Below are 46234 nucleotides of genomic sequence, written 5' to 3' on the forward strand. Positions count from 1 at the left end.
GTCTTATTGACGTCGCGCTAAATTTGGTAATTATAAATCATAATAGAATCATGAAAATCTACATATTTTTCAATACTTTTAGTGTTCATGTCTAGCGTTTTATCCGCGCCAATAGATACAGCTAAATTAGTTGATAGTTGGGGAAATTCAGATGATGGAGGTCAAACATTATGGGGCTATGACAAATACCTACCTAATGCACTACCAATAGGGTTCAATACAACATAGAAGTTACCTACAAAATAAAAAATCGAATCATGCTTAACAATTACTAAAGCCGACATAGATGAAGAATTTATTGGCCAATCATGGTGTGATGAAATTGTTCAACTTAACGATGAAATACTTAAATTCAAAAGCGACGATGGGAAAATCACCACTCTGTATTGACAAACTAAACGCTCAAGTCGCAATCTGCTAGCCCGACATGCTGCGACTATTGCGCATCTAAGTTTAGCGTTACCCCATAGAAATATTAATCCGAAACCAATGAATTAGGGTAAAAATTCTAGCTAGGTTTTGTCCAAAAGTGAGCTGTGTAGGCTTACGATCAAGCCACACTATATAAATAATGAAAACTGTCAGAGCATATATGAGTTATTACACCTTAACTTAAGGTGGCGCTAAGTAAATTAAGTACCAAGAAATTCATGGCCGGAGAATGAGCCGTTTACGCTTTTTCCACAATCAGATAGGTATGCAGTTCAGGATGTTGATCATATTCCAGATGTTTTATCTGGCAGCCAAGTTGTAGCAGCAATGATAAAAAGCCTTGGGTTCCCAAGGTGGAATAATAAACTTCTGGCCCCATAACGTTGTTGCTGTGTTCAGCTTCAGAGGCAACGCCACCAAAGGAAAAGATGAAGATGCCGCCGGGGTTTAAGCCAGCAATAATCTTGGTGATCACCTGGCGTTGCTGCGTTAGTGGAATATGCCATATGCTGTCCCAAGCGGTGATGAAATCGTAGGTTTTAGGTAGGGTAAACTGACAGATATCCGCGTGATAAAACGAATATTGTGGGTGGCGAAGCTGGGCCAACCGGATCATTTCTCCGGAAACATCCAGCCCCTCCGGTTGCAATCCTTTGGCTGCTAAAAGATCGATAAAACGGCCATTACAGCCACAACCTATGTCCAGTGCGCTGCCCATGTTTTTGCAAAACTTGAGTGCACGCTGGTGTTGCTTAATGCCGTTAAGGCGATTGAAACTGTCACTGTTCCAGATGGTTGCAAGCTGATCATAGGCTTTGCCCGTATCGACCGGGTGCATATTGAAGATTCCTCCATTCACCAACGTCGGTAAAAATAATACTCCAGCATTGCGGCCACATTCAGGCGCAGCCAATGCTGGCTGGTGATTTAGCGGCGATTACCAAGAATACGCAGAATTCGCAAAAACAGGTTGATGATATCCATATACAGTGCCGCAGCACTATCGATGGCATTATCCACGGTTTTAGGAATGGCGTTGGCGCGACCCCAGTCATAACCGATATAACCACAGAAAATCAGCACGACAATCCAGTCGAGAATACCGTGGTGAGTTTTGAAGACAAACAGTTCAATCAGTTCCACCACGATCACCAGTAACAGCGCGATGGTCAAGGCGCCCGCTATCCGCGCAAAGAACGCCGGGAAAAGTGTGCCCAGCACCATCATACCGAGGGTGACCAGCGTGGTGATGCGCAGCGCCTCAACGACTAAGTCTGGCTGATACTGACTGACGACCAGATTGATGATTAAGCCAAATGGCACCACGACAAGGTTGTAACCAATAAAGCTGACTAGCGGGTTATCGGATTTCTGAAACAGATAGATCCCCGCAAAACAGCTAATAAAATAACCACCAAAAAACAGCCAAGGATTGATACTGGCAATACTCTGCGGGTCAATATTGCTGACCATCAGATAGTTGATGGCGAACCCCCACAACAAGGTAATGCCGATAATCAGATTGTACAGGCCATTACCGATCACCTTGTCATCGGTGCTGGTCCGGTCAAAAACGCTGTGTTCCATTGCGCATATATCCTGAAAATATCAATGACGATCAGATCAAGATATAGAAGAAATGTACGTGAAACCAGCAACATCTGTTGAATTTGCCCGGCAGGAAAGAAATCTGCTGCCGGGCATAGCGTCAGCTCAACTGTACCCCTAAGCGTTTGGCGGTACGCAACAACTGCTGCGTACTATCGGGTTCAATTTGGGCTAAGTGCTGCAAGTAACCGTTGCGGGATGCCTCGACCAATGCTGCCGGTGCCACTTTGGGCGAACCGGTGTGATAGGGTGGTTGCGGATCGTATTCTAGTGTCAACTCGGTGGCTTGCGCTAACTGTTCATTGGTCAATAACGCTAACAGTTGTAGCGCAAAATCAATGCCGGAAGTCACCCCTGCGCCAGTCACCCGGTTACGGTCACGCACAACACGCTGTGCTACAGGTTGTGCGCCGAAATAACGCAAATTGTCTCTAAGTGCCCAATGCGAGGTTGCTTGGTAACCTTTCAGCAATCCGGCGGCCCCCAGAATAAAGGAACCACTGCAGACACTGGTCACCCATTTTGCGTGAGCGCCCACCTGTGCCACCCAATCAACCATATCCTGCTGACGCATCTGCAAATAAGGGTTACTGGTTCCTGGCACAAACAGAATATCGGTATGTTGTAGTTCATTAAAAGTGGCCGTTGGCAAAAAACCCAACTGACGATTAGCACGGTTTTCAGCAAATACCGGATTTTTGTCGCGCCAGACAAAATCCACGTTGAAATGACTGTTGGCCAGCACTTCTACCGGACCTATCAGATCCTGTGCGGTCATGCCGTCATAGATAACAAATGCAATATGTGGTTTAGTCGGGTCAGCAGGCAATTGCTGGTGTGCCGTTGCTGGGGTGGCACTCACGTTACCCGTAAATGCGGCGGTACTCATTGCGGCAATGCCTCCCAGACAGGAAAGGGTAAAATCTCTGCGATCCATAATTCCTCCGATAAGATTAATGCTGGGCCACAATAGAGCGGTCGCGGTATGACCGAAAGGGGCGATGCCGCCAGAAAACGCAAGGATCTAGCCAACGTTGATAGAGTGTGAGCTGCCGGCCATTTAGTGACGCTGTGTTTGGTGCCATGCGGTGGCTTAGGATAGATTGGCGCGATAGGGTTTCTGTGGAGTGTAACAATGTCAGCTGTTATTTGCCGACAATCTGATCGCCATCGTTTGGCCATCTTGGCCGTCGACGAGGTGGTGCTGTTTGATTTGGCGATCCCGCAACAGATGTTTCCTATGGCGCGTAGCAGCGAAGGCACAGCCTTGTATGAGGTGTTTTTCTGTGGCCCCAAACCTATAGCGCGTAGCGGTGCTGTCACCATCAACGAAGTAGCCCCTCTGTCCGAGTTGTTTGATGCGGATACCGTGATCATTCCCGGTAATCTGCAGATGCTGGAATTCCATCAACCACAGGTTATTGAAGCATTACAACACGCGGCCGCGCAGGGCATTCGTTTGGCCTCTATTTGTACCGGAGCAGCAATTCTCGCAGCGACCGGACTGCTAAACGGCTTGCGAGCAACGACACACTGGATGCTGGTGGATAAGTTGGCTCAGTGTTATCCCGCCATTCGGGTGGAATCCGATGTGCTGTTTGTCGATAACGGCCAGTTATTAACATCGGCCGGGCTAGCTGCCGGACAGGACTTGTGTCTACATATGATTAGCCATGATTTTGGGGTACAAGTGGCAGAAAAAGTAGCAGATATGCTGGTTATGCCACTAGCGCGGCAAGGTTCACAAGCACAACAGCTATACCGCCATAACGAGCATGCGGCATCACCCTTGCAAGACTTGCAGTTGTGGATGCTGGATCAGCTCCATCAACCTTTGACCTTGAAAACACTGGCACAACGCGCCTGTATCAGCCAGCGCAGCCTGAGTCGGCGCTTTCACGAGCAAACGGGAATATCGCCTATGGCGTGGCTTTATGGCGCAAGGGTAAGACGGGCGCAGTCGTTACTGGAATCCAGCCGCATGTCGGTGGAGCAGATTGCCGCAGCCTGTGGTTTTGGTAGCGCCGCTGGATTAAGAGAGGCATTTCGCCGGGAAGTTGGCAGTAGCCCCAGTGCCTGGCGTAAAACCTATAGCACACTGGCGGCCACTGACAGTTAACACTCAGCTGGCATGGCATACCGGGCAGTGGAGTTGCTTTGGTAACTTCATCTCGCGAAATTCCATGGTCATGGCATCGACCATCAGTACGCGGCCATAAAGCGGTTTACCGAGTCCGGCGACCACTTTTATCGCTTCGGTGGCTTGCAAGCAGCCCATCAGTCCTACCACCGGCGCCAGAATACCAGACTCCACGCAACTCAGTTGCTGCTCGCCAAAGAGGCTGGAAAAACAGTGGTAACACGGCATATCGCGCTGATAGTTAAAAACGGTAACCACCCCTTCCATACGGATTGCGGCAGCCGATACCAGCGGTATTTGGTGATGGAAACAGGCCTTGTTCAACTGTTCCCGCACCGCCACATTATCGGTACAGTCTAGGACGATAGTGTGCTCTGCCACCAGCGCGTCTATCTCAGCATCGTCCAGCACCTGATTGATGGTGCGGATAGCCACATGCGGGTTGAGTTCGCGTAACTTTTCTTGTGCCGATACCACCTTGGGTTGGCCAACATTGCGCTCTAGATGCAGTACCTGACGTTGCAGATTGGAAAGCTCTACAGTGTCGAAATCTACCAGCGTTAACTGGCCGATGCCGGCAACGGTTAAATATTGCGCCGCGGTGCAGCCCAAACCACCCGCACCAATCATCAGCACTTTCGCTAGTTTTAACTGCTCTTGCCCCTCGATATCCATACCTTTGATGGAGATCTGGCGGCTGTAACGCAGCATTTCACTGTCGCTGAGAATATCGTCAATCTGCTCCATTAGCGGCGCTCCGTCAGCACAACACGCTGTTAAAAGGTTCTACGGTGACCAACTCGCCCGCAGCAGTATTGCCTTGCTGTTGTTCCAGCACAATAAAGCAGTTGGCTAAGTGCATAGAACTCAGCTGCGAAGAGTCTTGTGATCCTGTGGTGCTGACCTGCAAGGTGCCATCAATATTGTGATTTAGGATGCCGCGCTGATACTCAACCCGCCCCGGCTTTTTGCGAATGGCGCTGGTCAGTACAGCTTTGATTTTTAAAGGGGTTGCAGCTTTATGCCCTTGCAGTTTGCGCAGTAGTGGCAGCACCAGCTTGTAGAAGGTGACCATAGACGACACCGGATTACCCGGCAACCCACAGAATATCGCTTCACCTATTTTGCCCATGGCAAAGGGTTTGCCAGGCTTCATGGCCAGTTTCCAGAAGGTGATTTTGCCTTCTTCATCCAGCACCTGTTTGGTGAAATCTGCTTCGCCCACTGAAACTCCGCCAGAAGTGAGTACCATATCGGCGCGGGCGGCGGCTTCACGGAAAGCCTGACGGATAGCCTCTGGATCATCTTTAATCACGCCAAGATCAATCCATTCCACACCCGCTTTAATCAGCAAGCCTTTGATGGAATAGCGGTTTGAATCATAAATTTGTCCTGGTGCCAGTTCACTACCAACCGGGCGCAGTTCATCGCCCGTTGAGAAAAATGCGACGCGGGCACGGCGGAATACCCGTAGGTGACTGATGCCGATGGTGGCGATAATGCCCATCTCGGCGGCGCGAATTTCGGTGCCGCTGGTGAGCACTTTGGCTCCAGCGGTTATTTCGCCGCCTCGCAGTCGCACATTTTCCCACTGCTCGCTGCAGGGCTCTAGTGTCACCTGGTCGCCGTTAACCTCAGCATATTCCTGCATTTGTACGGTGTCGTAGCCATTAGGCACAGTTGCTCCGGTCATGATCCGGATACAGCTGCCGGGTTGGTACTCACCTGTATAGGGATGACCGGCAAACGATTTTCCAATCACAGTGAGTGTGCCTTTGACTGGCAGATCGGCAAAGCGGTAGGCATAGCCATCCATGCCAGAGTTGTTGAATGGCGGCAGTTCAATACTGCTACATAAATCTTCCGCCAGAATCCGCCCCAGCGCTTCAGTCAGTGGCACGGTTTCTGTTTCATATAGCGGTACAACCTGTTGCAGCAACATTGGTACCGCGTCATCGGGATGCAGTAATTGCGGACGGGCACAAGGGTCCTGAGACATGGACATAGAGCAACCTTAATTCTGACAGTAAAATTTGATCTGGCGGTTATTATGCCACGCTCAGATTGGCTGGCTATGCTCTCGCCGGAATTTGATGGGGATTTTACCGATAATTTCAACAATAACAGTGAACTGTGTCGCCAACAAAAAAAGCAGCCGCAGCTGCTTTTTGAGATTGAAATCCGGCTTAGCCGACATCCGCCATCAAAGACTGGCGGTAGGCGGCAATATCTTCAATGGTCAGTACCGGCATCTGATGTTGGGCACCAAACTCGATGATTTCCGGTAACCGGGCCATGGTGCCATCGGGATTGGTCACTTCGCACAATACTCCGGCGTGTTTGAGTCCTGCCAGTTTCATCAGATCCACTGTGGCCTCGGTATGACCGCGGCGGGTGAAAACGCCACCTGGCTGGGCGCGTAGTGGATATACATGGCCGGGACGCACCAGATGCTCCGGCTTGGCATCATCGGCAATCGCTGCTTTGATAGTCGTCACTCGGTCTGCAGCAGAAACGCCGGTGGTAACGCCATCGCGTGCTTCAATGCTGACAGTAAACGGTGTGCCGTACTGGCTGGTGTTGGTGGTCACCATTGGCGGTAAATCCAGTGCTTTGACCCGTTCATCGGTTAGACACAGGCAGACAATGCCGCTGCCTTCACGGATTAATAACGCCATCTGCTGGCTGGTTAAGGTTTCAGCGGCAAAAATCATGTCGCCTTCGTTTTCGCGGTCTTCATCATCGACCACCAGTACGCCTCGGCCTTCGCGCAGAGTTTGCAAGGCAATTTCAACCCGTTCACTGGGAGTACCAAAAGGTGCTAATAATGACTGATTCATGGTAAAAGTCCTTAAATCACAACGTGAATTTTCCAGAATCAGGGCAAGAAAGGAGTAGCCTAATCACCGCCACTGCAGCGATTTAAGCCTGAAAGACAGACTGTATAACAGTTGCCATATCCTCTTTCATCCGGACTGAGCCAGCTACTGCTAGCAACACCGTCGGCTCTGGAATAGTCACATGTGGTGAGGACACCAGATCTGCTGACCCTGACATTACATCAGGCGCTCGTGGGCTTTCGCTGTTTGGGCGATTTACCACCGGTGGGGAATTACACCCCGCCCTGAGAATACTGCCTGAGCATGCTCAGGCGGCAGTTAGCATGCGCCTGAGATTGTCAAATAACAAGGCTGTAGTTCACATTTCTGATCAGGCACTTGCGGTAATAAAACTTGCCGTTCACTATAGCACTTTCGGCTAGCAGTTTCGGCCATGAGCACAGCATAAGATATGCGGTAATACAGGGATAGACTCATGAACAAACTGTTGGTATCTCTTGGACTGGCGGGCATAGCGCTAATGCTGTGCGGATGCGAAAGTATGAAACAACAAACAGCAATCACCGCCCCGGTGGCGATGAAAATCCCCCATGCAATGACGTTGCACGGGGTTACTCGGACGGATGACTATTATTGGCTGCGCGATGACAGCCATAGTGATCCGCAAGTACTGGATTATCTACGGCAGGAAAATGCTTATACCGCCGCTAAATTACAGCCGTTTAAGCCGCTGCAACAGCAACTGTTTAAAGAGCTGACAGCAAGAGTCGCCGCTGAGGATAGCTCGGTACCTTATCATTGGCATAAGCATTGGTATTACAGCCGTTACCAGCAAGGACAGGAATACCCACTATTGGCACGCAGCAGCGCGCTTAACGGCCCGGAACAGCTGTTGCTAGATACCAATCAGCGGGCGGCCGGGCATGAATTTTACAGTCTCGGCGGCACCAGTGTCAGTCCTGATGAATCGTTACTGGCGTTTGCGGAAGACACGCTCAGTCGCCGCATCTATACCGTCTACTTTAAGGATCTGCACAGTGGGCAGTTATTAGCGGATAAGCTCACCGACGTTGATGGCGACGTGGTGTGGAGCAATGACGGACGTTATGTGTTCTATATTGCGAAAGATCCACAAACCCTGTTAGGTGATAGGGTCTTCCGCCACAAATTGGGTACACCGCAGTCCGCAGATGTCTTGGTGTATCACGAACAGGATGATGCTTATTATCTTGATTTAGGGAAAACGCTGGATGAGACCCGCATTGTATTGACCCATGAAAGCACCACCACCAGTGAAGTCTCATGGCTCGATGCCAATGCTCCGTTGGGGGAATTTTTAGCGGTTACGCCACGAGAAGAAGGGGTGGAGTACAGTGTCGCCAAACGCGGTAACGAGTTATACATCCTGACTAACTGGCAAGCGCAGAATTTCCGCTTGATGCAAGTCAACATCAGCAAAGCGAGTCATAAAGCTAACTGGCAATCGGTGATCCCCCACAGTCCAGATGTATTGCTGGAAGACTTCTTGCTGCTAGATGATTTTCTGGTGTTGCAAACCCGCGAGCAGGGGCTGAGTCATATCCGTATTTATCCAGATGCCGATACGACTCGTGGCTATGAATTGCAGTTTGACGATGCCGCGTATGTGGTAGGGCTAGATGTTAACCCCAGCCAGCACAGCCGTGACTTGCGAGTGTATTATTCCAGCCCATCAACGCCGGAAACCATTTATGACTACCAACTAGATTTCCCCGGCCGCCGCACACTGCTGAAACAGGAAAAGGTATTGGGGGGCTTTGAGGCCGCGAACTACCGCACCGAACGGTTACGGATCACTGCCCGCGATGGCACTCCCGTGCCAGTTACGCTGGTGTATCGCAAAGATAAATTCAAACGCGATGGCACCAATCCGCTGTATGTCTACGGCTACGGTGCCTATGGCATTGTGATCGAACCGGCATTTCATGACGATATTATCAGTTTGCTCGATCGCGGGGTCGTATATGCCATTGCCCATGTGCGTGGCAGCGAAATGCTCGGACGACACTGGTACCAAGACGGCAAGATGCTGCATAAGCAGAATAGTTTTAACGATTTTGTGGATGTGACCCGTGGTTTGCTGCAAGAAAAGTACGGCGCTGCCGGTAAGGTGCTAGCGGCAGGGCGCAGTGCGGGCGGCTTACTGATGGGCGCGGTGGTCAATCAAGCGCCGGAGCTGTATCTGGCGGTGGCCGCTCATGTGCCATTTGTGGATATTGTAACCACCATGCTGGATGAATCGATTCCGCTGACTACCAATGAGTACGATGAGTGGGGTAATCCCAATGACAAGCCCTATTTCGATTATATGCTGAGCTATTCGCCTTACGACAACGTCAGACATCAGGACTACCCCAACCTGTTGGTGACCAGCGGCTTGTATGATTCCCAGGTGCAGTACTTTGAACCCGCCAAGTGGGTGGCGAAACTTCGTGAGTATAAAACTGATGATCATCTGTTACTGCTGCATGTTGATATGAGTGCGGGGCACGGCGGCAAGAGTGGCCGCTACAGCAGCTATGAAGATACCGCGCTGGAGTACGCTTTCTTCCTCGGTTTGCTGGGATATAAATGAGTTCGTGGTCGCTATACATTATTCGCTGCCGTGATGGCGAGTTGTATACCGGTGTCACCACCGATGTGAATCGCCGTTTTGTTGAGCACCAAGGCGGTGGGCCAAGGGCGGCCAAATACTTAAAGGGCAAGGCACCGTTGCAGTTGGTCTATCAGGAGCTGGTGGGCAGTCGCAGTGAGGCACTCAAGCGTGAGATACAGATCAAGAAGCTTTCTCGCCAGCAAAAATTAGCCTTGCTGAGTGTCGGCAGGGCAACTGCTGGGTAATGGTGTCCGAGAGAAAAGGAGCGGGACTCACTGACTGTTGGGCAGCCACTGCAGTGAATCCCGCGGTCGGGAAGTTGTCCCAGAGTTGCCACAGCGTGGCTTTCGGAGAACAAACTTTCAAAGCAGTAATCAGGCCAAAATATATCTTACTGAATAATAACTAGAAATTTCTTACTATTGCGCTGAAGCTAGGCAGTTTTACCGATAAATAGCGGATTTAACGCTGACACTTAGTCAAGTTAACAAAAAAAGCAGCCTGAACAGATGTTCAGGCTGAAAGATGAAACGAACTTAAAAAGAACGCAAAAGGGAGCTCGGAACGGTTATTCCGGGGTACTGCAGGTAAAGCTTGCGGCGTCCTCAATACTGCCACTTCCGTTGTACTTGGCAATTTGAGGATATGGGCACAATGGTCGACTGCGTTGAGTAGACCAATCTGCTGGCAATTCCGCATTATTAGGCCGGACAAACGCATCAATCTTTTCTGGGGCCGTGCCACTTTCTACCCAGGTAACCAACTTTTCTAAGGCGTCAAAATTGTCTGTCGCAGGACCATCACCACAGTGGTTCATCCCTGGAACCAGGAATAACCGGGCGAATTTGTCTGCTTCATTGGTGTTGGCCTTTTCTAGGCCGTTATACCAGTTGATGGTGTCCTGAACCGAGAATACGGGGTCAGATGAACCATTGACCACCATGATCTTGGCACCGCGATCACGCAGTTTGCCCATATCTGTTGGGTCTGGTGGTGTCATAAAATCAATAGCCGATTCGGTGAAGTTGGCATCAGTGGCAAAGATTTTGGGTGCATCGGTATCCATACTGAAGTTTTTGACGAAGTTATAGGCATCGGATTCAGTATTGCCCAGCATGGTGGGTGGGGTGGTGAAGATATAGGCAACGGCGCCTGAGTCACGCGTCAATGCCATATTGTATTCCCAACTGAAGTAGTTGTCGGTGCCCATGCCTGCATCGTAAGGGAAACTGCTATAAATCGCTTCACCTACACTGTTGTGCGCACCATTCATGATGTTGGTTAATACGGTTTTTTGTGCCTCAGTCAAACAGGTACCATCACGGTCGCCGCTGCAAGTGGGAACATCGCGTTCAATATCAAACGCTTTTTGACATGCATCTAAAGCATTGACCATCCCATCGGCGGCACCATCTAGTGCATCGCACTGGCGTAGTACAGCTTTAGACACTACACCGAACTCTTGTTTAGTGATGGCGCCTTGGATGCTAGCCAGCACGTTGTTGGGGTCAACTGTCACCAGCGATGCGTACTGTTGGATGCCGTAAAGCTGATCGATAGCAGATTTAGGCAGATTGAAACCAGGGTCACCAACTAAGAAACCGTCATAAAGATCAGCATAGCGCGTGGCCGCAACCATGGTGTGACGGCCACCATTTGAGCAACCCCCAAAATAGGAGCGATCAGGCTGTTTCCCATAAGCGGTTTTAATCAGAGATTTCGCCATTGGTGTCAGTTGCGCCACGGCATTGTAACCATAGTCAAGACGCGCTTGCGGATCTAAACCAAACATTGGTGTTGGCGATGGGTGACCGGCATCAGAACTGATCACTGCAAAACCTTTGGTCAAGGCGCTGGAATCACTGTCGTTGGAAAACATAAATCGTCCAACAGCGGTGGCCACCGAGCCATCCAGACCACCGTTGGCCTGATAATAGAAACGACCATTCCACGCCATGGGTAAGCGCATTTCAAAGCCAATACGGTAGGTGGTGTCACCACTGATACCTTTGCCGGTACGTTCGTTCATGTAGCCAGTAACCACACAATGTGCGGGAGCGTCATAAGATTCAGTGGCATTGTAGTTAACCGGACCGGCTTCAACAGTGTGCGCGGCGGTGATGACGGTGCTGTCGTAAACAAATTGCGTGACCAGATCTTCGCAGCTGTTCAATGCGCCGGGAGTGGCGGCCCCTAGAACGGGCAGTGCTGTTTCTGAAGTATTGTCAGAAGTATCGTTACTGTTGCAGCCCCAGATTGCTAAACATAATGGCGTTAACACAAATGGTAGTAATGTTTTAATTTTTTTCATGCGTAATTCCCCCTCTGGACCTATGTTGGGCGATCCAGATAGATTTCATTCGTCCATTGAAAGAAGGTTCCGTCCGGGAGCAGTGGACGGAACCTTGGCGGGTAGCTTAATGACCCAGTTTGAACTTGTAAGTAAGGTAGAGACGCAGATCGTTGAGGTCTTCACCGTTGTCGAAATCGACGATAGCGTATCTGACACGGGTGCTGAGTCCTTTCATCACTTTGTCTAACGCGTAAGTGACAGAGAAGTCAGTTTCAGTGAAGTCGCTGGCTTGACCATCTGGCACATCATAATCGGCATAGAACACATAGGCTTGAAGCCCTTCAACACCGGCCTGAGTAAAATCATAAGCCAATCTGGCAGCATAAACTTTTTCGTTGGCGCGGGTGCATTGGTATACCTGCTGGATCACCACTTTTTCATCGCCCCAAGGCGCAAGCAGTGCATCATCACCGGTTTTGGCATACATCAGGGAGGCGTCGAAACCTGCCAATTTAGCGCCCAGATGGAAGCCGTATTGGTAGGTGTCTAATGAACCACCGGTTTGATCTCCAGTAGACTGCTGATCTAAGTAAGAAGGCGTGAAATACAGCTCGGAACTACCGGCTTTGACGGACATATTGACCTTGGCATAGGTTTGGTCAAATACATCCTTCATACGGTAATGCCACAAATCTGCTTTCATCTTCATCGACTGCAGTGGCACATTGTAACTGGCACCAACAGCGATAACCGGTTCATCAGCAACATCGGCATTGACGCCTGCTCGACGCAGTTCGTTCTGCACAGCTTCTTTTACCGAAATGAAGTTGGAATCTGACCAACCCATGGAATCGGTGATGTAATAGGCCTGCAGTGTCAGGTTGTCAAAGCTGTTGTTGATGGCAGAGAGCCCGCGGAATGTGCGTGGAATAGCGCGAATATCATGCGGATTCATCATCGGGGTACGCAGTTCTTGAGCACCGTAGCGGAACAGAGTATTCCACCAGTTGCCTTCAATGTAGTACTCCTGCATGCGGTTGACGCTTTCATGTCCGCCGTCACTATTTGTGGCTACCAGACCATAAACGTCATCAGAGTCCCCATTGAAAACGTGATTAGCTGACGCAAATGTAGTTCCCAGTGTAATACCGTTCACTGCTGCGGTGCGGTAATTGAACAGTCCCCCCAACGAGGTATCGTGTTTCGTATTGGTGGTGCCATCATAGTCCCGGGTAAAGTCAAACATACGTAATTGTGCGTTTAACGTACCCTGAGAGAACATCTCATCAATGGTGGTGTCAGCCATTGCGGGAACAGTGATGGCAGCCAAAATCAGCGCGGAAAGATAGGTCTTTTTCATAATTTTTTCCCATTAATACCAGTCTGGTTGCCCATAACTGTCAGCGGATCTAATTTTTCACGTATTCAGCTCTAGCGTTTTCAGTAGCAACTTGGCCGTAATGGGTCATAAAACCGAGTGGGGCAGCATCATCAGGGGGGACGCAACTGGCGCCGTATTTGGCGCAAGTGGTTATAACCCTGATGATATTCCTCTGATCCGGTTTAACGGTTGCTATCGAAATTGCTATATGTTGGTTACTCTTTTTCGTGCCAGCTAAATGACTTAAGGGAGCTAAGTTGTTATTAGCGAAACGGAAAGGAGCATTAGACTCTGCGCGCAAATAGATGGGGTCTTTACGATATTTTGGATTTTGCAGCGCTGTTACCAATGTGTCTTTGATGACAACGGAGGTATCAGGTTCGTTAATATCCATACCCTGTATCTTCGCCAGATCTATGATGGGATCAGCATTGACCACTTCACGAGCGCCATATTGTTTATCTGAGGAAAAAATTAGTAATTTCTTCATCGTGGCGAACTTAAGTTATCACAGCTAATCAACATATATTAAACGTATGACATATGACCTTTAGCGTAAATCTATAGATATGAGTTCTGAAAATAGGCTCACAAATTTTAAAATTGTGAAAAATGGATCACTTTCGTTAATTAGTTAATTAGTAACTGTTTTATATTGTTGATATTAATTAGCGAATCGAGAATTAGCTTATGGCTCTAAATCATGAGATTATGCCTACTGGCAGGATACTCAGTAGCGGCAATGTCGTGCTATAATCCGCCACCTGACCAATGGGGGAGTGTTTAATTGGAAAATTTCAAGCCGCTCAAACAGATAAAAGCCTCTGATGCTGTTGCTCAACAACTACGAGCAGCGATTTTTGATGGTACTTATCGAGCCGGAGATAAGCTCCCTTCTGAACGAGAATTAATCGAGTCCTTTCAGGTTAGCCGTACCGTTGTCCGTGAGGCGATTAAGGGACTGGAAGCCAGTGGGTTGGTACAGATAAAGCAAGGTGCAACTGGCGGGGCTTTTGTTAAGTTGCTGACATTTGAGCGCCTCAGTGGCGTCTGTCGGGATCTGTTCTTTGTTGGGCGTCTATCGTTTAAAGAGATTTGTGAGGCAAGATTAATTGTTGAGCCACAAATCGCTAGAATGGCTGCATTGAATTGTGACGAAATGTATTCCAAAGCATTGTCGGATGCTGACCTTCATGAAAGTGATACCCTTGAATATCCTGAAACCGTTGTATTAAGACAAAAAGTGCATTGTTTGCTTGCTGATATGTGTGGAAATCGCTTTTTAGCGGCGATCAGTAAGTCTTTGTTACAGTTGGTTGGCGAAATTAACGAAGTATTAGATACTGATACCGATCTCATTCATCCTATTGGTTTACATAAAGAAATTGTAGATGCTGTGATTGCGAATGAACAGGATAAAGCAGAGCAAGCGATGCGAAATCATCTGACAGAATTCTTGGGAATATTGCAAAAAATTGAACAAGATTTCCGAGAAAATGAACGCACTTTAATCTAGCGCATGAATAAAAAGAGCTGTTGAATTGTTTGCGAAGAAACAATATTTGTAATGGTGTTATTAAAATTAAAACATCTGGTTATGCAGTATGAGTGGTTATTAAAGCATAATAGTATTAATTCGAAAGACAGTTTTCGCCAGTTCGCAATGAGTATTGTTTTTTAGTCATCGACAATAATTTTTAGGCGTATCTCATACAATTTTTATAGGTTGCTAATACGCCTATAAAATTCAGTTAACGATTATTTTTTCCATAAAGACGCTGTTTGGATCCAACGGATAATCAGCAAATGGCGGACATTCCCTAAAGCCAAATTTCTGGTATAACGACCGCGCAGGCGCAAAAAATGCCATACTGCCCGTTTCCAAACAGAGTCTATGCAGGCCCAAGTCACTTGCCTGTTGTTGCAAGTGTCGTAATAGCGCGGAAGCCACACCTTGACGTCTTGCGGCGGCGGTTGTGCGCATCGACTTAATCTCACCATATCTGTTTTCGATATCATGAGTATCGTGCAGCTTGAGGGCAATACTTCCGAGCAGTAGTTGCTGTTGCCAAGCGGTCCAGAACAAAATGTCCGGTTGTCGGAGTTTATCAATATCCAATGCATGCACACTTTCAGGCGGTGAGGTGGCATACATATCCTCTAGGTGGGATTGCAATAACGCAATCACTTGCGGAGAGTGTAAATCATCTAATTGAATAATAATGTTATTTGTCATTTTTTGATTGAGTCGATGAATGATTAAAATAGGTATCAGGTACCGATAGATTTTGTGCTCTGAAAAAGCTGAGTTGATCAAAATAGCCGCGCTGAGTGCGGATTTTTCCTGATTCAACCTGAAAGAAACCACAGCCTCTCAGCCCCAAAGGGTCACGCCATTCGAGAATTGCCCAATGACCAGACTCGTGTAATTGGACGATTTCACATTGCATGCTGGCGCGAGCGAATTCAGTTTCGAAAAATTGACGAATGGCGGCTACACCACATAAAGGCTCAGTCACGACTTGGTGGTTGACGGCATCGTCGTGGTATAGCGCACAAAGTCCTGTTATATCAGCCTGGTTAAAACATTTAACCCAAGTGAGAACCGTCTCTCTAGGGCTGGGAAACGCTTCTTTTTCTGAAGTAGATTCTATGCTCTTATGCGCCAGTTTATGTGCATGTTGCTCCCAGTGTTCACCGTCAAAATCGGTGACTTTTACGGCGCTTGGTTGGGTGTCCAGGCAATTAACATTGACGTCGATACCATCAGGGTTAGAACGGGGAATGTAAAAGGGTTTGATGCCACAGATCTGGCAGAAGGTGTGCTGTGCCACTTTGGTATTGAAACGGTAATTTGTCAGCACTGCTTCGCCACTGAGTAAATGAAATTTGCTGCGTGGCACAATGAGATGCAGGTATCCAGACTTACGGCAAATAGAGCAGTTACAATAGTCCGCTTCCAGTTCTGCTGGCGCTTCCACCTCAAAGGTCACTGCTTGGCAATGACAGCTTCCCCGATAAATCACTGGTTTCTCCTCGTGCTCTTTCCTGCCATTCCCCAGCGCATAAATCAGCTGGACGCGAATTTTGCTAGTGTTTGTCGCCAGATTTCTGCAATCTCATGAGTAAACAGATAAAACACAATATGTAGATGCTTAAATTGCGGCTCATTACAGGTCTGCAAGGCGATATTGGCAGCCGCGGATAACGGGTAACCGTATACCCCGCAGGCGATAGCGGGCAAGGCGACCGAATGGCAGCCATGGGCCATGGCTAATTGCAGTGATGATCGATATGCCGCCGCCAGATGTTGTGCCGGAGCCGGGTCACTGTGGTAAATTGGGCCAACAGTATGAACCACATAGCGTGCGGCCAATTGGCCTGCTGTGGTAATCCGGGCTTCACCTACCGGGCAGCGTTCGCCATTGATTTTGGGGATTTTGCGACATTCAGCAAGCAACTGCGGCCCAGCGGCCCGATGTATGGCTCCGTCCACCCCGCCACCGCCCAGCAAATGAGGATTCGCCGCATTCACGATGGCATCTTCTGTGGCCAGCGTAATATCACCTTCGACCAGTTGAATATGGTTCATGCTATCTCTCCTCCAAGCCCACTGGCGGAATAGTTTGCGGTTATCCTTACTTTAGCTGGTATATGTCTGGCTGCCAGATTTGCATCAGGCTCTGAGGATTAACAACTTCTGTAAAACCATATTGTGCGTATAGCGAATGGGCATCACGGGTTGCCAGCATCATCCGTCTAAGTCCTTGTAGTTCTGGATGATTAACAACGGCTTGGATTAGCATTTTACTCAATCCTAAGCCCCGATGTGGCGGCAGAATAAATACATCTGCGAGATAAGCAAAGGTCGCTTGATCAGTGATAACTCGGGCGAATCCCACTTGCTGACCGTGACCATCATAAACACCAAAACACAGTGAATTCTCCATGGCCTTGCGCAATACGGCTTCTGGGATCCCTGCGGCCCAATAACTGCTAGCAATAAACTGGCGAATGGTGGCAAAGTCCAATCTGGCGGGGTCATTACTGACTTGATAATCTGCGGCTGTCATTGAATGTTCCTGAGCGATCACTGTTCATAAAGTTCTAACGGCAGGTTATCTGGATCGCTAAAAAAGGTAAATCGCTTGCCGGTGTGTTCATCGGTGTGTATCGGTTCACAACTTATCTGCCGCGTTGCCAGCCATTTGAGTGTATGGGGCCCGGATGCGACGCTAAAGGCCAAGTGCCATAATCCTGCGCTTCAGAAACGCTAGGCCGCACTGGCGCGTCAGGCAAGGGAAATAGTCCTAACTGAAAACCATCTGGTAACTGTAGCCCCAATCGGTGAACTTCTTGGCTGTTGCACCAACGTTGATTGCTGGCGAAACAAGAAAAAAAAGCGTGCTCAAAGCACGCTCACCACTATTTGGTAATTAGGAAGGGTGTCATATTAAAACTAATAACAGGTTGTAACCCTGCGCTTGGGAAGAGATAGCAAGCTTACAGTAACGGTACAAAGAGAACGCGTTGCAACGGCTTCCAGTTTTGCCAAAATCTGGTGTTTTCGCTCCCTGAGTGATTACCTCAACATCCTGTTACGCCTGATTTCCCATGACAAACAGAGATTGTTTGCCTAAGTCATCAGACCACTCAAAGACTATCACAACACAGACCAGAGTGAGGCCGCTATTTTTGTAACAAATTTCTAGGCCGTCAGGTGGTCTTGGGTAATGGCAGACGCTATTATTTTTTTATTGTAAAAAAAGCCCGGCAAGCGCCGGGCTTGATTAATCACAGTGAGTTACCACACTTTTACGCGTTGTTCCGGTGGCAGATACAACTTATCGCCGGGTTGCACATTAAATGCGCTGTACCAAGCATCCAGATTGCGGACGGTCAGGGCGCGGTACATGCCGGGAGCATGACCATCAGTGGCGATACGCTGCCGTAATGCCTGATCGCGCATTTTGGTTGCCCATGTCTGGGCAAAACCGATAAAGAAACGTTGGTCGCCAGTAAATCCATCAATGACGGGGGCAGGTTGACCATTGAGTGAGGCATGGTAAGCATCTAGTGCAGCGGCCAGACCAGCCACGTCGGCAATGTTTTCACCTAGGGTCAGTTTGCCGTTAACGTGCAAATCTGGGAATGGATAGTAAGTATCGAACTGCGCAGCCAGCGCTTCACCCTGTTGGGCAAACCGCGCGAAATCTTCCTTCGTCCACCAGTTACGCATTGCGCCGGTGGAATCAAAAGCAGCGCCGTTGTTGTCAAAACTGTGGCTGATTTCGTGACCGATTACCGCACCGATAGCACCATAGTTATAAGCAGCATCGGCTTTGGCGTCGAAAAACGGCGATTGCAGGATCCCGGCCGGGAAATTCAAGGCGTTCTGTACGGGCAGATTTACTGCGTTGACTATCTGCGGCACCATCCACCATTCGTGTTTATCTTGCGGTTTGCCGATCTTTGCCAACTGCTGCTGGTAGCGGATCTGCTCCCCGGCAATTTCATTGTGGTAGGCATTGTCAGCATTAACCTGATAGTGGCTGTAATCTGGCCAACTGTCTGGATAACCTACACCAACTACCAGAGAATCTACTTTCGCCAAGGCTTCTTTTTTGGTGGTCGGTGCCATCCATGCCAATGCTTCTACCCGCTGATGGAAGGCCTGAATAATCTGCTGCACCATATCGCTGACTTGAGCTTTGGCGGAGGCAGGGAAATACTTTTCGACATAGTCTTTGCCGACAGCATCGCCCAAGTATTCATCCAAGGCACTCAGCGCGCGTTTATCGCGGCTGCGTTGCTGGGGTGTACCAGACAGCGCCGTGCCATAAAACGCAAAATGAGCATCATCGATAGCCGCTGGCAGCACATCGGTATGGGCGTTGATTTGATGGAAGACTAGCCAGTCCTTCCAGGACTCCAGTGGTTCAGAAGCCACTAGCGCTGCCAGGTGCGTGATCGCGGCGGCATGGTAAGCGGCAAAGCGCTGTTGTTGCCCCAGATGTGCCGCATTCAGAAATGCTTGCCAATCTATGCCTGGTGCTTTGCTGTCAAAATCAGCTCGACTCCAGATGGTGGATGATTTGGCGAAGTCTTCACTCTCTTCTCGGCTCACGTGTGCCGTGGCGATTTTGGTTTCTAGGGCAAAAATCCGTTCAGCTTTAGCCGCTGCATCGGCAATGCCAGCAGCATTCAGCAGGGTCTCAATGTAATGGCGATACTGCTGGCGAATATCCGCCATTTTGGGGGAGTCAGACAGGTAATATTCGCGTTCCGGCAGGCCCAGTCCACCCTGCAAAATATAGGGCAAAACTTCCCCCGGTGTTGCCAGTCCTTGGGTGACGAATACGCCAAACAGGTTTTCGGTGGCATAGTGGGTGGCGTTCAGCGGATCGACATCGGCCCGCAGATTACTGCCTAATACGGCGGCCAGTTGTTGTTTATCTTTGATGGCGGCATAGCGTGCCAGATCGGCTTGCACCGGCTGTAAACCAGCGGCATTGATGGCCGCGGTGTCGATGTAGGCTTTGTAAAAATTGGCAATGCGCGCTTCATCGCTGTTTGCTGGATGTGGCGTTTTCACCAGGTCTGCGATCAGCTCTGCCTTGTGTCTCTCGGTCGCTTCGAAAGCCACCAAAAAGGCGCCAGTACTGGAACGGTCAGCTGGAATTTCAGTGGTTTTCATCCAGTTACCATTAGCATACTGATAAAAATCATCACCCGGCTTAACGGAGGTGTCCATGGCCTTGACGTTTATTCCAATATCAACAGCCGTTGTTGCTACCGGGGTTTTTGTCTCAGTCACTGCCGTTTGTGATGGCGGTGTCTTGTCATTACAGGCGGTCAATCCACCCAGCAGGACGGTACTGACCGCCACTGCAGTTATTAGTCGAGTAAACATAGGGTTCCCTTGTTAATTGTGCGGAGGGGGAAAATTCTTCAGCAGGCAGTGTACCTTGATGTGCAGCGATTCTCATTAATGAGATTCAGCATAATATGTGAATTAATGTGTCTGGCCGCTATTGCAGATAAAAGCCGAGAAGCAGGGTGGCGACCAGCAGCGCAACTGCGGCAATTTTGAGCCATTTGGTTTGCTGTTGATAACGAGCGAGCACGGGATCGTGGCGTTGACTCAGGCTGCCTTCACGCAACGATAAGTGAATGGCCGCTACCACGCCACCTCGTGCCTGGCTAATGTCCCGCCATTGCTGTGGCAATTGTTGCTGCAGATATTGTTTTATCCGGTGATCGAGCCACCATTTCAATAACAGAATAAGGAGTGCCGTTGCGATTACCGCGAGCAGTATCTGGTTCATATTTTTTTATATAAGGTTAATTGGCGTTATAGCCTAACGCGCTCCAGCTTGTGAGCATAGCCACTGTAGGCAAAAATTGTCAGATAAGGATGACGGTTGCGGGTGACGCAGTCATGACATTTGCGGTAAGCATGCTTTTGTCATTATCTGCTCATGCTAACTCTATGTTTTATTTTAATTTCAATGGATGTTAAAGAGGCTTTTAAAATCTTTGTTTCTTTTAGCAAATAGTTTTTCCGTAAACAAAAAAATTTGAAATTGCAACAGACTGTTAAAATCGCGCCCGAACTTCTCAGGGGGATGTTTCAGCCATAAGAAACACCTTCAATTTATAAAATCATATAAATCAATCGGGTAATCAATGATGAGCAAACTGTCCAAGCTTTTTTTAAGTGTTAATGCGGCGTTGATCGCTAGCGGCTCGCTGGCTTACGCAGATGAACAAGCGACCAAGAGCGATGACGGCAAATTAGAGCGGATTATGGTGACGGCCCAGAAACGGGTGCAGAACGCTCAGGAAGTACCAATGTCTATCTCTGCGCTGAAAAGTGATGATTTGCAAGCCATGGGCGCCGCGGGTGATGACATTCGTTTTATGTCTTCACGCATTCCCAGTCTGAACATTGAGTCTTCATTTGGTCGTACCTTTCCCCGTTTCTATATTCGTGGCATGGGTAACACCGATTTCGATCTGAACTCTTCACAGCCGGTATCGCTGGTGGTCGATGATGTGGTACAGGAAAACGCGATTCTCAAAGGTTATCCAATTTTTGATCTAGAACGAGTGGAAGTTCTGCGTGGTCCGCAGGGGTCGTTGTTCGGCCGCAACACCACTGCGGGTATCATTAAGCTGGAAACCAAAAAACCGACGCAAGAATTCAGCGCTTATGCCAAAGCCTCTTATGGCACTTACAATACCATCAATATGGAAGGTGCTGTGGGTGGTGGTCTAACAGATACCGTTTCTGCCCGCTTGTCAGTGCTGGATCAACATCGTGATGACTGGGTCGATAACAAAGCACCCGGCTTCGAAGCTAATAATCAAGCAGAAGGTTACAACGACAGAGCTGCCCGGTTGCAGGTGTTGTGGCAACCTAACAGCGATTTTAGCGCCTTGCTTAATGCCCATTACCGTAACCTAGATGGCACGCCCCGGGTGTTCCGCGCCAACATTATTAAAGCTGGCACTAATGATCTGGTGGATGGTTTTGATCGTGATACCGTGTATCAGGATGCCGCCAGCCGAGCTGAGCAGTCCGTAAAAACTCACGGCGGCAGCGCTAAACTGGAATACAACTTAGGTGACTACACGCTGACATCTATCACGGGATACGAGTCTGCGGAAGCATTCTCCCATGGTGATATCGACGGTGGTTATGGGGCTTCATATCTGCCTTACATGGGGCCCGGTTTTATTCCTTATACCTCTGAATCTGCCGATGGTCTGCCAGATCACAGCCAGTGGACACAGGAACTGCGTTTGTCCAGCAATGAACTGGGGCGTTTAGACTATCAGGTTGGGTTGTTCTATTTCGACGAATCGCTCGATATTGACAGCTTTAACTATGATGAGAATGGCCTGCAAAATGGTTACGCTTACCAGAAACAGGACACCAAGGCGTGGGCCGCGTTCGGTTCATTAGATTACGATTTGACCGACGACTTCAAGGTCACTGCCGGGGTGCGTTATTCCCATGACAAGAAGGATTTTGTGGCACAACGTTTAGTCTCTCCTGCCGGTGCTGGTGCTACGGATAAGTTGTACGCCGACCCATCCGATGGCCAGATTAGCTGGGATTTGAGCGGTGTCTATAGCCTTGATAGCGATACTAATATCTACGGGCGTGTCGCTAAAGGCTTCCGCGCACCCTCAATTCAGGGGCGTTTATTGTTTGGTGATGATGTCACCGTCGCTAATTCAGAAACCATGTACAGCGGCGAGTTAGGGATCAAGTCGGATATTTTAGATAACCGCGGCCGCGTCAACTTTGATGTGTTTTACTATCAGTTGCAAGATCAGCAACTTACCGCAGTTGGCGGCGGTGTTAACTATAACCGCCTGATCAACGCCGATAAGTCTGAAGGCTACGGTTTTGAATTGGATTCCCAGTTTGCGGTAACTGAAAACCTGTTGGTGACGGCAGGTGTTAGCTACAACCACACGGAAATCAAAGACGACCAGTTGGCAATTGCTGCTTGTGGCGGCGGCTGTACGGTGACCGATCCACTGGATGCTGATGGCAATGCGCTCATCAATGGTAATTCATTACCTCAGGCGCCACGCTGGACGGCTAACATCACCGCTAACTACAGTTACCCTCTGGCAGTGGGTGAGTTGTTTGTATTCACTGATTGGGCATATCGCTCCAAGGTTTCCTTCTTCTTGTATGAATCCAAGGAGTTTGAGAGCAACTATTTGCTGGAAGGTGGTCTGCGTGCTGGTTACCGTTGGAGCAGCGGTGGCCACGATTATGAAGTGGCGGCTTATGGTCGCAACATCACTGACACCACACGTGTTACAGGTGCTATTGACTTCAACAACCTGACGGGCTTTGTTAACGAGCCACGTATCATTGGGGTTGAATTCAAAGCCAGCTTCTTCTGATCCTGTTAACTATCCGTTGAGAAAAGCCCTGCAGAAGCAGGGCTTAATGTGATGGTCCGCCTCCCTTCTCAGCAACTATGCTGAGATTAGGCTAGACAGGAGGTAGACCATCATGTTTATTCAAGTACTCGGTATCGATTTAGGCAAGTCAAACTTTCATCTTATTGGCCATGACCGTGCGGGTAACACGGTTGTCCGTAAGAAGTTTTCCCGTAAACAACTCATTGTTTTTCTGCAACAACTTCCCCCCACAACCATCGCCTTTGAGGCCTGTGGTGGTGCACATTGGCTTGGACGGCTTTGTCAGCAGTTCGGCCATCAAGTCAAACTCATTCCACCGCAGTATGTAAAACCCTACGTCAAAGGCAACAAGAACGACTTTATTGACGCCGATGCCATTGCTGAAGCAGCACCGCGGCCATCGATGCGCTTTGTCGCGGTCAAAACAGAAGCGGCACAGATGATGTCAGCTGTTCATCGCGTGCGACAAGGCTATGTCAAAGAGCGCACTGCCTGTATGTCACGCATTGGTGCACTGTTACTGGAGTTTGGTGTCAGTCTACCAAGGGGCCATAGCGTCATGAAGCGCTTATTCCAGTGGTTGGCCGAACATGCCGGAAAACTCCCCGCGCCACTCATCACAGAGTTAGCGGGGCTCCATGCGCATTATGATTACCTCTCAGAGCGGATTGCCGAGCAAGACATCAAGCTTAAGCAACAACTGGCAACGCAGGGTGATGCACAGCTACTGAAGTCTATACCTGGCATTGGCGACATAACGGCTTCTCAATGTGTGGCGGAGTTAGGTAATGCCGAGCAATTCAAAAATGGGCGAGATTTAGCGGCTTGGCTAGGGTTAGTGCCTCATCAACATTCCACCGGAGGAAAACCCCGATTACTCGGGATAAGTAAGCGAGGCAACAAGCATCTACGCACGTTATTCATTCACGGTGCGCGGGCGATTTTAGCGCGGCCAGAGAAGACGGGGGCGGTGTTTGGCGAATGGCTGATAAAGCTCAGAGCAACCAAGCCATTCAATGTGGCGTGTGTGGCGTTGGCAAACAAGCTTGCGAGAATCGTGTGGTCAGTGTTGAGAACGAAAGAACAATTTAACGCAGCAAAGCTGCAACCAGCGTTTGCATGAATAGAGTGAAGATGACGAAAACGGTAGTACCACCGGAGTAAAACCTGATAATAAAAACAGCAGTCAAATGCTTTGGGCTTTTTGAGGATATTCCGGCGCGGAACTCATCGTGGAGCGGTAGGCGAGAGCCTCCAACAGAGACTCCGAATACATTAGCGCAGACCCACCTCGTCATTGAATTTTATGCTTGCAACAACGAGGCGGACCATACATTTTGTTTTTCGTTGCAGTTTATCGAGCCTTTAGCGGTGGCGTGTTTACTGACCTCGCTCGCGGCTGCGATACACTGGATACAGCAGATACTCTTGATCAAAATAAGGGCTACGCTCGTAGAACCAGCGCAAACGTGCTTTGGGGTCGGCCGCAAATGCTGGATCTTTTAATGCCTGCTCAAATGCTTTCTTTAGCTCCGGTTGTTGTGCCAGCATTTGCTGAGCCAGCGGCTCAATTGCGTAATCTTCAATATACTCGGTACGGTTGGCTATGTTGTTGAAAAATCCCCATTGCAGCAGTGAATCGGGCGATTGCGGTTCCAGCAACATGACGGCGAGATCGCCCAAAGGTTGATCAGTGGGAATTTCTACGGTGCCCGCCGGTAGCGTGACTGCGGCTTTTTCCAGTTTGCTATTGGCTTGCAACCGTTGATGGCCCTCGAAGCTGCTCTGACCAAATTGAGGGTTACTGAGGCGATATTGTTGTAACGTCAGGGGGGTTGGCTGCTGCAGCGTTTCCATACGGATGCCATGTAGGGTTAAACGCTGAATAACCTTCTGCCACTGAGGCGGAATATAATAGGCAGCTGGGCGACTCACCCGTAATCCTTCTTTCGTATCACCAAACAGTGGTAGTTGCGGATAAAGCTTGGCTTCGCCGTTCCAGTGCACCACGTTGGCACCGGAAATGGCACTGTGTTCAACGGTGTAGGCTACTCCAAGAAAATCCCGAGTCGTTGGCTGCTGCTCTTGCTCCCACGTTAGGGTCAGCAGTTGTGGGTAACGGTAGCGGTCTTTTTCAATGGCCGCCTGCAAGCGGGTGGCCTGTTCTCCAACGGTTCGCAACGTTTGTTCCAGCAACACATAAGTGCCCAGCACCCTTTGCTTGAAGGGTTTCAAACTATGGTTTTCGATAAGCACGGTTGGTAGATGCCGCGCATCACCATAACCATCTGAAAAGCGTGGGCTCGGGTGCCACAGCTTTAACCCCTTGGACAGATCAGTATTGTCTACGGTGAACACCAGTGGCCCTGGCGTGTGGCCCGCGGCGGTGAGCGCCTGTTCTATCTGAGGTCGGTAATTCTGGGTAAACCACTGATAAATATTGGGACTTAAGCCTTCGGCGGTGTTATAGCCAAAGGTAATGTCATACTGATAATCGAGGCCATCGGTAACATGCACGTCAATATAGAGTTGCGGATCCCAATTGTTGATAGCGCGCAACATACTTTGAATTTCGAGTGTGTCTGCCTTGGCATAGTCGCGGTTAAGATTGAGATTCTGACTGTTACTGCGCCAGCCCATTTGCACCGGGCCGCGTTGGTTAACCCGGTTGTATTCACCGCTGCGTTCATGACCATCGACATTTAGGATCGGCACGAACAGCAAGTTCACATGTTCCAATAATTGCCGCTTTTCACCCTGGAAAATATCACGCAGCAGCATCATACCAGCATCTTTACCATCTATTTCGCCACCGTGGATCCCAGCTTGTACCAGTACGGTTGGTTTATGATTGGCTTGCAGTTCCTGCGGCGTTTTGGCGCCTTCATCACTGGCAATGTACATCCAAATATCACGCCCTTGGGGACTCAAGCCTAGGCTGACTTTTTCCAGTCCACTGCTGTCGCTCATCAGTTTATCGAGCCATTGCATGGTTTCTTGGTAACTTGGGCTGCGGATGCCACCACTCTGCTCAAACGGGGTGGCCCAACGGCTGTCTCCCGTTTGCATTAATGCCTCATCTGTACCATGCCAAGGGCGCTGTGGCGGCAGGATATTATCATTGACATAAGTTGATACCGGGGCTGTTTGCGCTAGCACGGATAGTGGCAATAGTGCGACACACAAGGCAAACAGCGGGATGAAACGCATGGGGAACTCCGACGACAGGTTGAATACCGGCCTTTGATATTTCAACAATTTAGTGTGAGTTTCAAGGGCAAAGTGGACAATATTGGCTGCTTATAATAAATAAGCCAGCATTGTCGCTGGCTTATTTTTAAGAATGTTATTGCTGACGTTCTGGTGCGTTGGTGATGTTAAAAATGGCTTCCACATCGATGGCGTCAAAGCGGTAGTGGCTGTTGCAATATTCACAGTCCATTTCTACCGCGCCACGCTCGGCGATAACACTGTCGATTTCGGCTTTATCCAGGGTGCGGATGGCGGCAGCGCAACGTTCACGGGAGCAACTGCAACGGAAACTGACATCAATGGCATCAAACAAACGCAGATCTTCCTGATGATACAGTCGATGTAAAATTTCCCGTGCTGGCAGTTGGTACAGTTCCTCGGCGCTGATAGTGGCGGTCAACTGCAGCAGGTGTTCAAAATCTTCGCGTTGTGGTTGTTCGCTTGGTAACACTTGCAGCAGCATGCCCGCGGCATGATGACCGTCCGCGAACAGCCATATTCCAGTAGGCAACTGCTCTGACTGGGCAAAATAGTCCTCCAAACACTGTGCAACCGTGGCCTTATCCAGTGCAACCACACCTTGATAGCGTTCACCCTCTTCTGGCGTTACGGTAATCGCCATATAACCGTTAGGAAATAGCTGCTGTAACGTCGCATCGTCGGCTATTTCACCTTGCCAGCGCGCAACGCCGCGCAGTTGCTGGTTGTTGGTGCCATTGATCACCGCCAGAGATACCGGCCCTTTACTTTGCAGCTGGACGCTAATATCGCCGTTGAACTTCAACGTAGCAGTTAATAAGGAGGTGGCTGCTAGCAGTTCTCCCAGCAGTGTCTGGATTCTTGCTGGATACTGATGTGTTGCCAGCACCTGCTGGTAACTTTGCTGCAGTTGTACCATCTCGCCGCGAACATCGGCGTTATCAAACAGGTATCGGTGAAGTTGGTCTTGGTTCATTCGGGTTCTCACAATCAGGATTCTATAAAACGCAGCAGTTGGCGCCGCTGTTTTTTATCCGGCTTACTGTCGGGGGCCGGGTTCAGTAGTATGTTCAACCGTCTGGCTTCAGCATTTGCCTGGCGTTTACTGATGCTGTCACTGGTTTCTTCATAGAGTGTCTGAGCGATGGCCGCGCTTTGGCGCACACCAGAAATTTTTTTGATCACGATCTCTTTCTCGTCATATCCCTGACGTAATTTTATGCGGGCGCCAATTTCGGCATTTTTACTGGATTTAGCCCGTTGACCGTTATAGTGCACTTTACCACTGTTGATCATCTCTTTGGCTAGGGCTCGGGTTTTATAAAAGCGGGCAGCCCATAACCATTTATCTAGCCTGACAGCCTCGTCATTGTGGCTTTCCAGCATGGTGCCGCTCCTATTTGCAGATGGTATGGATGAGTTCACAGAGTTGCCAAAACCGACAACTTATACCTTTAACTGGCTTCAAAGAGTGGGGCGCATCACACCCTTTTTTGGCGCGAAAAGGTAGCATAATCCGGCTGTTTTAGCCAATGTCTGGCGGGTGGTACTCTTGTTGCCGTCCCTGCTCTAGGTTAGCATGGCGCAAGATTTAATTAGTAAATCAGATAATAATATAGCAACAGTGCCTGATTAAGAGGCCCGGGAAAATATGGATTCTCTGGACAAGATTATCACCAAGGTAGCGGCTATTCCGTCAAAACCGGCCAGTAATGCTGTTTTCTGGTTGTTACTGCTGTTGGTGCTGTACCTAGCAGCGCAGATCACTTGGAAGCTGATCCCGGTGGCTCCCGCTCCATTGCTGTGGCAGCCATCAGACATCGGCCAACGTCAGCAACAGAATGTGGATTTGTCAGTGATTAAAGGACTGGCATTATTCGGTCAGGCAGACGCTAACAGCAGCGCGCCAGCAAAATCTACTGCGCCGGAGCTGATCACCGATGCTCCTAAAACCTCCTTATCTATTCTGTTAACTGGCGTGGTGGCTTCTACGGCTGAGCAGCGTGGACTGGCAGTAATTGAGTCACAGGGTAGCCAAGATACCTACAGTCCGGGCGATAAAATCAAAGGGACATCAGCTTCGCTGAAAGAGGTCTACGCTGACCGCATCATAATTACTAACGCTGGCCGCTACGAGACATTGATGCTCGACGGGCTGGAGTTCACCACCACGAATACCGCCAACCAGCAGCTACAGCAGGCGCGCACTGAAAAACCGCTGAAGGTTGATCGTCGTGATGCGGCATTGGGACGCGATATTCAGGCGTCCCGCGATCAATTGCTGGCGGACCCCGGCAAGCTCAGCGATTATCTGGCGATTTCGCCAGTGCAGCAGGAAGGGGAACTGGTGGGATACCGTATTAACCCGGGGAAAAATCCCGAGTTATTTCAAAAGGCCGGGTTTAAACCCAATGATTTGGCGAAAGCCATTAATGGCTATGATTTGACTGACATGACCCAAGCGCTTGACGTGATGGGTCAATTGCCAGATCTGACCGAGATTTCCGTTACCGTCGAACGGGATGGTCAGCTGGTCGAACTTATGTTTAGTTTGCCGCAGTAACGCAGGTTTAGGGGAAGTTGAATAATGAATAATAAGCGGATTCGAACCAAGCTGATTGCGGGGCTGGTGGCTTCAGTTGCTTTGTTTTCCCAATCGAATGCTTGGTCGGAACAATATGCGGCCAACTTTAAGGGCACGGATATTCAGGAATTTATCAATATTGTGGGTAAAAACCTGAATAAAACCATCATTGTTGATCCAACTGTGCGCGGTAAAATCAATGTGCGCAGCTACGATATGCTCAACGATCAGCAATACTACCAGTTCTTCCTCAACGTGCTGCAGGTTTATGGTTACGCCGTGGTGGAGATGGAAAACAATGTCATCAAGGTGGTCAAGGATAAAGATGCCAAAGTGTCATCTATTCGCCTAGCTGATGATAAAGCGCCGGGACTCGGTGACGAAATGGTCACCCGCATTGTTGCCTTGTATAACACCGAAGCCAAACAGTTGGCGCCTTTGCTGCGGCAACTGAACGATAACGCTGGTGGCGGCAACGTGGTGAACTATGACCCATCAAACGTGTTGATGATCACTGGCCGGGCGGCGGTGGTGAACAAGCTGGTGGATATCGTCAAGCAGGTGGACAAACAGGGTGATGTTGATACCCAAGTGGTACAGCTGAAATTTGCCTCAGCGGGCGAAATTGTGCGGATTATTGATAATTTGTACCGTACCAGTGCTAACCAGGCGCAGATGCCTGGGCAGGCACCTAAAGTCGTCGCGGATGAACGCACCAATGCGGTGGTGGTCAGTGGCGATCAACGTAGCCGTGAACGGGCCGTTGAACTGATCTCCCGTCTAGATGCGGAACAGGCAACTACCGGTAACACCAAGGTGCGTTATCTGAAATATGCCAAAGCCAAAGACCTAGTGGAAGTGCTGAACGGCTTTGCTCAGAAAATGGAGAGTAAAGACGGCGCTAATGCCGCCACCGCTGCTGTGGCGGGGGGAACTGGCAAGCGCAATAACAATATCACCATCATGGCGCACGAAGAGACCAATTCTTTGGTGATCAGCGCCGAACCTGACCAGATGCGCACATTGGAAAATGTCATCAATCAATTGGATATCCGCCGGGCGCAGGTGCTGGTGGAAGCCATCATCGTCGAAATTTCCGAAGGCGATAATATTGGGTTAGGTGTGCAGATGGGGTCGCTATCAGGTGGCATGACCCAGTTCAATAACCTTGGGCCGACGCTGGCAGAAGTAGGCGCTGGGGTGTGGAATGCGCGTTCTAAAGATGGTACGACGGTTCAAACAACCGATAGTAATAACAATGTAGTTACCACAGTTAATCCGACAACCGATGGCGATGTAACCGCACTGGCCAGCGCTTTGAGTAAAGTCAACGGTGTGGCGTGGGGAATTGTTTCCGGCGATTTTGGTGCCTTGATCCAAGCGGTGGCATCGGACACTAATTCAAACGTACTGGCAACGCCTTCTATTACCACCATGGATAATCAGGAAGCATCCTTTATTGTCGGCGACGAAGTCCCCGTGATTACCGGTTCACAGAGTTCGCAAAACGGTAACAGCAATCCTTTTACCACTGTGGAGCGTAAAGAGGTCGGCGTTAAGTTGAAAGTGGTGCCGCAGATCAACGAAGGTAACGCCGTTAAGCTGACGATTGAGCAGGAAGTGTCAGGCATCAATGGTAACACCAGTGTTGACGTTACTTTTGCGACTCGACGGTTAACCACCACTGTGATGGCGGATTCTGGGCAGATTGTGGTACTCGGCGGACTGATCAACGAAGAAACTCAGGAAAGTGTGCAGAAAGTACCATTGCTGGGTGATATTCCATTCCTCGGGCAGTTGTTCCGTTCCAGCAGCAGTAAAAAGACTAAGCGCAACCTGATGGTCTTTATCAAACCCACCATCGTCCGTGACGGCGTGACCATGGAAGGCATTGCGGGGCGTAAATACAACTACTTCCGTGCGCTACAGCTAGAACAGCAACAGCGAGGCATTAACCTGATGCCAGATGCTAAAGTACCGGTAATGGACGAGTTAAAAACCGGCGAGCAGTTACCACCAGAAGTCAATGATATTCTGGAGCGTTACAAAAACGGACAGGCGCTGGCGACACCGAAACGTGAATCTGAACCAGCATTAAGAGCAATTAGCGGCGACAAAAAACAAGACGGCAGTGACCATGAGTGAGATTGAAACTCAGACAGAGGAGTTGACCCAGGTCTCCAGTGAATTGGGATTGGTGGCCGAGTCCGAGGGTGATGAGCTGTTTCATTCGGCAAGCAGTGAACGTCTGCCCTTTGCATTTGCCCATCGCCACGGCGTGGTGCTGAGTAAGGACGGCGAGCAGTTGGTATTGTTTTATACTGCTAGAGCCTCGATGTCAGCGTTGTTGGAAGCCCGACGTTATGCGGGCTGTGAGTTGCGCCTGCAAAAAGTGGACGAAACAACATTTGAATATCGGTTGACCCAGACCTATCAGAGTAACTCCTCTGAAGCGCAACAGTTGATGGAAGACATCGGCAACGAAATGGATCTGTTTACCCTGGCAGAAGAACTGCCGCAGACAGAAGATCTGTTGGAAGGGGATGACGATGCGCCGATTATTCGCTTGATCAACGCATTATTGTCCGAGGCCATCAAAGAAGAAGCCTCAGATATCCACATCGAAACCTATGAAAAGCAGCTAGTGATCCGTTTTCGCATTGATGGCGTGCTGCGGGAAGTGCTACGTCCCAATCGGAAGTTGTCATCGCTGCTGGTATCCCGTATCAAGGTCATGGCGCGGCTGGACATCGCGGAGAAACGAGTACCTCAAGATGGCCGTATCTCGTTGCGTATCGGCGGTCGTGCGGTGGATGTGCGTGTTTCTACCATGCCGTCCAGCCACGGTGAACGAGTGGTCTTGCGTTTGCTGGATAAAAATGCCGGTAACCTCGATTTAGTGCAGCTCGGGATGACGGAAGCCATCCGAGTACAGTTTGAAGAACTGCTGCGTAAACCCCATGGCATCATTTTGGTGACCGGGCCAACAGGTTCCGGTAAAAGTACCACGCTGTATGCGGGCTTAACTGACATTAACCATAAAGATATCAATATCCTGACAGTAGAAGACCCCATTGAATATGAAATTGAGGGCATAGGTCAGACACAGGTTAACACCAAGGTGGATATGACTTTTGCCCGTGGGCTGCGCGCCATTTTGCGTCAGGACCCAGATGTAGTAATGATTGGTGAAATTCGTGACCTAGAGACGGCTCAAATTGCGGTACAGGCCTCTTTGACAGGCCATCTAGTGTTATCAACTTTGCACACCAACACCGCCTCTGGCGCGATTACCCGTCTACAGGACATGGGGGTAGAGCCATTTCTGGTGTCGTCCAGTTTGCTAGGCGTACTGGCACAGCGTCTGGTGCGCACCCTCTGTGATGAATGTAAAGAGCCACATCTGCCAAGCAAACAGGAGCGGGAACTGCTGGGATTGTCTAAAAAGGATGAAACACCGATATACCGTGCCAAGGGCTGCAAAGCTTGTGGTTTTAACGGTTATAAAGGACGTACTGGCATCCATGAGCTGTTGTTAGTGGATGATAAAATCCGCGAATTGATCCATGGTGGCCGCGGCGAACTGGCAATAGAGAAATATATCCGTGAATTCGCCCCTAGCATCCGCCACGACGGTATGCAGAAAGTACTGGCAGGGATCACCACCCTGGAAGAAGTACTGCGCGTAACCCGCGAGGAGTAAACAATGGCGGCGTTTGACTATAAAGCCCTCAATAGTGCGGGCAAGCAAGTCAAGGGGGTGATTGAAGCGGATACCCCACGGCATGCGCGCAGTCAGTTAAGAGAGCAAAAGCTGATGCCGTTAGAGCTGACCCAGGTCACCGAAAAGGAGTCCAGGGTCGCGAAAGCGGGTTGGTTAAATCGTCGGCAACGGATCTCAGTGGCAGAGCTGGCGTTGATTACCCGCCAGATGGCGACACTGATTGCAGCAGGATTGCCGATAGAAGAGGCCTTAAAAGCAGTCGCACAGCAGTGTGACAAAGATCGCTTGGCCTCTATGGTGATGGCGGTGCGTTCGCGGGTAGTTGAAGGTTATTCTCTGGCCGATTCCATGGCCGAATTCCCTCACGTTTTTGATGATCTTTATCGTGCTATGGTTGCCTCAGGCGAGCGTTCCGGTCACTTGGAAGTGGTGCTTAACCGCTTGGCCGATTACACCGAAAGACGTCAACAGCTGAAAAATAAACTCACCCAAGCCATGATCTATCCCACAATGCTAACGCTGGTGGCAATAGCGGTTATCTCGATTTTGCTCACCGCCGTGGTGCCCAAAGTGGTGGAGCAGTTCCAGCATATGGGACAAGAGTTACCGGCAACCACCCGCGCCTTGATAGCCTCTTCTGATTTCCTCAAGGATTATGGCTTGATTGTGCTGGGGGTGATAATCCTGGCGCTCGTGTTGTTTAAACGCATGTTGGTCAAAGCGGATTTCCGGCTGAAGTACGATGGGTTTCTGCTACGTATGCCAGTAGTGGGAAAAGTGAGCAAGGGGCTCAATACTGCACGTTTTGCCCGTACGCTGAGTATTCTCAGCGCTAGCTCTGTGCCGTTACTGGAGGGGATGCGCATCGCCAGTGACGTCATGCAGAATATGCGGGTTCGCGATGCCGTTACTGAGGCGACCGCCCGGGTGCGAGAAGGCACCAGTCTTGGGGCAGCACTGACCAATACCAAGCTGTTTCCGCCCATGATGCTGTATATGATTGCCTCGGGAGAAAAAAGTGGCGAGCTGGAGCAGATGCTGGAGCGCGCCGCCGATAACCAGGATCGTGAATTTGAATCGAACGTCAACATCGCGCTGGGGATTTTTGAGCCAGCGTTGGTGGTCAGTATGGCGGTAATAGTGCTGTTCATTGTGATGGCTATTCTGCAACCCATTCTGGCACTCAACAACATGGTCAGTGGCTAAGGTAACTGACCGTTTTTAGGAGGAAGTAATGCAACGCAAAGACAGACAACGCGGTTTTACTCTGTTGGAAATGATGGTGGTCATTGTGATCCTGGGGATCCTTGCCTCCATGGTGGTGCCCAACATTATGGGCAACAAAGAGAAGGCGGATCGGCAGAAGGCTGTGTCTGATGTTGTGGCGCTGGAGAACCAGTTGGACATGTATAAGCTGGATAACAGCGTATATCCCACTACCGAACAGGGTTTGGAGGCGCTGGTACAGAAGCCGACTATTTCTCCAGAGCCCCGCAACTACCGTGAAGATGGCTATGTGAAACGTCTACCACAGGATCCTTGGGGCAACCCTTACATGCTGTTGAGCCCTGGTGAACACGGCAAAATTGATGTTTTCAGTGCTGGTCCAGATGGACAGAGCGGTACAGAAGACGATATCGGTAACTGGAATCTACAGAAATATCAATAATATGCAGCGCTTGCGAGTGCAGGGTTTTACCCTGCTAGAAGTGATGTTGGTGGTGCTGCTGATGGGACTGATGGCGGCAGCCGTGACACTGTCTATTGGTGGCGGTAACCAGCAACAGCAACTGGCTCGTGAGGCGCAGCGTTTTATAACGGTAACTGAGGCGGTGACAAATGAAGCCGTGCTCAGCGGCCAGTTTGTCGGCATAGTGGTTGATAAAGATGCATACCACTACGTGGTCTACGTGGATGATAAATGGCAGCCGTTACAACGTGATAACCTGTTGGCCGAACATAAACTACCGCAGGGTATCACTACCGATTTGCAAGTAGAGGGGCTGCCGCTCGATCAGGAAGAGCAAAAAGATTCGTTATTTGACGATGACAAGCCTTTCAACGATGACAAGAAAGATGACAAAAATCCCGAACCACAGATCATGCTGCTACCTAGCGGCGAGATGACCGGCTTTGAGCTGACCTTTATCGCTAATGGCGGCGAGCAGCAATATGAGCAACTGGTGAGCGGTGATAACCTCGGCCGTCTGGTGATGGGGAGGTTTGATGATGCAACGCAGTAAAGGCATGACTCTGCTGGAGGTCATGGTGGCGCTGGCGGTATTTGCGGTTGCGGCAGTTGCCATCACTAAAAGCATTGGTGACCAAGTCACTAATCTGCCGATATTGGAAGAAAAGACACTGGCGCAGTGGGTGGCGGATAACCAGATGGTTGATGCCAGATTGCAGGAAAGTTTTCCGTCTCTCGGTACCAAAGAAGGCCATGTGGAAATGGCGGGAAAAACCTGGTACTGGCGCCAGGAAGTCGTTAAAACCACCGACGATAAATTTCGCATGATCCGCATCAGCATCAGTGATAGCGATAAATATAAGCGGATTATTACTAAGGTAAGCAGCTATGTATTCAACCAAGAATAGCGGCTTTACCCTGTTGGAAATGCTAGTCGCCATTGGCATTTTTGCCATGTTGGGACTGGCGGCAAACGCGGTGCTACAAACCGTTATTAAAGACGATGAAGTGACCCGCGACTTCTCCACCCAGCTGCGTTATCTGCAACAAGGTTTTGGCAGTATTGAGCGGGATATGGGGCAGATGGTGGCGCGCACGTTTCGCACGGCGGCTGGTAGCCGCACTGAGATGGTGATGCAGGTGGGCAATAACCTGCTGGACTCAGAGTCGCAGGCGCTGGTGTTTTATCGTATCGGTTGGCTCAACCCTGGAGGACTGCTCCCCAGAGGCAACATTCAATCACTGGCTTATGTGGTGCAAGAAGGCAAATTGCAACGCTGGTATTACCCTTATCCAGAACCGGAGATCGGCAGTGAACCGATTAAAACGGTGCTGATGGATAAAGTCTTATCAGTGAAGTATGCCTTTTTTGTTGACGGAAAATGGCAGCAGGCTGATCAACAGAGTTTTAATCGATTGCCGGTTGCCATTGCCATAGAAGTAGAACTTGAAGATCGTGGCACCATCATACGTAAGTTTTTGTTACCGGCAGGCGCTGCCACGCAGGGTGGGCAGAATGATGACCTCCCGCCAGATGGCAAAGACGACAAACAGCCGGGGACTGGTGGTGACGCCAATGGTGAGGAACAAGGTAACGGCGATGCCGATGCTAAAACCGGTGGTAGCCGGGAAGCCGAGGACTAATTATGCAGCGTAAACAGCGAGGAGTTGCCTTAATCGTTGTGCTGCTGGTTGTCGCCATCATCGCCGTGCTTGCTGTTAGCATCAGCGGTCGTAATCAGGTCTCGGTGCGGCGCACAATCAATCTGGCGGAATATGATCAAGCATACTGGTATGCCATCTCCGCCGAAGAGTTGGCGCGTAAGGTGCTCAAGCAGGATCTGGACGATTCGGAAGGCCGAGTACATCTGCAGCAATATTGGGCCTTGGCGAATGTGGTGTTCCCAGCAGAAGCGGGGCAAATAGGCGGCACTATTACTGATTTACGTAGTTGTTTTAATTTGAATGCGTTAAGCCAGGCAACAACAGCCAAACCCGGGCAAACTGAAACCCTGCCATTAGCTGCACGGCAGTACACGGCGTTGTTGGTTGCTTTGGGCGTTGATGAATTTAATGCTGAACGCCTGACATACACCCTTAAGGATTACCTGGATGCCGATACCGATGTTAGTGCTTACGGTGCTGAAGATGCGGAATATGAATCGCGCAAAGTACCATATCGGGCAGCTAACACCTTAATGAGTGATCGGAGTGAACTGCGGGCGGTGTTGGGGTATAGCCAAGAGATTTACCGTAAACTGTTACCTTATATCTGTGTGATCCCTGGCAATAACACTCAGATACTGAACGTCAACACCGTGAAGGTAGAGCAGGCGCCTTTGTTAGCGGCAATGCTGGAAAATAAGATTTCAGTGGGTGAGGCAGAAAGCATTATTAATCAACGAGCCGCCAATGGCTTTGATAAAATTGATGACTTCTGGCAACAAGGTTCATTGACCACGATTGCTAGCCAGGACGATAAACTCAAATCCAGTTTCACCGTCTCCAGTAAGTTTTTCCTATTGGATGGACGAGCGAAAGTGGACGATGCGGTATTTCATATGCAGAGTGTATTGCACGTGATTGGTGGCAATAAACTGGAAGTGCTGACCCGTCAGTACGGAGCCCAATAGTAACGGCCTTTGCCCTTAGGGAATGGTGGAGAATAACAGTGAGTGAACGCTTATTTATCCGTTTAGGCAGTAACATCAATGAGCCTTGTGCCTGGTTGGTGTGGTCTGAACAGGAACAGGAGATCATTGCCTCCGGTGAGCTGGCGGACGCCCGTGCGCTCTCGACACTGAGTGAACGAGCAGGTAATCGGGCCGTAGATGTACTAGTGGCTGGGGATGCGGTCAGCCTGACGACTGTGACTTTGCCGGAAAAAGGCCAGCGCCAAGCGCTGAAAGCGTTGCCCTTCATGCTGGAAGAGTCACTGGCGCAAAGTGTTGATGAGTTGCACTTTGTACCGGGGCCTCGTGATGGTGATACTTTGCACGTTGCCGTAGTGGCCCATAGTCTCGTGCAGGAATGGCTGTCTTGGTTGCAAGATGCGGGTCTGAAACCACGCAAGCTGGTGCCAGACTGTCTGGCACTGCCGCTGCAGGGAATGGATTGGGCGTTGATGGAATTTCATGGGCAAATGCTGCTACGCCGGGGCATTGCCGATGGTATCAGCGTTAGCCGCGATTGGTTTGATGTATTGTTTCCTACATTGCTCGAACAGCGTGACACTCCTCCTTCAATCGCTTGCTACAGCCAGTTTGCTGCGGAAGGTGCCGATTGCCAGCCGCAACCGTTGGAATTGCCATTATTAATCATGGCTCAAGGCTATCTGGACGCGCCTTTTAATCTGTTATGTGGTCGTTACACCCCTAAACGTGAGTACAGCAAGCAGTTACTGCCTTGGAAAAAGGTCGCGATTGTCGCGGCAATCGCCTTAGTTCTGGGAGTGGCCAACAAAGGGCTCAATATTTATCAGTTACATAGTCAGACCGCCGCATTGCAGGCGCAGACCGAAACCCTCTATCGCCAGGTAGCGGGCAACAGTCGCATCGTCAATGTGCGGTCGCAGATGGAGTCGTTACTGCGATCCTTGCAGGGCCAAGGTGCTGGCGGCGAGCTGTTTGAAATGCTGGGCAATTTGCAGCAGGCCTTCAAACAAGTCCCCGAGCTTAAACCCAACAATTTGCGATTCGACGGTAGCCGCAGTGAAATCAGGATGCAGGTAACAGCCAAAGATTATGCCCAAATTGAGAAATTCAAAGCGCTGGCTGGCGACCATTTTCAATTGGACGCCGGTGCCATGAACAGCGTTGAAGGTGCCGTCACCAGTACTCTGACCCTGAGGAGCAAATAACATGGAAAATTTGCAAAAATGGTGGGCCTCGCTGGCGCAGCGCGAACAACGGCTGGTGACCATCATGGCGGGCATCGTACTGATCGCCATTTTTTATTGGGGACTTTGGACACCACTGAGCAATGCCGAAACGCAGGCTCAAGTGCAACTCAACGCCCAGCAGCAGACGCTATTGTTTGTCAAACAAAGTGCAGCGAAAATCGCCGCGCTAAAAAAAGCCGGAAGTCGTCCAGCGCAAACCAGCAGTTTAAGCACATTGGTGACACAAAGTGCCAGTGCCTATGGTCTAGCCATCACCCGCATGCAACCTCAGGGCAAACAGATCCAACTGTGGATGGATGATGTGCCGTTTGATGCCCTGTTATCCTATCTGGGAGAATTGGTGCAAAAACAGGGGTTGTCGCTGGACAGCCTAGACGTGGCCGAAGGTGAAAAACCGGGTATGGTAAAAGTCAGACGTATTCAGCTATCTCAGTCATAAGGTATTGTTTTGAAACTGTTCAGTAAAATTGCAATCGGGATTCTGATTTATCTGCTGTTTATGGTTGTGCTGTTCCCGGCACGAATTGCGGTAGCCTTGGCGCCTTTGCCTGCTGGGGTTCAGCTCAGTGGTGTCAGTGGCAGTTTGTGGCATGGTCAGGCGGAACTCGCCAAGTTTGGGCAACGGCAACTGGAGCAACTGAGCTGGCAACTCAGTCCTTGGGCATTGTTGACGGGGTCTATAAAAGCTCAGCTACAGTTAGGTAATCGTAGCAGTGCCGTCAACGGTAGTGGTTTAGTGAGTTGGTCGGCCTCTGGTGTCCGAGCCAAGGAGTTGCGCTTGCACGCCCCTGTGAGTTTTCTCGTGGGCAATAGCCATCTCCCGTTTAAAACTGTGCTCAGTGGTGACGTGTCACTGATACTGGATAATGCGGTACAGGGGCAACCTTGGTGTGCCGCACTTAACGGTAAATTACTTTTGAATCAAATTGGCTTGAATAACCAGTTTGGTACTTATCCGTTGGGCAATATTGAATTCACACTGCAATGTGTTCAAGGACAGTTGCAGTTGGCCACTGACGATCAAAAAAATGCCATTGGCGTCGCGGGGACGATTTTGCTAAAAGATAAGCTGCAGATGGAAGTTAACGGCCGCATGCGCCGTACGGACGCTCAGTCAAAGGACTTGCAGGATTCGCTAATATTACTGGGCAAACCGGATGCGAGTGGCAACTATCCATTGAAATATAATGGTCGCATTCCTGGCCTGTAATGGCCCCACAACATAATAAGCCGGCAATGTCCGGCTTTTTTTATGGGGCGCTAACGGCCAACCCCTGAGTCAGCAATTGATAATCACTGATCGAAGGGAAATGCGTAAAACGGGTGTTTGGACGTTTGCTGTCGGGATTATTGATCCCCAACAGATGCTGGATGCCCGCCTCCCTGGCGGCGAGTAAGATGTTTTCGTTGTCATCCACAAACAGGCAACGCGCTGGTTGTAGTTGAAAACGTGCAAATACTTGTTGCCAGAACAGTGGGGATTCTTTGGGAACACCCAGTTGATGACTTGATAGTACGACGTCCAAATACTGGTCCAGATGCGTATGTTGCAGTTTTAGTTGCAAACTGTGTGGATGGGCATTGGTCAGTAATATCCGTTTTTTCCCCGCTTGTTGTAATGCCAGCAGAAACGGCACGGTATCCTGAAGCAGGCGGATTTTATCCGTAATACTGAGGTGCAATGCCAGAATATCCAGCCGCAACTCCTGCGCCCAGTAATCCAGACAATACCATTGCAGTGTTCCCTCTACCCGTAGATAAGCGCTCTGTACCAGCTGTTGGGCCTCTGAGCGACTGATATTTCTTTGCACGCTAATGGCGTCAGGCACCAGCGATAGCCAGAAATAGTTGTCAAAATGCAGGTCCAGCAGAGTGCCATCCATATCCAGTAATACAGTGTCAATTTGCGCCCAGGGGAACATGCCAGCCTCTGTTAATTCCTGCTAATTGGTATAACATTGCAACCTATATCACATTTTTTCAGTTGGCAAGCGAGGCCTGAATGAGCAAACGGCAGCAAAAGCCGGAAATTCTTGCTACAGAAACTGTCGCTCAGAGTCGCCTATTCCATATAGAACAGGTGCACTTACGTTTTTCCAATCAGCAGGAACGTTATTACGAAAGAATGAAAGGCGGCTCTCGTGGTGCAGTGATGATAGTGCCAGTGCTGCAGCAACAGTGGCTGTTGCTGGGGCGCGAATACGCCGCTGGCACCGATAGCTATGAACTCGGATTCCCTAAAGGTCTGATTGACCCTGGCGAGACTCCGGAGCAGGCTGCCAACCGAGAACTACAGGAAGAGATTGGCTACGGTAGCAGTCACTTAGTGCATTTAAAAGAATTGAGTCTGGCTCCAGGCTATTTTGCCAGCAAGATGCAGATATTTCTGGCAGAAGATCTGTACGAGAGCCGTTTAGAAGGCGATGAGCCGGAGCCGATTGAAATGGTCCGTTGGGCGTTACCGGAATGGCGTGGCTTGCTGGAATTGAGTGATTTTTCTGAGTCTCGTAGTGTCAGTGCCTTGTTTTTGGCACTAGAGCGACTGAAACTTAAAGGATGATGGGTTGAACCCGCAAAGAGATGGTGCCGAGAAAACGGCCGCTGACTTTAATTGCCTCTGCAGTGAGGTTGGAGTGGTTATGAAGCCAGAAGAGTTGCTGGAACAGGTCATAGCAATAGCTAGCGACGCGGGCAAGATGATCCGCGGTATCTATCAACAGGGCAGTTTTCAGCAGAACATAAAAGACGACCTGACCCCAGTCACCTCGGCAGATATTGCAGCGCACGAACTGATCACTCAACGTCTCAGTCAATTAACACCTGACATTCCGGTACTGTCCGAAGAAGCATCCGATATCCCGTTGGCCGAGCGTGGACACTGGTCCAGCTACTGGCTGGTGGATCCGCTGGATGGAACCGGGGAGTTTATTGCAGGCAGTGGTGACTTTTCGGTGATTATTGCGTTGGTGCAGCAGCATCGGCCCGTGTTGGGTGTGGTGTATGTGCCAATGTCGGAAAAATGTTATTACGCGGTCGTGGGCCACGGCGCTTTTATTCGCCACCACGGCGTTGCGCAACGTATTCACAGCCGACAACCCGCGCCAGCACAACACTTACGGCTTGCAATTAGTCGGCGTCAGGATCCGGCAAAAGTTCTGCGGTTATTCAGAGAGCCTGAGCATTGTGAACTACTGCCTTTAGGGGGCGCGGCACTGAAGAGTTGCATGGTGGCCGAAGGGCGTGCCGATTGTTATGTGCGTGTCGGTCCTACTGGAGAATGGGACACCGGCGCTGCGCAGATTATTATCGAGGAAGCCGGTGGTCGTCTGCTGGATACTTCATTGCAGCCACTGACCTATAACGAGCGCGACACACTGGAAAATCCCAATTTTATAGTGATGGGCGCACCAGAATTGGCTTGGGAACATATCCTCAAAGCCGTTTAGATTTGACGTTCATCCAACCATTGGTTGATTGCCGCCTGATCGCCCCGAAATAAAATCCGCTCAGCCTTTTGCTGTAACTGGTATTCATACATAGGATCGTAATAACGCGTCAGCAGTAGGGCGATCCATTCCAGATGTAATGCAGTATTGTTACGTTGTTGCTGTTCTTGTAGCGCCTGCGTCATCAATGCTTGTAACTCGCTCGCCTGCTGTAATCCCAAGCGTTTACGGATACCGTTGATGCTTTGATATAGATATTGCGTAAAGGCGGTAAAACCAGCTTCATCGCCATCACGTTGACAGAACTGACGGCACATTTTGTGGACATATTGCTCCAGCAATCGCTGTAATCTTTGCTGCCAGGGCGCTTCCAGCACCACCATATTGGCCGCCTGCATGTTGTTAAAAAAAGGTGTTGGAATAAAACAGTGGCCAATCAGATGACTTTCATCTTCCAGTAGCAGGCAACTGGGCTGACGTTGCTGATGTTTGAGGATGGCGATCGCCAATTGATTTTCAAAATTGATCTGGGTCGGCTGCGGTGTTAATTCTTTACCGAAGCTGGAACCACGATGATTTGCGGTTTCCTCCAGATCGACAGCTTCTTGGGGCCGTTGTTGGATGACGTCGGTTTTCCCCGAACCAGTAGTGCCACTGAGTATCAGTATCTGGGGGGCTAACTGCGGCGCTTCTAACGTTTGTAACAAAAACTGCCGCATCCCTTTATAACCGCCTGCGACATAAGGTATGTCTACGCCGGCTTCACGCAGCCAGCCCTGTGAAATCTGCGAGCGCATACCACCGCGGAAACAATAAAGATACAGGTCGGGATGTTGCTGATAAAACTGTAGCCACGCCTCTACGCGCGCGGCTTTGGTTGCCCCATTAACCAACTGATGCCCTAAGGCAAGTGCTGCACTTGGCCCATGATGTTGGTAACAGGTACCCACCTGCTGTCGCTCGTCATCGGTCATCAACGGCAGATTGTTACTTCTTGGAAAGGCCCCCTTCGCAAATTCTACGGGGGCCCGTAAATCGATAAGTGGCCTATCATTAAGAAAAATTTCACGATAGACCGCAGCGGCAACCACAGATTGACTCATTATTGCAGTTGGATCCATTCGGCATGTGGCTGGCGTTCTGACAGCGTACCAATTTTATAACCAGTGACACCGTGGGTGGCCAATACATCCAGCAGTGCCGCTTCCTGTGCAGGCGCTACGGTGATTAGCAAGCCGCCGCTGGTTTGTGGATCGCACAGTAAGGCTTTCTGCCGCTCGTCTAGCTCAGGCAGATGTTCACCGTAACTGTCAAAGTTGCGGTGGGTTCCTCCGGGAATGCAGCCCTTAGCCAAATATTCTTCCACTTTGGGTAACAACGGTAACTTGGCAATATTGAGCGTAGCTGTCAGTTTTGCGCCCTGACACACTTCCAGCAAATGCCCGGCCAGCCCAAACCCGGTGACGTCTGTCATCGCATTTACGCCTGCTAAGCGTGCGACTTCGGCACCGATTTTGTTCAGTTGGCACATAGCGTCTGGGGCGATGTGACTATCTGCTTCTGCCAGTTTCTTTTGCTTCTGGGCGGTGGTTAGGATGCCAATCCCCAGTGGTTTAGTCAGATACAGTAGGTCACCCGATTTGGCGGTGTCATTCTGCTTCAAATGCGCCAAATCAACTTTACCGGTAACGGCCAAACCGAAAATGGGTTCCGGTGCATCAATGCTATGGCCTCCCGCCAACATGATCCCGGCATCTGCACAGGCTTGGCGGCCACCGTCCACCACTTGCTGGGCCACTTCCGGTGCCAGTTTGCTGACCGGCCAGCCCAGAATGGCAATGGCCATCAATGGCGTGCCGCCCATGGCATATACGTCACTGATGGCGTTAGTGGCCGCTATTCTGCCAAAGGTAAATGGATCGTCCACAATGGGCATGAAGAAATCGGTGGTACTGATAATGCCAGTGTGCTCATCCAGTTTGTATACCGCAGCGTCATCTCGGGTCTGGTTCCCTACCAATAAATTGGGATCGGTAAAGCCCGGCAGTTGTGAAGCGAGAATTGTCGTGAGCACTTTGGGAGAAATTTTACAGCCACAGCCAGCGCCGTGGCTGTACTCGGTAAGTTTAATCTGAGCTTCGGACATCTGAGACTCCATATCGTTGGATGCGAAGCTCCGATCTTAACCCTAAACGGCTGCGTTACAAGCTGACTGTGTCGCGATTATCAATAAATTGCGGATTAGCCACCAAGACTCGCCGTCAGCTGTTGCCAGTGACGCTGTTGCTGGCGAAAGCGACGTTTTAGTTCGGCCACTTGAGGTAAAAGCTGTTCGTGCGCTAGTTGATGTCGTTTTGCCTCCAACAGTTGTTTTTTGGCTTCATAGTAGGCCAGCAGGTGCTGCTTCAATTCTTCATATTCTCGCTGCACTCGTTCTAGCAACTCATCGGCATTCGTCAGGTGTGTTAAACGTTTCTGGGCCCGCTTTAATTGCATCTGCAACTTGGCTGCGGCAATTTTTTCTTGTGGTACCTGCCGTAGCTCACTTGCTAAACCACACCAAGCTAAGGTCCGGATCAACCATTTGGTGGGATCGTAGTGCCACCAACGAATACCATTACGGTAGTCATGTTCAAATATATGGTGAAAGTTGTGATAGCCTTCGCCGTAGGTCAGTAGCGCTAAAATACCGTTATCTCTCGCCGTGTTGCGGTCGGTATAAGGCTGACGTCCCCACACATGGGCCAGCGAATTAATAAAGAAAGTACAGTGATGTACCACCACCAACCGCAATAATCCAGCCAGCAGTAGCATTGACAGCACATCGCCATGCAACCAACCCAGCAGTAGAGGTAAGCCAATATTCATCAGCGCCGCCAGCCACAGGTAATATTTATGCTGCCACATCACCACTGCGTCCTGTTGTAGATCGCGAGCATTACTGTAATCGGCATAACGCTCCGGCTGATACTCTCGTAACATCCAACCAATATGGCTAAACCAGAAACCTCTGTTAGCTGAATAAGGGTCTTTGTCGTTGTTGTCTACATGCTTGTGGTGCACCCGGTGATCCGAGGCCCAGTGCAACGCACTGTTCTGAAATGCTAGGGCCCCGCCAAGAGCATATAACACTCGCACCAGCGGATGTGCCTTGTAGGCTTTATGGGACCATAAGCGGTGATATCCCGCGGTGATGGAGAGGCCAGCCGCAAAAGCCAGTATCACAAACCAGCTCCACTCTACAGCATCAAAACCATGGCTGAATCCGCGCCAGGGCACGAGTATACAGGCTCCGGCAAAGGTACTGATAAAGAAAAGGACGTTAATCCAGATAAGGGGTGGCTGCTTCATATATGTCATCCCGAAGATATTGGGCTTACAAGTGTAAGCCAAAATGCAAGGCTTAGCCAATCACACCTTTGGTCTAAGGGTCTTTGTTTATCTGTCAAAGCAGGTATTATCTGCCTAACAGCTTAAGAGTAGGGCAAAAATATGGGTGTAAGAGCGCAACAGAAAGAGAAAACCCGCAGAGCATTGGTTGATGCTGCATTTAACCAACTAAGTGCAGAACGCAGTTTTTCCAGCCTGAGTCTGCGTGAAGTGGCTCGCGAGGCCAATATTGCACCTACCTCATTTTATCGCCATTTCAAGGACATGAATGAACTGGGTCTGACCATGGTCGATGAAGGCGGGCTAGCTTTGCGGCAGATGATGCGCAAAGGTCGCCAGCGAGCCGAAGCTGGTGGCAGCGTGATCCGTATTTCTGTCGAAACCTTTATGGAAGTGTTGGAATCCAACCCCAACGTGTTCCGTATTTTGCTACACGAACGTTCTGGCACATCAGCCGCCTTCCGCGCCGCCGTTGAGCGTGAAATCGAGCACTTCATTTCTGAATTGTCACATTATGTTGAAGATTCTGCCGGCCGCAGCCCCGATCTTGCCCGAGAACAAGCTGAAGCGCTGGTGATCTTGGTGTTTAATGCCGGTGCAGCAGCGTTGGATATGAAGCGGTCAGATCGAAAGCTGTTAGCTGACCGACTCGTGACGCAATTGCGGATGGTAGTGAAAGGTGCTGAAGCGTTACAACAAAAGCGAGACAACCCAGAACTGCGTGCCCGCCTATCCCGCTAGTTTTGACTTAGTCAGTAATTTTGCTGGGGTATAACGTTAGCGTCAGTATGAGCGTGGTATAAAACTGACAATCCTACAACGGTTTATGTAAACACTAATAAAATTGAAAATTATCAACTGAATCGCCACTACTTCACTAGACGACTTTTAGCCTCATTAAAATACTGACGTTCATACTCTAACGGTGATAGTCCATCATTGGAACTATGCTGTCGTTTCGGGTTGTAAAACATCTCAATATAAT

Annotated in this window: 44 protein-coding genes and 1 riboswitch; of the genes, 21 read left to right on the forward strand and 23 right to left on the reverse strand. The window is 49.8% G+C overall.

Annotated features, from left to right (window positions below; genetic code table 11):
- Positions 1-670: 670 nt before the first annotated feature.
- The 3 genes from J3L11_RS13740 to J3L11_RS13750 form a co-directional block, all read right to left on the reverse strand.
- Positions 671-1270: a class I SAM-dependent methyltransferase gene (locus tag J3L11_RS13740; RefSeq protein ID WP_207571365.1), complete on the reverse strand. Its 600-nt coding sequence runs from the start codon at positions 1268-1270 to the stop codon at positions 671-673.
- An 89-nt stretch (positions 1271-1359) separates the two neighbouring features.
- Complete coding sequence (locus tag J3L11_RS13745) at positions 1360-2019, reverse strand: Bax inhibitor-1 family protein (protein ID WP_207571366.1); 660 nt, start codon at positions 2017-2019, stop codon at positions 1360-1362.
- A gap of 121 nt (positions 2020-2140) precedes the next feature.
- Positions 2141-2977: a DJ-1/PfpI family protein gene (locus J3L11_RS13750; protein ID WP_207571367.1), complete on the reverse strand. Its 837-nt coding sequence runs from the start codon at positions 2975-2977 to the stop codon at positions 2141-2143.
- 198 nt (positions 2978-3175) lie between these two features.
- Between J3L11_RS13750 and J3L11_RS13755 the strand changes: the two genes are divergently transcribed.
- The gene (locus J3L11_RS13755) at positions 3176-4159 is read left to right on the forward strand and encodes a helix-turn-helix domain-containing protein (protein ID WP_207571368.1); all 984 of its coding nucleotides are present in this window, start codon (positions 3176-3178) and stop codon (positions 4157-4159) included.
- A gap of 3 nt (positions 4160-4162) precedes the next feature.
- Here J3L11_RS13755 and moeB read toward each other — a convergent pair whose 3' ends face one another.
- From moeB to ribB, 3 genes are all read right to left on the reverse strand, one after another.
- Positions 4163-4927, reverse strand: coding sequence for a molybdopterin-synthase adenylyltransferase MoeB (gene moeB, locus J3L11_RS13760; RefSeq protein ID WP_207571369.1), 765 nt, complete (start codon positions 4925-4927; stop codon positions 4163-4165).
- A gap of 13 nt (positions 4928-4940) precedes the next feature.
- Positions 4941-6185 (reverse strand): molybdopterin molybdotransferase MoeA, encoded by a 1245-nt coding sequence (gene moeA, locus J3L11_RS13765; RefSeq protein ID WP_207571370.1) that lies wholly within the window; start codon positions 6183-6185, stop codon positions 4941-4943.
- Between the two features lie 181 nt (positions 6186-6366).
- Positions 6367-7020 carry a 3,4-dihydroxy-2-butanone-4-phosphate synthase gene (gene ribB / locus J3L11_RS13770; protein WP_133040572.1) on the reverse strand — a complete coding sequence of 218 codons (654 nt, stop codon included), beginning with the start codon at positions 7018-7020 and terminating at the stop codon, positions 6367-6369.
- Positions 7021-7134: 114 nt separating this feature from the next.
- Positions 7135-7316, reverse strand: a riboswitch (FMN riboswitch).
- A 179-nt stretch (positions 7317-7495) separates the two neighbouring features.
- Here ribB and J3L11_RS13775 point away from each other — a divergent pair.
- Together J3L11_RS13775 and J3L11_RS13780 are read left to right on the forward strand one after the other, a co-directional pair.
- Positions 7496-9634: a S9 family peptidase gene (locus tag J3L11_RS13775; protein WP_207571371.1), complete on the forward strand. Its 2139-nt coding sequence runs from the start codon at positions 7496-7498 to the stop codon at positions 9632-9634.
- A complete protein-coding gene (locus tag J3L11_RS13780) occupies positions 9631-9900 on the forward strand; it encodes a GIY-YIG nuclease family protein (protein WP_189617681.1) in 270 nt (89 codons plus the stop codon). Before J3L11_RS13775 ends, J3L11_RS13780 begins: the two co-directional genes overlap by 4 nt.
- Positions 9901-10223: 323 nt before the next feature.
- Here the strand turns inward: J3L11_RS13780 and J3L11_RS13785 are convergent, their stop codons facing one another.
- The 3 genes from J3L11_RS13785 to J3L11_RS13795 all read right to left on the reverse strand — a co-directional run bounded on the left by J3L11_RS13785 (position 10224) and on the right by J3L11_RS13795 (position 13819).
- Complete coding sequence (locus J3L11_RS13785; RefSeq protein ID WP_189617680.1) at positions 10224-11966, reverse strand: tannase/feruloyl esterase family alpha/beta hydrolase; 1743 nt, start codon at positions 11964-11966, stop codon at positions 10224-10226.
- 106 nt (positions 11967-12072) lie between these two features.
- Positions 12073-13308, reverse strand: a complete 1236-nt coding sequence (locus J3L11_RS13790; RefSeq protein ID WP_207571372.1) for an OprD family outer membrane porin — start codon at positions 13306-13308, stop codon at positions 12073-12075.
- A gap of 49 nt (positions 13309-13357) precedes the next feature.
- Positions 13358-13819, reverse strand: a complete 462-nt coding sequence (locus J3L11_RS13795) for a hypothetical protein (RefSeq protein ID WP_189617678.1) — start codon at positions 13817-13819, stop codon at positions 13358-13360.
- 297 nt (positions 13820-14116) lie between these two features.
- Between J3L11_RS13795 and J3L11_RS13800 the strand changes: the two genes are divergently transcribed.
- Complete coding sequence (locus J3L11_RS13800; protein WP_207571373.1) at positions 14117-14845, forward strand: GntR family transcriptional regulator; 729 nt, start codon at positions 14117-14119, stop codon at positions 14843-14845.
- A gap of 231 nt (positions 14846-15076) precedes the next feature.
- Here J3L11_RS13800 and J3L11_RS13805 read toward each other — a convergent pair whose 3' ends face one another.
- From J3L11_RS13805 to J3L11_RS13835, 6 genes are all read right to left on the reverse strand, one after another.
- Complete coding sequence (locus J3L11_RS13805; protein WP_207571374.1) at positions 15077-15565, reverse strand: GNAT family N-acetyltransferase; 489 nt, start codon at positions 15563-15565, stop codon at positions 15077-15079.
- Entirely contained in the window at positions 15555-16355 is an 801-nt protein-coding gene (locus tag J3L11_RS19375) for a nuclear transport factor 2 family protein (RefSeq protein WP_229799954.1), read from the reverse strand. The genes J3L11_RS13805 and J3L11_RS19375 overlap by 11 nt, the downstream gene beginning before the upstream one ends.
- 44 nt (positions 16356-16399) lie before the next feature.
- Positions 16400-16921, reverse strand: coding sequence for an O-acetyl-ADP-ribose deacetylase (locus J3L11_RS13820; protein WP_189617676.1), 522 nt, complete (start codon positions 16919-16921; stop codon positions 16400-16402).
- Between the two features lie 46 nt (positions 16922-16967).
- Complete coding sequence (locus J3L11_RS13825; protein ID WP_207571375.1) at positions 16968-17402, reverse strand: GNAT family N-acetyltransferase; 435 nt, start codon at positions 17400-17402, stop codon at positions 16968-16970.
- A gap of 731 nt (positions 17403-18133) precedes the next feature.
- Positions 18134-20242 (reverse strand): M13 family metallopeptidase, encoded by a 2109-nt coding sequence (locus J3L11_RS13830; RefSeq protein WP_207571376.1) that lies wholly within the window; start codon positions 20240-20242, stop codon positions 18134-18136.
- Positions 20243-20360: 118 nt separating this feature from the next.
- Positions 20361-20657, reverse strand: a complete 297-nt coding sequence (locus J3L11_RS13835) for a hypothetical protein (protein ID WP_207571377.1) — start codon at positions 20655-20657, stop codon at positions 20361-20363.
- A 364-nt stretch (positions 20658-21021) separates the two neighbouring features.
- Between J3L11_RS13835 and J3L11_RS13840 the strand changes: the two genes are divergently transcribed.
- Both J3L11_RS13840 and J3L11_RS13845 read left to right on the forward strand, forming a co-directional pair.
- Positions 21022-23262 (forward strand): TonB-dependent receptor, encoded by a 2241-nt coding sequence (locus J3L11_RS13840; protein WP_207571392.1) that lies wholly within the window; start codon positions 21022-21024, stop codon positions 23260-23262.
- 109 nt (positions 23263-23371) lie between these two features.
- On the forward strand, positions 23372-24406 hold the full coding sequence (locus J3L11_RS13845; protein ID WP_207571393.1) for an IS110 family transposase: 1035 nt from the start codon (positions 23372-23374) through the stop codon (positions 24404-24406).
- 257 nt (positions 24407-24663) lie between these two features.
- Here the strand turns inward: J3L11_RS13845 and J3L11_RS13850 are convergent, their stop codons facing one another.
- The 3 genes from J3L11_RS13850 to hslR all read right to left on the reverse strand — a co-directional run bounded on the left by J3L11_RS13850 (position 24664) and on the right by hslR (position 27900).
- On the reverse strand, positions 24664-26493 hold the full coding sequence (locus tag J3L11_RS13850) for a M14 family metallopeptidase (protein ID WP_207571378.1): 1830 nt from the start codon (positions 26491-26493) through the stop codon (positions 24664-24666).
- Between the two features lie 136 nt (positions 26494-26629).
- The gene (hslO, locus tag J3L11_RS13855; protein WP_207571379.1) at positions 26630-27490 is read right to left on the reverse strand and encodes an Hsp33 family molecular chaperone HslO; all 861 of its coding nucleotides are present in this window, start codon (positions 27488-27490) and stop codon (positions 26630-26632) included.
- A 14-nt stretch (positions 27491-27504) separates the two neighbouring features.
- A complete protein-coding gene (hslR, locus tag J3L11_RS13860) occupies positions 27505-27900 on the reverse strand; it encodes a ribosome-associated heat shock protein Hsp15 (protein ID WP_207571380.1) in 396 nt (131 codons plus the stop codon).
- A gap of 265 nt (positions 27901-28165) precedes the next feature.
- On the opposite strand from hslR, the gene gspC reads away from it, so the two are divergent.
- From gspC to J3L11_RS13920, 12 genes are read left to right on the forward strand one after another with little or no spacing between them, the layout of a single operon-like run.
- The gene (gene gspC, locus J3L11_RS13865) at positions 28166-29077 is read left to right on the forward strand and encodes a type II secretion system protein GspC (protein WP_207571381.1); all 912 of its coding nucleotides are present in this window, start codon (positions 28166-28168) and stop codon (positions 29075-29077) included.
- Between the two features lie 24 nt (positions 29078-29101).
- Complete coding sequence (gene gspD, locus J3L11_RS13870; RefSeq protein WP_207571382.1) at positions 29102-31243, forward strand: type II secretion system secretin GspD; 2142 nt, start codon at positions 29102-29104, stop codon at positions 31241-31243.
- Positions 31236-32801 (forward strand): type II secretion system ATPase GspE, encoded by a 1566-nt coding sequence (gene gspE, locus J3L11_RS13875; RefSeq protein ID WP_189617666.1) that lies wholly within the window; start codon positions 31236-31238, stop codon positions 32799-32801. Before gspD ends, gspE begins: the two co-directional genes overlap by 8 nt.
- Positions 32802-32804: 3 nt before the next feature.
- Positions 32805-34028, forward strand: coding sequence for a type II secretion system inner membrane protein GspF (gspF, locus tag J3L11_RS13880; RefSeq protein ID WP_133040288.1), 1224 nt, complete (start codon positions 32805-32807; stop codon positions 34026-34028).
- 28 nt (positions 34029-34056) lie between these two features.
- Complete coding sequence (gene gspG / locus J3L11_RS13885) at positions 34057-34491, forward strand: type II secretion system major pseudopilin GspG (RefSeq protein ID WP_133040287.1); 435 nt, start codon at positions 34057-34059, stop codon at positions 34489-34491.
- A 1-nt stretch (position 34492) separates the two neighbouring features.
- The gene (gspH, locus tag J3L11_RS13890; RefSeq protein WP_189617664.1) at positions 34493-35065 is read left to right on the forward strand and encodes a type II secretion system minor pseudopilin GspH; all 573 of its coding nucleotides are present in this window, start codon (positions 34493-34495) and stop codon (positions 35063-35065) included.
- A complete protein-coding gene (gene gspI / locus J3L11_RS13895; protein ID WP_189617751.1) occupies positions 35052-35420 on the forward strand; it encodes a type II secretion system minor pseudopilin GspI in 369 nt (122 codons plus the stop codon). The genes gspH and gspI overlap by 14 nt, the downstream gene beginning before the upstream one ends.
- Complete coding sequence (gene gspJ, locus J3L11_RS13900) at positions 35401-36156, forward strand: type II secretion system minor pseudopilin GspJ (RefSeq protein ID WP_207571383.1); 756 nt, start codon at positions 35401-35403, stop codon at positions 36154-36156. The genes gspI and gspJ overlap by 20 nt, the downstream gene beginning before the upstream one ends.
- A 2-nt stretch (positions 36157-36158) precedes the next feature.
- On the forward strand, positions 36159-37145 hold the full coding sequence (gspK, locus tag J3L11_RS13905) for a type II secretion system minor pseudopilin GspK (protein WP_207571384.1): 987 nt from the start codon (positions 36159-36161) through the stop codon (positions 37143-37145).
- A 38-nt stretch (positions 37146-37183) separates the two neighbouring features.
- A complete protein-coding gene (gene gspL, locus J3L11_RS13910) occupies positions 37184-38371 on the forward strand; it encodes a type II secretion system protein GspL (RefSeq protein WP_207571385.1) in 1188 nt (395 codons plus the stop codon).
- Between the two features lies 1 nt (position 38372).
- Complete coding sequence (locus J3L11_RS13915; protein WP_189617660.1) at positions 38373-38852, forward strand: type II secretion system protein M; 480 nt, start codon at positions 38373-38375, stop codon at positions 38850-38852.
- A 9-nt stretch (positions 38853-38861) separates the two neighbouring features.
- A complete protein-coding gene (locus tag J3L11_RS13920) occupies positions 38862-39623 on the forward strand; it encodes a type II secretion system protein N (RefSeq protein WP_207571386.1) in 762 nt (253 codons plus the stop codon).
- 40 nt (positions 39624-39663) lie between these two features.
- On the opposite strand, the gene yrfG is transcribed toward J3L11_RS13920, so the two are convergent.
- Positions 39664-40335, reverse strand: a complete 672-nt coding sequence (gene yrfG, locus J3L11_RS13925; protein WP_207571387.1) for a GMP/IMP nucleotidase — start codon at positions 40333-40335, stop codon at positions 39664-39666.
- An 80-nt stretch (positions 40336-40415) separates the two neighbouring features.
- Between yrfG and nudE the strand changes: the two genes are divergently transcribed.
- Together nudE and cysQ are read left to right on the forward strand one after the other, a co-directional pair.
- Positions 40416-40973 (forward strand): ADP compounds hydrolase NudE, encoded by a 558-nt coding sequence (nudE, locus tag J3L11_RS13930; protein WP_207571388.1) that lies wholly within the window; start codon positions 40416-40418, stop codon positions 40971-40973.
- A 79-nt stretch (positions 40974-41052) separates the two neighbouring features.
- Entirely contained in the window at positions 41053-41859 is an 807-nt protein-coding gene (gene cysQ / locus J3L11_RS13935) for a 3'(2'),5'-bisphosphate nucleotidase CysQ (RefSeq protein WP_133040278.1), read from the forward strand.
- On the opposite strand, the gene mnmH is transcribed toward cysQ, so the two are convergent.
- From mnmH to J3L11_RS13950, 3 genes are all read right to left on the reverse strand, one after another.
- Positions 41856-42962, reverse strand: coding sequence for a tRNA 2-selenouridine(34) synthase MnmH (gene mnmH / locus J3L11_RS13940; RefSeq protein ID WP_207571389.1), 1107 nt, complete (start codon positions 42960-42962; stop codon positions 41856-41858). The genes cysQ and mnmH overlap by 4 nt on opposite strands.
- Entirely contained in the window at positions 42962-44005 is a 1044-nt protein-coding gene (gene selD / locus J3L11_RS13945) for a selenide, water dikinase SelD (protein WP_207571390.1), read from the reverse strand. The genes mnmH and selD overlap by 1 nt, the downstream gene beginning before the upstream one ends.
- Before the next feature lie 95 nt (positions 44006-44100).
- Positions 44101-45210 (reverse strand): fatty acid desaturase, encoded by a 1110-nt coding sequence (locus J3L11_RS13950; protein ID WP_207571391.1) that lies wholly within the window; start codon positions 45208-45210, stop codon positions 44101-44103.
- A gap of 141 nt (positions 45211-45351) precedes the next feature.
- On the opposite strand from J3L11_RS13950, the gene fabR reads away from it, so the two are divergent.
- Positions 45352-45990: an HTH-type transcriptional repressor FabR gene (gene fabR, locus J3L11_RS13955; RefSeq protein ID WP_133040274.1), complete on the forward strand. Its 639-nt coding sequence runs from the start codon at positions 45352-45354 to the stop codon at positions 45988-45990.
- A gap of 128 nt (positions 45991-46118) precedes the next feature.
- Here the strand turns inward: fabR and J3L11_RS19670 are convergent.
- Positions 46119-46234: IS3 family transposase (locus J3L11_RS19670; protein ID WP_347566507.1), on the reverse strand; the 116-nt coding region annotated here is incomplete at its 5' end.

Origin of the sequence: Shewanella sp. 4t3-1-2LB (assembly GCF_017368415.1) — a bacterium.
In the GTDB taxonomy this organism is placed as follows: Bacteria; Pseudomonadota; Gammaproteobacteria; order Enterobacterales; family Shewanellaceae; genus Shewanella; species Shewanella fodinae.

What these genes read in the sequence shown, in the direction of transcription:
- J3L11_RS13740 (WP_207571365.1), bottom strand. Translation starts at nt 1,270, where the DNA reads ATGCACCCGGTCGATACGGGCAAAGCCTATGATCAGCTTGCAACCATC.
- J3L11_RS13745 (WP_207571366.1), bottom strand. Translation starts at nt 2,019, where the DNA reads ATGGAACACAGCGTTTTTGACCGGACCAGCACCGATGACAAGGTGATC.
- J3L11_RS13750 (WP_207571367.1), bottom strand. Translation starts at nt 2,977, where the DNA reads ATGGATCGCAGAGATTTTACCCTTTCCTGTCTGGGAGGCATTGCCGCA.
- J3L11_RS13755 (WP_207571368.1), top strand. Translation starts at nt 3,176, where the DNA reads ATGTCAGCTGTTATTTGCCGACAATCTGATCGCCATCGTTTGGCCATC.
- moeB (WP_207571369.1), bottom strand. Translation starts at nt 4,927, where the DNA reads ATGGAGCAGATTGACGATATTCTCAGCGACAGTGAAATGCTGCGTTAC.
- moeA (WP_207571370.1), bottom strand. Translation starts at nt 6,185, where the DNA reads ATGTCCATGTCTCAGGACCCTTGTGCCCGTCCGCAATTACTGCATCCC.
- ribB (WP_133040572.1), bottom strand. Translation starts at nt 7,020, where the DNA reads ATGAATCAGTCATTATTAGCACCTTTTGGTACTCCCAGTGAACGGGTT.
- J3L11_RS13775 (WP_207571371.1), top strand. Translation starts at nt 7,496, where the DNA reads ATGAACAAACTGTTGGTATCTCTTGGACTGGCGGGCATAGCGCTAATG.
- J3L11_RS13780 (WP_189617681.1), top strand. Translation starts at nt 9,631, where the DNA reads ATGAGTTCGTGGTCGCTATACATTATTCGCTGCCGTGATGGCGAGTTG.
- J3L11_RS13785 (WP_189617680.1), bottom strand. Translation starts at nt 11,966, where the DNA reads ATGAAAAAAATTAAAACATTACTACCATTTGTGTTAACGCCATTATGT.
- J3L11_RS13790 (WP_207571372.1), bottom strand. Translation starts at nt 13,308, where the DNA reads ATGAAAAAGACCTATCTTTCCGCGCTGATTTTGGCTGCCATCACTGTT.
- J3L11_RS13795 (WP_189617678.1), bottom strand. Translation starts at nt 13,819, where the DNA reads ATGAAGAAATTACTAATTTTTTCCTCAGATAAACAATATGGCGCTCGT.
- J3L11_RS13805 (WP_207571374.1), bottom strand. Translation starts at nt 15,565, where the DNA reads ATGACAAATAACATTATTATTCAATTAGATGATTTACACTCTCCGCAA.
- J3L11_RS13820 (WP_189617676.1), bottom strand. Translation starts at nt 16,921, where the DNA reads ATGAACCATATTCAACTGGTCGAAGGTGATATTACGCTGGCCACAGAA.
- J3L11_RS13825 (WP_207571375.1), bottom strand. Translation starts at nt 17,402, where the DNA reads ATGACAGCCGCAGATTATCAAGTCAGTAATGACCCCGCCAGATTGGAC.
- J3L11_RS13830 (WP_207571376.1), bottom strand. Translation starts at nt 20,242, where the DNA reads ATGTTTACTCGACTAATAACTGCAGTGGCGGTCAGTACCGTCCTGCTG.
- J3L11_RS13835 (WP_207571377.1), bottom strand. Translation starts at nt 20,657, where the DNA reads ATGAACCAGATACTGCTCGCGGTAATCGCAACGGCACTCCTTATTCTG.
- J3L11_RS13840 (WP_207571392.1), top strand. Translation starts at nt 21,022, where the DNA reads ATGAGCAAACTGTCCAAGCTTTTTTTAAGTGTTAATGCGGCGTTGATC.
- J3L11_RS13850 (WP_207571378.1), bottom strand. Translation starts at nt 26,493, where the DNA reads ATGCGTTTCATCCCGCTGTTTGCCTTGTGTGTCGCACTATTGCCACTA.
- hslO (WP_207571379.1), bottom strand. Translation starts at nt 27,490, where the DNA reads ATGAACCAAGACCAACTTCACCGATACCTGTTTGATAACGCCGATGTT.
- hslR (WP_207571380.1), bottom strand. Translation starts at nt 27,900, where the DNA reads ATGCTGGAAAGCCACAATGACGAGGCTGTCAGGCTAGATAAATGGTTA.
- gspC (WP_207571381.1), top strand. Translation starts at nt 28,166, where the DNA reads ATGGATTCTCTGGACAAGATTATCACCAAGGTAGCGGCTATTCCGTCA.
- gspD (WP_207571382.1), top strand. Translation starts at nt 29,102, where the DNA reads ATGAATAATAAGCGGATTCGAACCAAGCTGATTGCGGGGCTGGTGGCT.
- gspE (WP_189617666.1), top strand. Translation starts at nt 31,236, where the DNA reads ATGAGTGAGATTGAAACTCAGACAGAGGAGTTGACCCAGGTCTCCAGT.
- gspF (WP_133040288.1), top strand. Translation starts at nt 32,805, where the DNA reads ATGGCGGCGTTTGACTATAAAGCCCTCAATAGTGCGGGCAAGCAAGTC.
- gspG (WP_133040287.1), top strand. Translation starts at nt 34,057, where the DNA reads ATGCAACGCAAAGACAGACAACGCGGTTTTACTCTGTTGGAAATGATG.
- gspH (WP_189617664.1), top strand. Translation starts at nt 34,493, where the DNA reads ATGCAGCGCTTGCGAGTGCAGGGTTTTACCCTGCTAGAAGTGATGTTG.
- gspI (WP_189617751.1), top strand. Translation starts at nt 35,052, where the DNA reads ATGCAACGCAGTAAAGGCATGACTCTGCTGGAGGTCATGGTGGCGCTG.
- gspJ (WP_207571383.1), top strand. Translation starts at nt 35,401, where the DNA reads ATGTATTCAACCAAGAATAGCGGCTTTACCCTGTTGGAAATGCTAGTC.
- gspK (WP_207571384.1), top strand. Translation starts at nt 36,159, where the DNA reads ATGCAGCGTAAACAGCGAGGAGTTGCCTTAATCGTTGTGCTGCTGGTT.
- J3L11_RS13915 (WP_189617660.1), top strand. Translation starts at nt 38,373, where the DNA reads ATGGAAAATTTGCAAAAATGGTGGGCCTCGCTGGCGCAGCGCGAACAA.
- yrfG (WP_207571387.1), bottom strand. Translation starts at nt 40,335, where the DNA reads ATGTTCCCCTGGGCGCAAATTGACACTGTATTACTGGATATGGATGGC.
- nudE (WP_207571388.1), top strand. Translation starts at nt 40,416, where the DNA reads ATGAGCAAACGGCAGCAAAAGCCGGAAATTCTTGCTACAGAAACTGTC.
- cysQ (WP_133040278.1), top strand. Translation starts at nt 41,053, where the DNA reads ATGAAGCCAGAAGAGTTGCTGGAACAGGTCATAGCAATAGCTAGCGAC.
- mnmH (WP_207571389.1), bottom strand. Translation starts at nt 42,962, where the DNA reads ATGAGTCAATCTGTGGTTGCCGCTGCGGTCTATCGTGAAATTTTTCTT.
- selD (WP_207571390.1), bottom strand. Translation starts at nt 44,005, where the DNA reads ATGTCCGAAGCTCAGATTAAACTTACCGAGTACAGCCACGGCGCTGGC.
- J3L11_RS13950 (WP_207571391.1), bottom strand. Translation starts at nt 45,210, where the DNA reads ATGAAGCAGCCACCCCTTATCTGGATTAACGTCCTTTTCTTTATCAGT.
- fabR (WP_133040274.1), top strand. Translation starts at nt 45,352, where the DNA reads ATGGGTGTAAGAGCGCAACAGAAAGAGAAAACCCGCAGAGCATTGGTT.